Consider the following 55,975-nt stretch of genomic DNA (forward strand, 5'->3'; position numbering starts at 1 on the left):
CCGAGGATGTCGTTGAGAGCCTCGTCGCGCGCGGCGCCGGGGAACTGGCGCTCGATGACCGCGGGCGGGACCTTGCCGCGGCGGAAGCCGGGGACGTTGATCTGCTTCGCGATCTTCTGGTACGCCGCGTCGAGGCTCGGCTTGAGCTCCTCGAAGGGCACCTCGACGGTCAGCTTGGCCCGGGTCGGGCTCAAGGTCTCGACGGCGCTCTTCACAGGTGATCTCCTACTGGTTCTGAGAAATGGTCGCGGGCCCGGGGGCCCGCTGGTTCGATCGGGTGATCTGTCGGGGCGACAGGACTCGAACCTGCGGTCTCCTGCTCCCAAAGCAGGCGCGCTAGCCACTACGCTACGCCCCGTCGAGCGGTCCGCCGGCGGGCGGTGGACCGCACTTCGAGGGGATGACGGGAATCGAACCCGCGTAATCAGTTTGGAAGACTGAGGCTCTACCATTGAGCTACATCCCCGATGCTCGCGGCGCGCTCGCACGCGCCGAAAGGCACGGGCAATCGTGCCACACGGGCACTCCCCCGCCGTAACCGAGGGCGGCGCGGGCGTCCGGCTCAGGGACGCCGGTGGACCAGCAGCAGCGCGCGGTCGTCGTCCGGGGAGCCGACCGCGCCGACCAGCCGGTCGGCGAGACCGTCCCAGGAGTGCCGCAGCAGGGCCTCGGCCGCGCCCATCATCTCGTCGATGCCGAGCTCGATGTCGCGCCGCGGCTCCTCGACCATCCCGTCGGTGTAGAGCAGGAGGCTGTCGCCGGGGGCGAGCCGGCCCCGGTAGGCGTCGTAGGCGACGTCCTCGACGATGCCGAGCACGGGGCCCTCGGCGCGCAGCACCTGCCAGCGCCCCGACCCGGCGTGGCGCTGCACGGCCGGCGGGTGCCCGGCGCTGCGCAGCTCGAAGGCGCCCGAGGCGAGGTCGACCGAGACGTGCACGGCCGTCGCGAAGCCCTCCTCCCAGGCGCGCTGGAGGAGGTAGTCGTTGGCGGCCGGCAGGAAGCGGTCGGCCGGCAGCGCGCCGACCAGGCCGCCCATCGCCCCGGAGAGCTGGAGCGCGCGGGTGCCGGCGCCCTCGCCCTTGCCGGAGACGTCGACCACGACCAGCTCGATCCGGCTGCCTCGGTCGCTGCCCGTGGCGACGAAGAAGTCGCCCGCGAAGGCCGACCCGCCGGCCGAGGCGAGGGCGGACTGCACCAGCCACTGGTCCGGCAGGACCGGGATCTCGCCCTGGGCGAGGATCCGGTCGCGCAGGTCGACCAGCATCGACTCCCCCCGCATCCGGGCCACGCTGAGGCCGCGGCGCCCGCGCGCGATGACGATCACGGCGAGCGTGATCACGTACATGAGCACGACCGAGATCGCCGTACGGGCCGTCCAGGACTCCTGGAGGACCGAGGCGACGCTCAGCACGACCAGGACGTACGCCGCGAACCACGGCAGCGCGCGGCTGCTGAGCATGAGCACCGCGATCACCAGCGGCAGGAAGGCCAGCGTGATCGGCACGTCGTCGGGGCACAGCGCGATCCCGACCAGCACGCCGGCGGAGAACAGCGCGAGCAGCACGGCGATGCCGCGGTCGCTGGTGAACCAGCGGCGTGGGGCGGCGATCATCGCCCCGCCCGGCTGCGGAAGACCGGCTGGCAGCGCGCGCACCAGAACAGGTTGCGACCGCCCAGCACCTGGGTGCGCACCGGCCGGGCGCAGACGTGGCAGGGCTGTCCGGTGCGCCGGTAGACGTAGACCTCGCCGCCGTGGTCGTCCACGCGCGGGGCCCGCCCCATCGCCTCGGGCAGGTGCTCGGGCCGGACGGTGTCGATCCGTCCGCTGAGCACGCCCTCCCCCATCAGCACCACCAGATCGTCCCAGATCGCGCGCCACTGTGCGGGGCGAAGTGACCGACCGGGCCGAAGTGGATGGATCCGGTGCCGGAAGAGCACCTCGGCGCGGTAGACGTTCCCGACCCCCGCGAGCACGGACTGGTCCATCAGCAAGGTGCCGATCGGGGCGCTGCTCGCGCTGATCCGGGCCCAGGCCCGGTCCGGGTCGGCGTCCGCGCGCAGCGGGTCGGGGCCGATCCGGGCGAGGACCGCGTCCCGCTCGGCGGCGGTGACCAGCGCGCAGCGGTTGGCGCCGCGCAGGTCGGCGTACGCCCCCGGGCGGACCAGGCGCAGGCGCACCTGGCCGACCGGGGCCGGGACCTCAGCCACGTCGTCGTGCACGTCGAAGGTGCCGTAGAGCCCGAGGTGGACGTGCACGAACAGCTCGTTCTCGAAACGGACGAAGAGCTGCTTGCCCCACGCGTCGGCGTCGAGCAGCCGGGTGCCGTCGACCCGGGCCGCGCCGTCGGCGAAGCGGCCCTGCGGGCTGCCGGCCCGCACCAGGTGATCGCCGAAGACGGTGGTCAGCGCACCCGCGAGACGGTGGAGGGTGTGCCCCTCAGGCATCGCCGTGCCCGAGCTGCCCCTCTCGACGAGCAGAGGCGGGCAGGGGCGGGAGCTCGCCGGTGGTCTCGTAGGAGGACATCTGGGCGATCCGGCGCACGTGCCGCTCGTCGCCGGGGAACGACGTGGTGAGGAAGACCTCGACCAGCCGGGTCATCTCCTCCAGCGTGTGCATCCGGCCGCCGACCGCGACCACCCAGGCGTCGTTGTGCTCACGGGCCAGGCTCGCGGTCTGCTCCGACCACGCCAGCGCGGCGCGGATGCCCTCGACCTTGTTGGCCGCGATCTGCTCGCCGTTGCCCGAGCCGCCGATGACCACGCCGAGGCTGTCGAGCCCGTTGGCCCGGTCCTCCGCGACGCCCGCGGCGGCGCGGATGCAGAAGACGGGGTAGTCGTCGACCGCGTCGTAGACGAAGGGGCCGTGGTCGACCGGCTCGTAGCCGTGGTCGGTCAGCCAGCCGGTGAGGTGGGACTTGAGCTCGAGGCCGGCGTGGTCGCAGCCGAGGTGGACGCGCATGGCGCCCATCCTCTCAGGCGGGGATCCGCCGAGGGCACCTGCCTGGCTTGTAACTCGGTGTTCGGGCATCTGCCACGGAGTCGTGACCGGTCAGGAGTCCGTGGTGGATGCCCGGACACCGAGTTACAAGCGGGTCAGGCCCGGTGCAGGCGGCGGGCCGCCTCCGCGATCGAGCCGCTGATCGAGGGGTAGACGGTGAACGTCAACGCCACCTGGTCCGCGGTCAGCCGCTCGGTCACCGCGAGCGCGACCGGGTGGATCAGCTCCGAGGCCCGCGGCCCGACGACCACCCCGCCGAGCACGCTGCGCGAGCCGGGCGCCACGAAGAGCTTCACGAAGCCGTCGACGATGCCCTGCATCTTCGCGCGGGCGTTGGTGGCCAGCGGCTGCACGACCACCTCGGCCAGCACCTCGCCGGCGTCCACCTGCTGCTGGGTGACCCCGACGGTGGCGATCTCGGGCGAGGTGAAGACGTTGGAGGCGACCACGGACAGGTCGAGCGGCTGCACCGCGTCGCCGAGCACGTGGGCCATCGCGATCCGGCCCTGCATGGCGGCGACCGAGGCGAGCATGAAGACGCCGGTGCAGTCGCCGGCGGCGTACACGCCGGTGGCGGAGGTGCGCGAGACCCGGTCGACCTTCACGAACCCGCCGTCGTCGAGGGTGACGCCGGCCTCCTCCAGGCCCAGGCCGGAGGTGTTCGGCACGGAGCCGAGCGCGAGGATGCAGTGCGACCCGGTCACCTCGCGGCCGTCCTGGAGGGTCACCGTGACGGTGTCGCCGTCGCGGGTCACGGACTGCATCCGCGAGCGGGAGAGCACGGTCATCCCGCGCCGGGTGGCGACGTCCTCCAGCACCTGCGCGGCGTCCTGGTCCTCACCGGGCAGCACCCGGTCGCGCGAGGAGACGAGGGTGACCGGGATCCCGAGCACCTGGTAGGCGCTGGCGAACTCCGCCCCGGTCACGCCCGAGCCGACCACGATCACGTGCTCCGGCATCGCGTCGAGGTCGTAGACCTGCTCCCAGGTCAGGATCCGCTCCCCGTCCGGCTGGGCGCTGGGGAGCACCCTGGGCGCGGCGCCGGTGGCGACGAGCACCGCGTCGGCGTCGTACGTCGCCTCGGAGCCGTCGTCGAGCGTGGCCACCACCCGCGCCGGACCGTCCAGCCGGCCACGGCCGTGCACGACCGTCACGCCCTCGCGCGCCAGCCGGCTCTCGATGTCGGCGGACTGGGCCAGGGCGAGCGCCTTGACCCGTTGGTTGACCTTGGCGAGGTCGACCTTGGGCTCGGCGACCTCGATGCCGAGCTCACCGGCCTCACCCAGGTCGCTCATCACCTCGGCCGTCGCGATCAGGGTCTTGCTGGGCACGCAGTCGGTGAGCACCGCCGAGCCGCCCACGCCGTCGGAGTCGACGACCACGACCTCCGCGCCGAGCTGTGCGGCGACCAGCGCCGACTCGTAGCCACCGGGTCCGCCACCGAGGATCACGACACGGGTCATGCGGCTCATTCTTGCAGCCGCCGAGGGCCGCCCGGACGGGGGCGCCGGGCGTGGCTGTGGACAGCTTCCGGGCACGAGGCGCGGTCCGTGCCGGGTGGTGGGCATGACCACGAGGAGGCACGAGGTCGCGCGGCGACGAGAGCTGGACCGCCGAGCGGCCGTTCCCGGTGACGATCACGCCGCGGGACCTGCTCGACGACTGAGCCCGCGGTCAGGGCAGGTCGACCGGCTCCGAGCAGCGGGTGGTCTGGCCCTCCTGGGCCCGGCCGTGCTCGACGGTGACGATCCCGTCCTGCTCGCGGATCCCCCAGGCCGGGTCGCGCCCGGACAGGATCCCGAGGCAGAACACCACCGAGGTGGCGGGCTCGGGCAGCGCGAGGTCGTCGTAGTCCGGCGCCGGCGGGCCGTACGCCGCCAGCGGCAGGGGCACCCGGACCACCTCGCTGAGCGAGCGCCCCGGGCCGACCTCGCTCACCCCGATCGAGGGGCGGGCGTCCGCGGCGGCGTCGCCGCTCGCGGGCAGCACCCGCTTGGCGAGCTCGACCCGGCCCGGCTCACGGCCGGGCAGCACGTAGGTGCGGTCCGGGCGCTCCGAGAGCGAGCCGTCGCGGCGATCGGGGACGCGGTTGGTGACCAGCACCGGCGCCTGGGTGTGGTTGGTCACCGACCACGTGACCACCACCTCGGCGGCGACGACCTCCACCGAGGCGTCGAAGGTCAGCTGGCTGGTGTCGAGCGTCGCGGCCGGCGCCGGTACGACGGCCGGGTCGTAGCGCGGGACGGGCGCGGCCTCCTCGCCGCCGCTGCAGGCGGTGAGGAGGCCGAGCGCGAGCGTGAGGCCGGACAGCCCCGCCCTCGCCCGCACGAGTGGTCCCGGGGTGGGTGCTACAGGTTGATCATGTGGCCGGCGATCCCGTGGATCGCCTCCTTCACGGCCTCCGACAGCGTCGGGTGGGCGAACACGTTGCGGCCCACCTCGTCGGCGGTCAGGTCCCACTTCTGGGCCAGGGTGAGCGCGGGCAGCAGCTCGGTCACGTCCGGGCCGATCAGGTGCGCGCCGAGGATCTCGTTGTGCTCGGCGTCCGCGACGATCTTGACGAAGCCGACGCCCTCGCCGAGGCCCTGGGCCTTGCCGTTGGCGGAGAACGGGAACGAGGCCGTCTTGACGTCGTAGCCCTTGTCCTTGGCCTGCTGCTCGCTGTAGCCGAAGGAGCCGATCTGCGGCTGGCAGTAGGTCGCCCGCGGCACGAAGTCGTACTCGACCGGCATCGTCTCGGCACCGGCGATGGTCTCGGCGGCGACGATGCCCTGGGCCTCGGCGACGTGGGCGAGCATCAGCTTGGCGGTGACGTCGCCGATGGCGTAGACGCCCTCGACGTTGGTGCGGCAGTAGTCGTCGATCTCGATCGCGCCGCGGTCGGTGAGCTTCACGCCGGCCGCCTCGAGGCCGTAGCCCTCGGTGCGCGGGGCGAAGCCGAAGGCGGCCAGGAACTTGTCCGCCTCCAGGACCTGCTCCTCGCCACCGGCGGCGGGCGCGACGGTGACCTTGACGCCCGAGCCGGTGTCCTCGACGCCCTTGACGGCGGTCGAGGTGAGCACCTTCACGCCGAGCTTCTTGTAGTGCTTGGCGAGCTCCTTGGACACGTCGGCGTCCTCGGTCGGCACCATCCGGTCGAGGAACTCCACGATCGTGACGTCCACGCCGAAGTTCTTCAGCACGTAGGCGAACTCGACGCCGATCGCGCCGGATCCGCCGATGATGATCGAGGAGGGGACGTTCTCGTCGAGGATCTGCTCCTCGTAACTGACGATGTTCTTGCCGTTGACCTCCACGCCGGGCACGGTGCGCACGGTGGCGCCGGCGGCGATGATGAGGTCGTCGCAGGTGTACTCCGCGGTGGAGCCGTCCTCCGCCTTCACCGAGACCGTCTTCGGGCCGGTGAGCGTGCCCCAGCCGTCGACCTCGGTGATCTTGTTCTTCTTCATCAGGTAGTGGACGCCCTTGACGATGCCGGCGCTCACCTGGCGCGAGCGCTTGTGCGTCGGGCCGAAGGCCATCGTCGCGTCACCCTCGATGCCGTACTTGGCCTTCTCGTGGGTGAGCGTGTGGGCGAGCTCGGCGTTCTTCAGCAGCGCCTTGGAGGGGATGCAGCCGACGTTGAGGCACACGCCGCCCCAGTACTTCTTCTCGATGACGGCAACCGACTTGCCGAGCTGGGAGGCGCGGATCGCGGCGACGTACCCACCGGGGCCGGCACCGAGGACGAGGACATCGAAGTGGGTCACGCAGCCAGCCTAGTCCGCCGCTCCCGGCAGGGTCCGAAGGGTGCCGGGCGTCACGTTCGGCGGCCCGCCGCGTTGATCCCCCGGGTACGCCGGGGGGCGGCCCGGCAGAGGAGATGGTCGACGAATGGTGCGCATCGGCAGCGTGGTCCTCGCGAGCGTGCTCGCACTCGCGGGGCAGGCGCTGGTGGCGCCCGCCCCGGCGCCGGCGAGCCCGGTTCCGGCGAGCGCGAGCGCGGGCCTGCTCGACGTGGTGGTGACCCTGCGGCCCGGCACCGACCCGGCCGCCGCGGCGCGGTCCCTGGTGACCGCCCGGGGCGGGAAGGTCACCGCACTCTTCTCCTCCGCGCTCGACGGCTTCGCCGCGACCCTCACCGACGCCCTGCTGGCGACGCTGCGCACGGACGCGCGGGTGCGCTCGGTGGAGCCGGAGCGGACCTTCCGCGCCTCCGCGACCCAGACGCCGACGCCGAGCTGGGGCCTGGACCGGATCGACCAGCGGGCACTGTCCCTCAACAGCGCCTACGGATTCACCCGGATGGGCGCGGGGGTGGACGTCTACGTCGTCGACACCGGCATCTACACCCGGCACGCCGACTTCGCGGGCCGGGCGGTCGCCGGCTGGGACTACGTCGACCATGACAACACCCCGCAGGACTGCAACGGCCACGGCACGCACGTCGCCGGGACCGCCGGCGCGGGCCGCTACGGCGTGGCGAAGCGGGTCCGCCTGATCGCCGTACGGGTGCTCGGGTGCGACGGCGCGGGCGACACCTCCACCCTCGTCTCCGGCCTGGGCTGGGTGGTCCGGCACCACCGCGCCGGCCGGCCGGCGGTGGTCAACATGAGCCTCGGCGGGCCGCCCTCGGCGGCGCTCGACGCGGCGGTGCGCAGCGTGCTGGCCGACGGGGTCAGCGTCGTGGTCGCCGCGGGCAACGACGACGCCGACGCCTGCGGCTCCTCACCGGGCCGTGTCCCCGGGGTGCTCACCGTCGGCGCCAGCGACCGCGCGGACGCCCGGGCGGGCTTCTCCAACTACGGCAGCTGCGTCGACCTGTTCGCCCCCGGTGTCGGCATCGCCTCCACCTGGAACGACGGCCGGGCGAAGGTGCTGAGCGGCACGTCGATGGCGGCGCCGCACGTCACCGGCGCGGTCGCGCTCTACCTGCAGACCTACCCGTCGGCCACGCCGGGCGCGGTCCACCGCGCGATCGTCGGTGGCGCCACCCCGAGCCGGGTCAGCGGCACCGCTCCGCAGTGCGTGCTGTTCCTGTGCTCGGCGGGCAAGCCGGGTGGCGCCCTGCTCTACGTGCGCTGACCCGCTTCGCCCACGCACTAGCCTGACCCCCGTGACGTCGTACGCCGCCTACGGCACCAACCTCGACCCGTTCCGGATGGGCGAGCGGTGCCCCCACTCGCCCCTGCAGACGACCGGGTGGCTGAGCGGCTGGCGGCTGACCTTCGGCGGCGAGGAGCACGGCTGGGACGGCTCGCTCGCCACGATCGTGCAGGACCCCTTCGAGCAGGTCTTCGTCGCGGTCTACGACGTCAGCCCGCTCGACGAGCCGAGCCTCGACCAGTGGGAGTCGGCCGACTCGGGGCTCTACCGCCGCACGAAGGTGCGGATCTCCACGATGGCGGGCGAGGTCGTGGCGTGGACCTACGTGCTGGACGCCTACGAGGGCGGGCTGCCCTCGGCGTCGTACCTCGGGGTGATCGCGGACGCGGCGGAGGCCGCCGACGCGCCGGCCGACTACGTCGAGGCGCTGCGCCGCCGCGACTGCCGCTCCACGGGTCTGTGACGGGAGCCACGCCGGGGCCGTGACCCCGGAAAATGTGAACCGTTGTCAGGTCATGCGCACGTCCTCCCGGCTCCGCCGCGCCCTGACGACCACCGCCGCCGGCTTCGCAGTCGCCGCCCTCGCCGCCTGCGGCACGGCCGCGGTGCCCGACGAGAGCCGCACCGAGGAGGAGGGGGCCAAGGACCTGCCGATCGCGATCCGCCCGGCGGCGTCCGGGCTGCGCTCGGTGATGTGGGTCGGCAACAACTGGGAGGGCACCGCGAGCATCGTCGACGCCCACTCGCTGAAGGTGCTCAAGCGCGGCGTCAACCTGATCCCCGACAAGGCCGAGGAGACCCAGCGGATCCTCAAGAGCCCCGTCGCCACGGTGTTCTACCTCGCGATCAACGCCGGTCCCGGCCAGGGCCACGACCAGTACGTCGACGACATGTTCACCACGATGGACGGCAAGTACCTCGCCGTCTCCCGGCCGAGCTTCGCCGACGTGGTCTGGATCGACATCGCCAAGGCGACCGCCGGGCGCACCGACTCGATCGTGCGCGAGCAGCAGATGGACGGCTACCGCACCGACCACATGCAGGTCTCCAACGACGGCTCGCGGCTGCTGGTCTCCGACTCCACGGCCCGCCAGGTCATCGAGTACTCCATGGTCGACCAGACCCTGCCCGACGGCACCCGGATCAAGGTGGGCGACCGGCTGCGCACCTTCGTCTCCGGGGAGACCCCGCACGAGAGCAACTACACCGAGGACGGCAGCAAGATCCTGCACGCCTCGATCGGCCGGGTCTACACCCCGCTCGACGACCTCGACCCCGCCGACGGCAACCTGCTCGGCCTCCCGCTGGGCGGCCTCGGCGCGCTGCTCGGTCTCGACAAGCTGCTCGCCGCGCTGCCCTGGTCGGCGCTCGACGGCGCCGTCAAGGCCGACCGCTGGCTGCAGTACGTCGACGCGAAGACCTTCGAGATCCTGGACCGCTGGGACATGGGCAAGGAGCTCGCCGAGGCCGGCTACCCCGGCATGAGCAGCGCGGTGCGCCCCGTCGCGGTGCACCCGGGCGGCCGGCTGCTCTACCTGCAGGTCTCCTTCCTGCACGGCTACGTCGTCTTCGACACCGAGGCCGCCGACCTCGACGGCCGCAGCGGCTACACCCTCGGCGGGGAGTCGGAGCCGGCGAAGGGCGCGGTCGTCGACGTCGTGCAGCTGGAGAACCGGGTGCCGACGATGGCGCGCGAGGCCTACGTCAACGACTCCGCCCACCACGGGATCGCGATCAGCGCCGACGGCCGCACGCTGTGCGTCGCCGGCACGATGGACGACTACGCCGCCCTGGTGGACGCCACGACGGGCAAGGCGACCTACTTCGACGCCAGGAGCACCGGCCACGGCTACGGCAAGCCGTACTGGTCGACCGAGGGCCTCGACGAGACCTGCTGGGTCTCGCTGTCCGACGACGACGCCGTCGCGGTGCTCTCCACGCGGACCGGCAAGGAGCTGGCGTACCTGCCCGTCGGCAACCACCCGCAGCGGGTCCGGCACGGCTACGTCCCCGAGCCCGTCGTCGCTGGCTGGTGACGAGTAGTCTCGCGGCGTGACCGAGACCCCCACGCCGTACGACCTGGCCGAGCAGGCCGCCGCCCGTCTCGCCGAGCTGACCGGCGTGGAGCGCCACGACGTCGCGCTGGTGCTCGGCTCCGGCTGGCTGCCCGCGGCGGAGGCGCTCGACCCGACGGGTGAGAACACCACCGAGATCTCGGTGACCGACCTGCCCGGCTTCAACGCCTCCGCGGTCGCCGGGCACTCGGGCAAGATCCGCTCGATCCGGGTCCCGGGCGAGGACGGCGACCGCCACCTGCTGGCGTTCCTGAGCCGCACCCACTACTACGAGGGCAAGGGCGTCGCCGCCGTCGTGCACGGCGTGCGCACCGCCGCCGCGGCCGGCTGCCGGGCGATCGTGCTCACCAACGGCTGCGGGGGGCTCAAGGAGACCTGGACGCCCGGCACGCCGGTGCTGATCAGCGACCACATCAACCTCACCGGCCAGTCGCCGATCGTCGGCGCCACCTTCGTCGACCTCACCGACCTCTACTCCACGCGCCTGCGCGAGCTGTGCCGCACCATCGCCCCCGACCTCGACGAGGGCGTCTACGTGCAGTTCACCGGCCCCCACTACGAGACGCCGGCCGAGGTGCGGATGGCCGGGATCCTCGGCGGCCACCTGGTCGGGATGAGCACCACGCTGGAGGCGATCGCCGCCCGCGAGGCCGGGATGGAGATCCTCGGCATCAGCCTGGTCACCAACCTGGCCGCCGGCCTGAGCGGCGAGCCGCTCAACCACGAGGAGGTCCTCGAGGCCGGCCGCGCCGCCGCCACCCGGATGGGTGACCTGCTCGGCCGGATCGTGCCCCGCATCTGATGGAGCCCTACGACGAGGTCGAGGCGTCCTACCGACGCTTCGCCGTCGAGGCCGCCGAGTCGCCGACCTTCGCGGCCTGGGCGACCGGCGTGGCGGGCGACCCCGAGGTCCGGGCCTGGGTCGCGACCCTGCCGGAGGTCAAGCAGCAGCCGAACCTCGTCTTCGCCGCGGCCCGCCACCACGGCGTCGCCGCGCCCGGGCCGTACGCCGGGCTGCGCGAGGCGCTGCTCGCCGACGACGGCACGATCCGCGCCACCGTCCTGGAGCGCTCCACGCAGACCAACGAGGTGGGCCGGCTGGCCACCCTCGTCCCCGCCCTCGCCTCGTTCGACGGGCCGCTCGCGCTTCTGGAGGTGGGCGCCTCGGCCGGCCTGTGCCTCTACCCGGACCGGTGGGGCTACCGGTGGGCGACGGACGCCGGCGAGGTGTTCCTCGGCGACGAGCCCCGGCTGCCCTGCGCGGTCCGCGGGCCCGCTCCCCTGCCGCGCACGCTGCCCGAGGTCGCCTGGCGCGGCGGGATCGACCTCAACCCGCTCGACGTCACCGACCCCGACGCCACCGACTGGCTGGAGACCTTGGTCTGGCCGGAGCAGGACGAGCGCCGCACCCGGCTGCGGCAGGCGGTCGAGGTCGCCCGCCGCGAGCCGCCCGTCCTGGTCCGTGGCGACCTGCTCACCGCGTTGCCCGGCGTCGTCGAGGAAGCGTCGGCGCACGGCACGGTCGTGGTCCTCCACAGCGCGGTGATCGCCTACCTGCCCCCGCCCCTGCGCACCCAGTACGACGCCCTGGTCCGCGGGCTCGTCGGCGAGGGCCGCTGCCACTGGGTGAGCAACGAGGCACCTCAGGTGCTGCCGTCGGTGACGGCCACGGGACCGGCCGCGCCGAGCGACGAGCCCGGCTTCGTGCTCGGGATCGACGGCCGGATGGTGGCCCGGACGCACGGGCACGGCCGCTGGCTGGAGTGGGTCGGCTGAGGCCTGTGGATGACGGGAGCGAGCGAGCGCCCGGTCCTGCACCCTGGTCGCCATGGACCACAGGAGGCACCATGGGAGTCATGACACTCGTCCGGCCGCCGGCCCTGGAGCGCGGGGACGTGATCGTGCGCGAGGGACCGTTCACCGTCGCGGAGCGCGACGCGATCGCAGAGGACGGCTACCGGCATGAGCTGCTCGACGGGGTGCTGGTGATGTCACCCGCGCCGCGCCGACGCCACCAGTCGATCGTCCTCGCGCTCGCCATCGACCTGCGCGGTGCCGTGCCGCCCGACCTCCAGGTCATCGTCGCGCCCTTCGACCTGCGACTCGGGGAGCGCACGGCCTTCCAGCCCGACATCCTGGTCGTGCGCCGTGCCGACGTCACAGAGGAGGCACTGCGCGTCGCGCCCGTCCTCGCCGTCGAGGTGCACTCCCCCTCGACCCGGACCTTCGACCTCGGGCCGAAGAAGGAGCTGCTGGCGGCGGCCGGTTGCCCGTCGTACTGGACGATCGACCCGGCCGGGCCGGAGCTGACGGTGTGGTCGCTCGACGGTGACACCTTCACCCGCACGAGGGCCGTGGCCGCCCAGGAGACCTGGACGGCCACGGTGCCGTTCGCGGTGACGATCACCCCGCAGGACCTGCTGGACGACTAGCTGGCCCGGTTCATCCGCCGCACGCCGGCCCACAGCCCGAGCACGCCGACGACCAGCGACGCGGCGAAGCCGGAGGCCAGGGTGCCGAGGTCGTAGGAGCCCGCGAAGAGCGCGCGCTCGGTCTCGACGAGATAGCTCAGCGGGTTGAGGTCGGACAGGAAGCGCAGCCAGGCCGGGGCGCCGTCGAGCGGGAGCAGGACGCCGGCGAGCAGCAGGAGCGGGAAGATCACCGTCTGCTGGACGGTCCAGAAGATCCACGCCTGCTCCTTGGCCGCGATGGCCAGCGCCAGGCTGAGCGCGCCGAGGCCGACGCTGAACGGCACCAGGACGAGGATGCCGAGCAGCACCCCGGCGACGTGCAGGTCGAAGGCGAAGGGCGTCACGACCGCCACGATCACCAGGGTCTGCAGGACCAGCGGCACCATCTCGCGCAGCGCCTTGCCGATCATCAGCGACGAGCGCCGCACCGGGGAGACGAGCAGCCGCTCGAAGGAGCCGCTGACGATCTCCTCCGACAGGTTGGCGCCGGTGAAGGAGGCGCTCATCAGCGCGGTCATCGCGACGATGCCGGGCACGAACCACTGGAGCGCCGAGCCGTCCTCGGTCGTCGGCAGCAACGGTGCGAACAGGCCGAGGAAGACCAGCGGCTGCACCATCGCGAAGAGCACCGACGCCGGTTGGCGCAGCACCGGCTGGAGCTCGCGCAGCAGCACGTTGCCGATGTCGGCGAGCACGCCGACGGCCCGGCCCTGGACAGCGGTACGACGGACGAGGGTGGGCGTGGTGGTCACGGGGAGATCGATCTCGATGGTCATGCCGCTGCTCCTTCGGTGGGGGTGGACGGGGTCTCGCGCAGGCTGCGTCCGGTGAGGTGGAGGAAGACGTCGTCGAGGGTGGGCCCGACGACCTCGATCCGGGTGGCCGGCGTGCCGGCGGCGGCCAGGTCGGCGACCAGGCCGGGCGCGGCGTCGCGGCCGAAGGCGGCACGCAGCTCGACGTGCGTCCCGGTGAGGACGACCTGGGCACCGGCGACCCGGTCCGCCCGCTCGGCCGCGGCCCGGGCGGCGTCGGTGGAGGCGAAGTCCAGCGCGACGAGGTCGCCGAGCGCGGACTTCAGCGCGGACGCCGAGTCGTCGGCGATGACCTGGCCGTGGTCGATCACGATCACCCGGCCGGCGAGCGCGTCGGCCTCCTCCAGGTAGTGGGTGGTCAGCACGATGGTCGTACCGAGGTCGGCGTTGAGCCGTCGTACCTGGTCCTGGAGGTTGACCCGGTTCTGCGGGTCGAGCCCGGTCGAGGGCTCGTCGAGGAAGAGGATCGGCGGCTCCTGGACGAGCCCGATCGCGACGTCGAGGCGCCGGCGCTGACCTCCGGAGAGCTGGGCGACCGGACGGTCGGCGTGCTCGGTGAGGTCGAAGGCCTCCAGCAGCTCCTCGGTGCGGGCGCGCGCGTCGCGGCGGGAGAGCCCGTGCGCGCGGGCCTGGGCCATCACCTCGTCGCGGCCGCGGAACTGGTGGCCGGCGGCGTTGCCCTGGCCGACGTACCCGATCGAGCGGCGCACGGCGGCCCGCTCACGGACCACGTCGAAGCCGGCGACGGTGGCGGTGCCGGAGGTCGGCTCCAGCAAGGTGGTGAGCATCCGCAGCGTCGTGGACTTGCCGGCGCCGTTGGGGCCGAGGAAGGCGACCAGCTCGCCGGCGCCCACCTCCAGGTCGAGCCCGCGCACGGCCTCGATCGTCTGCTTGTTGCGGGTGAAGTGGCGGGTGAGCCCGGCGGTGCGGATCACCGGCCCGCTGATCTGCTTGTTGATCTCCATGACTCCCACGCTAGGAAGCCTTTAGGTCAGTTTCTGTCCTGATTCCGAACTAATCTCGGATCCATGAGCACGAGCGCCCGGATGCTGCGCCTCCTGTCCCTGCTGCAGACCCACCGGTTCTGGTCCGGCGGCGACCTGGCCGGCCGGCTGGAGGTCAGCGAGCGCACCCTGCGCCGCGACGTGGAGCGCCTGCGCGACCTGGGCTACGACGTCGACGCGGTCCGCGGCGCGGCCGGCGGCTACCAGCTGCGGGCCGGCGGGGCGATGGCACCGCTGCTGCTGGAGGAGGACGAGGCGGTCGCGGTCGCGGTCGGCCTGCGGGCGGCGGCGGGCGGCGGCGTGCCCGGCTTCGAGGACACCACGCTGCAGGCCCTCACCAAGGTCATCGCGCTGATGCCGCCGCGGCTGCGCCGCCGGATGGCCGCGCTGCAGACCCAGACCGAGGGGATGGCGTGGAGCGGCGGCCCGGTCCTCGACCCGGCCGTGCTGACGACGCTGGCCCAGGCCTGTCGCGACGACGAGATCGTCTCCTTCGCCTACACCGCCGCCGACGGCAGCGGTACGACGCGGCGGGTCGAGCCGCACCGGCTGGTCAACCTCGGCCGCCGCTGGTACCTCGCCGCCTGGGACCGCGACCGGGGCGACTGGCGCTCGTTCCGGGTCGACCGGATCGCCGAGCCGCCCGCCACGAGCGGCCAGCGGTTCCGGCCGCGCGAGATCCCGGGCGGCGACGCGGCGGCGTACGTCAGCCGGGGGCTGCGGAACCGGCCGCGGCAGCACCGGGTCGTCGTCGAGCTCGCCGTGCCGGCCGCGACCGCGGAGTCGGCGGTGGGCCGGTGGGCGGAGGTCACCGCGCTCGGCGCGGACCGGTGCCGGATGACGATGGACACCGACACCCTCGACTGGCCGGTGCTGGTGCTCGCCGGCCTGGACTGCGACTTCACCGTGGCCGAGCCGGCCGAGCTGTCGGAGCTGCTCGGCCGGCTCGGTGCCCGCTTCGTGGGGGCGAGCCGCTAGCGGCGCACCCGCACCGGGACGAGGCGGCTGGTGGCCCGCAGCGTGCTCGGCGTGGCGAGCGCGACCGCCGACCAGTAGTGCACGCCGGCCCGCAGCCGCCGCACGGTGGAGCGCGGCACGGTCAGCACCAGGGTGGCACCGCTGGCGGCCGTCACGGTGCGCACGGCCAGCACGCGACCGCCCTCGAGCACGGCGACCTGCCCGCGGAACGGGGCACCGGCACCGCCGGGCACCACGACGCGCACCTTGACCCGCGCGGGCGCGCCCTTGCGGACCTTCCGCGGCGTGACGACGGCGACGCGGGGCAGCACCCGGGTGACGGTGAGCGTCGTACGGCCGCTGCCGGCCCGCACGTGCTCGTCCCCGGCGTACGACGCGGTGACCGCGTGCCGCCCGACGGCGGGCCGCCCGGGCAGGACCACCCGGGCGGCACCACCGGTGAGCCGGGCCCGGACGACGGCGCCGTTGCCGAGGCGCACCGCCACCACACCGGTCGGGGTGGCGCCCGGGGCGCTCACCCGGACGGTCGCGACGGGCCGGGTGTTGAAGGCCAGCACGCTGTCGGCGAGGCTCACCCGCACGCTCGCGTCGACCGGCTCGGGCTCCGGCTCGGGACCGGTGACCTGCTCGGCGTCGCGGAAGTCCACGACGACGGGGGACGGCGCCTTCTTGCCGTCGGCGGCACCCCCCGAGGAGTACCAGTACGACGACAGCCCGGTCTGCAGCTGGAAGTCGACCATCTCCTGCGGCCACGCGCCCCAGCCCGCGCCGGTGCGGCTCTGCGGCGTCGCGCTCGCCGGCAGGGCCACCTCGCGGCCGGCGTACTCCGGCTGGACGACGAGGCGTCCGGCGGGGTCCACCGCGACGTCGGAGAAGGTGGCGACGGTGACGTCCTCGACCTCCTCCAGCGGGTCGCGCTGCTCGGGGTTGCCCTGGCTGGAGCCGTAGCCGTCGAGGTCGGCGACCAGCTCTGCCGTGCCGTCCGCGTCGATGCGCAGCTCGGGGTCGGCGAGCCAGAAGGGCACCAGGCCGCCGTAGAAGTTGACGCTCCACGTGCCGTACCAGCGCACCGTGCCGGAGCCGTCGGCAGCGAGCTCGGCGTCACCGCCGGAGAGCCGGACCAGCTGCTCGACACCACCGGCGACCTGCGCCGCCCGGGTGCCCCAGGTGGGTGCGCTCTCGGCGCCGCCCGCAGCCCGGTGCACGACGGTGACGTCGCCCTCGGTGACCCGGTACGTCGCCTCGTCGCCGTCGGAGACGCCCGCGGAGAGGTAGTTGGAGCCACCGAACGGCGGCGCCGACTGCACCTCGGCCGAGCCCGACCACTCCAGCACCACGCCCTCCAGCGCGAGGCCCTCGGCCGGGATGGTGACCTTCGGCTGCACGGTCAGCCGCGCGGTCCGGGTCAGGACCGTGCCCGCGTCGTTGCGCAGCCGGGCCCGGAACAGGCTGCCGGACTGGTCGGTGTTGGTGCCGCTGACCCGCAGCGAGCTGGTCCCGTCGACCGTCTCCACGACGACGTCGTCGTCGTCCGCGGCGATCGACTCCCAGAAGCCGCCGACCCGGCGCTGCCAGGTCACGGTGGCCGCCGGGTTGGCGTCGGCGGCGACCACGAAGGAGGCGTCCGCCCCCTCGGTGACGGAGGCGTCGCGCAGGTCCGCGGTGACCCGCGGCGCGAAGCGCACGGAGAGGGTCGCCTCGGCGGAGGCGACCCGGCCGGCGTCGTTCGTGACGAGCAGCCGGTAGGTCCGCCCGTCGTACGACGGCCCGGCCTGGAGCGTCAGCGTCGCGCCGTGCTCACCGGCGAGGTCGGTGAACCGGCTCTCGCCCGGGTTGCGTACCTGCCACTGCAGGTCGCCGCCCGAGGCCGCCGCGGAGAAGGTGACCTGCTCCGAGGACTCCCCCACGCCGAGCTCGACGGAGGCGTCGGCCGGCTGCTGGGTGACCTTCGGCGCGACACCCAGGAAGGCGTAGCGGCGCCAGCCGAACCTGCCGCTGGTCACGTCGGCGATCGGCACGTAGACCGCGCCGTCCTCGGCGACCCGCAGGTACTGGTTGGAGAAGTACGCCGAGGCGAAGTCCTTGACCGCGTAGCTCGCCACGACCTCGCCGTCCTCGACCAGGCCCAGCGGCTTGCCCTCGGTGTTGGCGTAGTCGTAGGCCCACTGCACGTCGTGGCCCGCGTCGTAGGCCATCGAGGAGCCGAGCACGGAGATCTCGTAGGGCGGCAGCACGTCCGTGCCGACCGCCATCGTTCCGGCCACCGCGGCGCCGTCGACCAGCCGCACCGGGACGAAGGCGTCCAGGCTCTGGTCGTCGCCGTGCAGCACGAGCGCGCCGTCCGCGCCGGGCGTCACCTCGGTGAAGCCGTAGTAGGCGCCGCCGAAGTCCTCGGCCAGCGCGCGCGGGACGGTCCCGGCGACCGGCTCGGCGACGGCCTTGCCGTCGCCGTCGAAGCGCACCCGCAGCGCGGGCCACGGCTGCGACCCGTTCGCCGTCGTGAGCCTCGTCGGGCCGGTCGCGACGAGATAGCTGCCGTCACCGAAGACCCCGATGTTCTGCCGCGGCACCACCGCGGTCGAGGACACCACCGAGGAGGTGGAGGTGATCCCGGCGTAGGCGCCGGTGCCGGGGAAGCGCAGCGGGGTCACCGCGCGGGTCCAGCCGGAGCCGTCGCGGGTGAAGCGGAAGAGGTTGTCCTGCTCCAGCACGTCCGCGACCGGGTACGGCGCCGCCTGGGTCACCAGCAGCTCCTGGGTCACCCGGTTCCACACCATCGGACCGGTGGCCAGGTCGGCGGTGCCACTGGCCGGCCGCGGGGTCAGCGTGCCGACGACGCCGGCGGTGAAGGTGCGCGACCCCGCGTCCCAGTGCACGCTGCGCACGGTGGTGTCGCGGCTCTCCGCGCCCTCGCGGAAGGTCTGGAAGAAGAGCGTGTCGGTGTCGGGGTCGAAGCCGTGGACGAGGCGGGCCCGGGCGCTCGCCGTACGGGCCCCGGGCTGGAAGGTGAACGGCTCGCCGATCGGCGCCAGGGTCACCGGGTCGTGCGCGGTCACGAAGACCGTCTTGCCGCTGGTGTGGGAGATGTTGACCGCGAAGACCACGTCGTCGCCGGTCGAGAGCTCCAGCGCCTGGCCGCCGCCGGCCGAGCTGCGCTCGGTCGTGCGCGAGAGCCACTCCGCACCGGCCTTCAGCACCGGCACACCGGGCCGGTCGAAGTGCTCGCCGAGGTCCGGCACGGCGCCCGGGCCGGTGTAGCTGAACGCCACCCGGTCCAGCGGGGTGCCCTCGGTGTAGATCGAGAAGCCGGGCCCGGCGATGGCCGGCAGGTCGCTCCACGACGCCGTGCCGCCGGTGAAGTCGGTGCTCGCCTGGCCGACGTCGAGGCGGGCGATGACGACGTCGACGTCCTCGTGCAGGTCCCCGCCCGGGTCCTCGCGCAGGTAGCCCGTGTGCGTGCCGCGGATCTCCTGCACGTCGGGGCCGATCACCAGGCGCAGGTCGGAGAACTTCGTGTCGAGCGCCCACTTGCCCGGCTCGTGGTACTCGTACCAGGACCGGAAGTGCACGTAGCCCTTCAGTGCCAGGGTGGTGGTGCCCGTCTCGGGGTCGAAGCTGCCGGACGCCACGGGGAAGGTGAAGCCGTCGGCGACGCCCTGCGTCCGCCCGGTGACGGTGGCGCCATCACCCGCCTCGGAGCCGGCGCCGATGTAGCGGCGCCAGGACTCCTTGATGCCCCAGGTGACGGCGCCGTCGGTGATGGCGACCGGGCCGGCCGCGCGCGCGGGCGCCGGCCGGGCGACGTCGAGGCCGAGGGTGAGCAGGGAGCCGAGCACGCCGAGGACGACGAGCACGGCCAGGCGGCGGACGCCGCCGAAGGTGGTGCGGTTCATGGAGCTGCCTTCGTGTGGCCCGAGAGGGATGGCCCGAGAGAGAGCGGGGTACGACGCCGCGCCGGGACCGGCGTACGGTCCCGGCGCGGCGCGCGGGTCACGCCTGGAACGTGATCGGCGTGCTGACCTCGATGGTCGTGGAGAAGCTGGAGTGCTTCGCCACGACGACCCGGCAGCCCTGGTACGACGTCTGCTCGGTCAGGCAGTTGAACGTCGACGGCTGACCGCTGAGCGGGATGCTGCCGTGGGCGTTGGGGATCGGGTGCGCCGTCAGGTGCAGGGTCGCGGCCAGGTTGCCGGAGCCGTCGACGGTGACCTCGCCCTCGGAGCCCTTCTCGAACCAGCCACAGGCGGGGATCTGGTAGAGCCCGATGTTGCGGACGGTGCACACCCCGACGTACAGCTCCTCCTCGTCGTAGGCGCCGAAGTCGGAGCCGGTGACCGCGATCGTCCCGTTGGGGACGTCGTCGGAGATGTCGATCGTGGAGTCCGACAGCGACAGGGCCGGAGCGGCGTGCGCGATGCCGCCGGTCGCCCCGACGAGCAGCAGCGCCGCCAGGCCCGCACCCACGGCGGTCGCCGGGCGCAGGCGCCGGCTGCGGAGGATCGAGTTCATGTTCTTCTCCTTCTCTAGGATCGGAACCAGCCCCGTGGCCGATTCCTGAGCACAGCCGCGCAGCGCGCGGCCCTCGAGGCCAGGGGGCAGGCCGGGGCGCTGTCCCGTCGAAAGTTCGGCGCCCCGGTCCCCCGCCACGACATCGCGTCGTACGGCCTCGCCCTCGGCTCGACCTCCGGACTGGGCCGGCGATCGAGCGAAGTAAGGTGAGCCTTACCGAAGTGTCGACCGCCGTCAAGACGACTGTTGACAATTCGTCAGCACCGACCGAGCGCAGCGCGCTCGGACATCTGCGCAGGTGAGAGGCAGATCACGCCGCCGAAATTAGGCGAACCTAAGTGCCATGTTAGGGTGCCCTTGCTCCGCCTTTCCTGACACTCTGACAGCAAAGAGCACCTCTCCGTGTCCCCTCGCACTTCTCTGCGCACCGCCCTCGCGGCCGCCCTCCTCCTGCTCGCCACCGCCTGCGGGCCCGTCCTCGACGGGGCCGGCGGGCACGGCAGCGACGGCCCGGACACCGACGTGCCGCCGATCGGCGACGTCACCCCGCTGGCGGACCCGCGCGCCTGGAAGGGCGAGGTCGACATCAACCTCCCCGAGCCCGACATCCGCCCGGTCGAGGAGGACCCGACCCCGGCGCTCCCGGCCACGGTCACCGACGTCCAGGGCACGAAGGTGACGGTCACCGACGTCGACCGGATCCTGGCGCTCGACATCTACGGCACGCTCTCGCAGACCGTCTTCGAGCTCGGCCTCGGCGACAACATCGTGGGGCGCGACGTGTCCTCGGCCTACGACGAGATCGAGGACCGCCCCCTGGTCACCCAGAACGGCCACGAGCTCAACGCCGAGGCGATCCTCGAGCTCGACCCGACCATCCTGATCACCGACACCTCGCTCGGGCCCTGGGACGTGGTGCTCCAGGTCCGCGACGCCGGGATCCCGGTCGTCGTCGTCGACAGCGAGCGCAACCTCGACAACCTGGCGCCGCTGACCCAGGAGGTCGCGAACGCGCTCGGCGTGCCGGAGCAGGGCAAGGCGCTCGGGCAGCGGATCGTGAAGGAGGCCGCCGCCGTCCGGGCCGAGATCGCGAAGGTCGCGCCCGCCGACGTCACCGGAAAGCTGCGGATGATCTTCCTCTACGTGCGCGGCCAGGCGAACGTCTACTACATGTTCGGACGCGGCTCGGGGGCCGACGCCCTCATCACCGCCGCCGGGGGCTACGACGTCAGCAGCGAGATCGGCTGGGACGGCATGAAGCCCGTCAACGACGAGGGCCTGATCAAGGCCCAGCCCGACGCCATCTTGATGATGAACAAGGGCCTGGAGTCCGTCGGCGGCATCGACGGTCTGCTCGACCAGTTCCCCGCCCTCGCGCAGACCCCGGCCGGGGAGAACAAGCGGGTCATCGCGATGGACGACGCGCAGGTGCTCAGCTACGGCCCGCGCACCGCCGACGTGCTCAACGCCCTCGCCGTCGCGCTCTACGCCCCCGACAGCCTGCCGAAGCAGGACGCGAGGTGACGGTCACCCTGCCCGCGGCCGTGGCCGCGCCGGCGGCTCCCGTGGCGGACCGGCGGCGTCGCCGTCGTACCGCGCTGCTCTACGCCGGCCTGGTGCTCGGCCTCGTCGCGACGACCCTCGTGGCCGGCGGCTCCGGCCAGCTGCAGATCCCGGTCCAGGAGATCCTCGGCTCGATCGCGCACCGCCTCGGCCTCGACGTCGGCCCGGTGCCGACGCACCCGCGCGGGGAGTACACCCTGTGGAACGTCCGGTTCTCCCGGATCGCGATGGCCGTCGTGGTCGGCGCCTCGCTCGCGGTCGCGGGCGCCGCGATGCAGGGCGTCTTCGGCAACCCGCTCGCCGAGCCCAGCGTCGTCGGTGTCTCCTCCGGCGCCGCCGTGGCCGCCGGTGCGGCCATCGTCTTCGGCCTGCGCTTCGCCGGCGACTGGTCGATCCCGGTCTGCGCCTTCGCCGGCGGCCTGGTGACCACGCTGCTGGTCTACGCGCTCTCCCGGTCCGACGGGCGCACCGAGGTGGTCACCCTGGTGCTGACCGGCATCGCCGTCAACGCCGTCGCCAGTGCCCTGCTGGCGCTGCTGATGTTCCTCGGTGACACCCAGGCCCGTGAGTCCATCGTGTTCTGGCAGCTCGGCAGCCTCAACGGCAGCCGGTGGTCGTACGTCGTGGTCGTCGCCCCGCTCGCGATCGTGGGCGTCGCGGTGGCGCTGGCCTGCGCCCGCAGCCTCGACCTGCTGGCGCTCGGCGAGCGCTCGGCGCGGCACCTCGGGGTCAACGTGGAGGCGCTGCGCATCCTGCTGATCGTCGTGGTGGCCCTGCTGACGGCCGCCGCGGTGAGCTTCTGCGGCATCGTCGCGTTCGTCGGCCTGGTCGTCCCGCACCTGGTGCGGATGGTCACCGGCCCGGCCCACCGCACCCTGCTCGTCGCCTCCGCCCTCGCCGGTGCGCTCGTGCTGATCTGCGCCGACACCGTCGCCCGCACCGCCGTCGCCTACACCGACCTGCCGCTCGGCATGCTCACCTCGCTGGTCGGCGGGCCGTTCTTCTTCTGGCTGCTGCGCCGCACCCGTCGTACGGCGGGAGGCTGGGCATGAATGCCCTGACCGCTCGCGCAGTCACGCTGTCCTACGGCCACCGCCCGGTGCTCGACGCCGTCGACCTCGACGTACGACGCCGCGAGGTGCTCGCGCTCGTCGGCCCCAACGGCGCCGGCAAGTCCACCCTGCTCTCCGTGCTCGCCGGCGACGTCGTGCCCGACGACGGCACGGTCGAGCTGGAAGGCCGCCCGCTCGCGGAGTGGAGGCTGCGCGCGATGGCGCGGGAGCGGGCGGTGCTCACCCAGGAGCACCGGATCTCGTTCCCCTTCCCGGCCGCGGACGTGGTCCGGATGGGCCGCGCGCCGTGGCGCGGACTGCCCGAGGAGGACGAGGACGACCGCGTGGTGGCCGAGGTGATGGCCACGACCGACGTCGAGCGCCTGGCCGCGCAGCCCTTCAGCCTGCTCTCCGGCGGGGAGAAGGGCCGCACCTCCTTCGCCCGCGCGCTGGCCCAGCGCACCGGCGTCCTGCTGCTCGACGAGCCCACCGCGGCCCTCGACATCGGCCACCAGGAGGCCGTCCTGGCCCGGGCCCGGGAGGAGGCGATGTCCGGCGCGGCCGTGGTCGTCGTGCTCCACGACCTGTCCCTGGCCGCCGCCTGGGCCGACCGGGTCGCGCTGCTGCACCGTGGCCGGGTCACCGCCGAGGGCACGCCGGCCGAGGTGTTCACCGCTCCCCTGCTGAGCCTCGTCTACGACCACCCGATCGACGTGCTCACCCATCCGGCGACCGGCGAGCTGCTCGTGCTCCCGGACCGTCGTACGTCCCTGTCCCGGGAGGAGACCGCATGACCCGGACCGCCCACCGCGTCCTCGCCCTGGCCCTGCTGGCCGGGTTGCTCACCACCGGTGTCGCCACCGCGCCGCCCGCCTCGGCCGCGCCGCGGATCACCGTCGTCAACGACCGCGGGTCGGCGTCCGCCGACCTGAGGTACCGCACCAGGCTCACGATCACCGGCCGCGGCTTCCAGACCGTCAAGGGCGGCTTCGGCGGGGTCTACCTGATGTTCGGCTGGGTCGACGACCCGCGTGGCGGCTCCTGGAAGCCCTCGCGCGGCGGCGTCACCGGCACCGACTACCGCTACATCCCCGACGCGGAGAACGCCGCCGCCAACCAGGGCTACCTGAAGTTCATCGCCTTCCCCGGCAGCTCGACCGCCTCCGAGGCCAATGCCGTGCTGACCGCCGCGGGCCGCTTCTCGGTCGACCTCACCGTGCCCGGGCCGACCTTCCAGAGCGTCGACCGCAACGGCAAGGTCGTCTCCGTCGACTGCCGCAAGGTCACCTGCGGCGTGATCACCATCGGCGCCCACGGGGTGAAGAACCCCGCGAACGAGTCCTTCACCCCCGTCCGCTTCACCACCGTGTACGACGCCGCGCCCGCCGGCCAGGCCGAGGACAGCGCACCCGCCGACACCCCCGCGGCCGAGTCCGCCGCCACCGGCGCCACCGGGACCACCGGGGCCACCGGGGCCACCGCCGCGACGCCGAGGAAGGCCGTCAAGGCCGGCGTCCCCACGGTGCGCACCGACCGGCTCACCGCCAAGGTCGGCAACACCCTCGCCTTCACCGCCACCGGCTTCAGCGCCGGCGAGCAGGTGATCGGCGTGCTCGACGACGGTGCCGCCGGCATCGGCCCGCTCGTCGCCGGGCCCTCCGGGGAGGTCGCCGGCATCCTGCCGCTGCCGGCGACCCTCCGGGCCGGCACCCACGAGCTGCGGCTCACCGGCGCCGCCTCCGGAGGCCAGGCCAGCGAGCGGTTCGCGGTCCGCGCGGCCGACCAGCCGGAGCCGGCTCCCGCCGCCAGCACGAGCGACGACGACTCCGGCGCCGCCCGGATCTTCCTCGTCGTCGCCGGCGCGCTCTTCGCCCTGGCCCTGCTCGGCCTCGGCACCCGGCTGCTGCTGCGCCGCCGCCGTCCGGCGGGAGCGCTCGCATGATCCGCCGCACCTCGCTGCTCGGCGCGCTCCTCGCGCTGCTGCTCGCGCCGCCCGCCGTCCCCGCCTCGGCGGAGGACACCGCCGAGCCGGGTGCCTTCACCGTCACCGACGCGGTCCTGCGCTGGGGCATCAACGACGAGAGCAACAACAACGCCTTCGCACCGGGGACCTTCAACTTCCCGGGTGCCGGCAAGGCACCCGACCCCGGCAAGGGCGGCCAGGTCATCAACGACCAGGCCCGCTGGCCCAGCACCGGCGCCGTCGCCTGGCGCGCGAGCGAGGGCAAGGTCCGGATCGAGAAGGTCACCTCCGCGGGGCCGGTCCTGGCGACCTACGCCGGCCTCAAGACCGGCCCCGACGGCCAGTCCCTCGGCGGGCCGACCGTCGAGATCTTCAGCGGTCACCAGGTCGTGATCGCCGGCGGCACCGGCGAGGTCGACCCCGCGGCCGGCACCGCCACGATCCGGTGGAAGGGCTCGTTCACCGTCTTCTACTACTCCGGGATGACCTTCTTCTCGGTCACCGACCCGGTCCTGGAGGTCACCCCCACCTCCGCCCGCATCACCGCCACCGGCTCGGGCTACGCCTCCTCCATGGAGGACATGACCAAGTGGTCGCCCGTCCCCGCCACCTCCATCACCCTCGCGCAGCTCGACGGCGTCGACACCGGCGACCTCCGCGCCGAGAAGGGCTTCACCGCCCCGACCAAGTACCTCGGCGTGAAGTACGACGCGCCCGCCACCGGCACCCCGCAGGTGCGCACCGGGGCCACCTGGGGCGCCGTCCCGGCCGGCCTGCTCGGCTTCCTGGAGAAGGTCGGCATGGCGCCCTACTGGTACTCCTCCGGCGGCAGCGGCGACCGGTTCAAGGTCACCAAGCCGGTGAGCATCAGCTGGGACGCCAAGACCGCCATCGAGCCGGAGAAGCCGCCGACCACCCCCACGACGCCGGCCCCGCAACCCACGAACCCCGCCGGCGCGGAGCCCCCGCCGGCGAGCCAGCCGACCGCGCCGCCCACCCGGGCCGCGCCGTCCCTGCCCGTCCAGCCCGCCGGACCGGCTCTGCCGGCCCAGCCGGCGGACGCGGCCGCGCCCGTCGCGGCCGGCCCTCCGGCGTCGTACCAGCCGCCGGTGGCGTACGCCCTCGCCTCCTCCTCCACCGCACCAGCCCGGCCCGACCGGGGCGCGCCGTGGTGGGAGTGGGCGCTCGGATTCCTCCTGCTGCTCGGGGCGGTCGGAATCACCTTGTTCCACCCCGTGATGAACCGCCTGAAAGGAACCCGATGACCACCGCACGTCGTAGCGTCGCCGGCCTCGCCGCCGCCGCGCTCACCACCGCAGGGCTCAGCGTCCTGGGCGTGGCCTCCGCGCCGCACGCCTCCGCTGACCCCGCCGCCACCCCCGTGTCCGCGGCGACGCTGACCTGGGGCCTCAACGGCTACGCCCAGAAGGGCATCTTCGGCCCCTGGACCTACAAGGACCTGAGCGGCAACGTCACCCAGCTGACCGGCTCGGTGTCCGGCGGTTCGCAGACCGAGTACGTCGTGGACCCGGTCCCGGCAACCTCGATGCCCGCCTCCAACCCGCAGAAGAGCGCCAACGCGGTGAAGTTCACCAGCGGCACCGGCACCAAGGACGCCACCGGCGCGGTCGACGTGAGCTGGGACGGGTCGTACACCGTCAACGCCTACCCGGCGAGCTTCAACGCCCCGAACGAGATCTACTCCGACCCCGAGCTCACCCTCGACGCCGACGGCAACGGCGAGCTGACGATGAACTTCGCGCTCGGCGCCGGTGTCGACATGTCCGGCAACCCGACGGAGGCCCAGGACTTCGGCCGCCTGCCGCTGCTGGAGTTCAGCGAGGGCTCGGTCACGCCGAAGAGCCTCGGCGCCTTCCGCGCGAAGCCGGACTACCAGGGCGTCACGGTGACCGTCCCCGAGGGCGGCACCCAGACGACCACCTGCACGACCGACGGCGGCGCCACCGGCTGGTGGGGCTCGTGGCCGCAGGAGTTCATCGACGCGATCCCGGGCAGCGTCCGGCCGCACTTCTACTCCACCGGCTGCGGCGGCATGCAGGACAACAAGCCCGCGCTGCCGATCGACGTCGACCTCGCCATCGCGCCGAAGGTGACCGTCTCCGACACCGAGCTGCTGCCCAGCGGCGCCCAGCAGGTGACCGTCACCGGCTCCGGCTTCGACCCGGCACTCGCGGTCGGCACCCGGCAGCCGATCAGCGGGCGGCCCGCCGGTGCCTACGTCGTGGTGGGCAAGTTCGCCGACACCTGGCGGCCCTCGCAGGGTGCCGCGAGCAGCGCCCGCAAGGTCGTCACCCAGAAGTGGGCCGTGCCCGCCGCCGAGCTCAGCCAACCGGCGATCGCCAACGGGGGCGGCTTCGAGCTGAAGCCCGACGGCACCTTCACCACCACCTTCACCGTCGACAAGGCCGCCATCGACGCGGCCGTCGCCACCGTCGCCGACCCGTCGGCGCTGACCACCTACGGCGTCTTCACCTACCCCGGCTCGGGCGCCACCGAGGCCTCGTTCGAGACCGCCACCCCGCTGACCTTCGCCGCCGCCCCCGGTACGGCGAGCGCCACCGTCGACACCGCCCCGACCCAGGTCGCGGACGGCGCGGCGACGGTCACCGTCGCGGACGCGGGCGGCGCCGACGCCACCGGCTCGGTCGCGTGGAGCGTCACCGACGCCGGTGACACCGAGGTCGCCTCCGGCACCTCCCCGCTCACCGAGGGCGCCGCCGCGATCACCCTGCCCAAGAAGGGCGCGGGCAGCTACACCCTCACCGCGACCTACGACGGCGCGGAGAACGGCAACGCCAACATCACCACCGCCAGCGCCACCGCGGGCTTCACCGTGGGCGCCACCACCTCCACCACCACGGTGCAGGTGCTGCGCACCCCCACGCCGCTCGCCGCGGGCAGCGCGCGGGTCACCGTCGCGCCGACCGTCTCGGGCGTGGTGCCGAGCGGTGACGTGCAGGTGCAGCTCAAGGCCTCGACCGGCGCGGTGTTCACCACCTCCGCCGCGCTCGTGAACGGCGTCGCCACGGTGACCCTGCCCAAGCGGGCGCCGGGCAGCTACGCGCTGACCGCGCGCTTCGCCGGCGACGGCAACGTGGGCGCCTCGGTCCGCACCATCGCGGTCAGGGTCGCCAAGGTCGCCGCGACCGTGCGCGGTGCCTGGACCCGCAAGCCGACCGGTGCGCGGGCCGGCGGCATCCGGTTCACCGTGTCCGCCCCGGGCGTGAAGCCCGCCGGCGTCGTCACGGTGCAGGTGAAGAACGCCAAGGGCCGCACCGTGAAGTCGGTGCGGGTGCGGCTCACCGCGGCCGGGACCGCCGTGGTGGCCCTGCCGAGGCTGGCGAAGGGGCGCTACACCCTCACCGCGTCGTACGCCGGCAGCACGCAGGTCAACGCCGCGCGGTACACCCTGAAGTTCGCGACCGCCCGCCGCTGACACCCTGGTGCGGCGTGCGCGGCCGGTGGTCCTCCCGGACCCGGTCGCGCGCGCCGCGCCCCCCGTCCACCCGTCCCCCGCGCCTAGAATCGACATCGTGCCGAAGATCGCCGCCGAGACCCTCCCCGCCCACCGCGACCTGGTGCGGCGCCGGATCTTCGACGCCTTCGCGCAGCTGATGGACGAGCGCAGCTTCGACGCGATCACGATGGCCCAGATCGCCGCCCGGGCCGAGATCGGCCGGACCGCGATCTACCACCACTTCAAGGACAAGGAAGCGGTCGTCGTCGCGTTCGCGACCGAGGAGACCCAGCACTACCTGGCCGACCTGCGCCGGGACCTCGACCTGGTCCCGGACCCGGTCGCGAAGATCCGGGTCTACCTGCGTCACCAGCTCCGCGCCGGCCAGCAGTTCCACACCGGCATGGGCGGGATCCTCTACCACCTCCTCTCCGAGGAGGCGATGGAGAAGATCCACGACCACGTCGCGGCGGTGGAGGAGGTGCTGGAGCACATCCTCGACGAGGGCATCGACTCCGGCGCCTTCCGGGTCAGCGACCGCAAGGCCGCGATGTCCCTGCTGCACGCGGCCCTCGCGACCCGCCAGCTGCCCGTGCCGGCCGTCGAGGAGTTCGTCCTCCGCGGCCTCGGCCACATGTCCTGATCGCCTGGCTTAGGTCACCCTAAGAAATTCTCGCGCGCGGTCTTGACACCGCCCGTCCCGTTTACTGACACTTAGTCAGCAAACCCCGTTCTCCGAGGAGTCCCCATGTCCGTGGGCACCACCCACGCCGCCCCCACGCTGTCCGCCGCGATGCGCGAGGGCTCCCGTGCCGAGCACGAGGCCGCCGAGGGCTCGAGCTTCATGGCCGAGCTGCTCGACGGCCGCCTCAACGCCACCGCGTACGCCGACCTCCTGCTCCGCCTGCGCCGCGTCTACGCCGCGCTCGAGGCGACCCTCGCCGACCGCTCCGCCGACCCGATCGTCGCCGCCGTCCACGACACCGCGCTCGACCGGCTCGCCGCCATCGACGCCGACCTCGCCCACTGGGCCCCCGGCGTCGACCCCGAGACCATCGAGTCGGCCGCCGCCTCGGCGTACGTCGACCGGATCCGCGCGGGCGCCGACTGGGGCGGCCTGCTGCTGGCCCACCACTACACGCGCTACCTCGGCGACCTGTCCGGCGGCCAGGTGATCGGCCGGGTGCTGACGCGCACCTTCGACCTGCCCGAGGGCACCGGCGTCGCCTTCTACGACTTCCCGCTGATCCCGAAGCCGAAGCCCTACAAGGACGCCTACCGCGCCCGCCTCGACGGGCTCGGCCTCTCCCCCGCGGACGTGGACCGCGTGGTCGAGGAGGTCAAGGTCGTCTTCGGGCTCAACCAGGCGCTCTTCGACGAGCTCGGCGGCCAGCTGGACCGCTACCGCGCGGCCTGAGCACCCCCGCACGGTCCTCCGCCGTTGGTGCCGGTCGATAGCCTCTTGCACCATGGTGGACTTCGGCGGCACCGGAGCCATGCTGCTCGTGATCGGCGTCGCCGGCCTGGTCTGCGCGGCCCTCGCGCTGCTGCTGGCCCGCCCGCTCGGCTGGATCTCCGCGCTCGCGATCGCCGGCTTCGTGTGGTCGCTCGCGGTCATCGGCGCGGTCACCCTGGTGCCGACCTCGGCGCACACCGGCATCGTCGCCGCGGAGGGCCGGATGACGACCTGCTCGTGGGACATCGGCGGTCCCGCGCCCGACGGCTTCTGGATCTTCGAGTCCGGCCAGCGCACCCTCAACACCGTGCTCTTCGTGCCCGCGGGCGCGCTGCTGGTGCTCGCGGTCGCCCGCTGGCGGGCCGGCTGGATCCTCGCCCCGCTCGGCATCCTGGCCCTTGGCGGCTACTCCGCGCTGATCGAGAAGACCCAGCTGGAGCTGGCCCGGATCGACCGCGCGTGCGACGTCACCGACGTCGTCGACAACCTCACCGGCGCGGTCCTCGGCGCGGCCGTCGGGCTCGGGCTGGTCATCGTGCTGCGGCCGTGGCGGCACCGAGCCCGGCACGACAGCCGGCCATCATCCGGGCGTGGTTCCAGGTGAGCACCCGCCGGCCGGCGTACGACGCCACGGCGAGCCAGCCGCGCACGCTCACCCGTTGCGCGAAGTCCAGCCGGGTCCCGCCCGCCACCTCGGTGAGGGTGAACCGGGCGTAGCCGTCGAGGTCGCCGCTGATCGCGACCTCGACCACCGGCGGGGTCCGGGAGACCGCGTCGAGCACCAGGTCGAGGGTGTAGGGCAGCGCCGAGCGGCAGCACACCCAGGCGGTGTCCGGCCCGAGCCGGGCGACGGCACGCACCTGCGGCCACCACCGCGGGTAGTGCTCCAGGTCCACCAGGACGGCGGCGACCTCCGCGGGCGGGGCGGCGACCTCCCAGCGGTCGGCGAACTCGAAGGCACGGGGCACCCCTCCATCCTGCCCGCCGACTTGACCTGGAGCGCACTCCAAGGGGGAAGATCGCGAGATGACCGGAGTGACGATCGCCGAGGCGTCCGACGAGCTCGGGCTCAGCGCCGACACGCTGCGCTACTACGAGAAGGACGGGCTGCTGCTGCGGCCGGTCCCGCGCACGACCGGCGGCCACCGCCAGTACGACGAGCGCGACCTCACCTGGATCCGGCTGGTCACCCGCCTGCGGGCGACCGGGATGCCGATCCGCGACGTCCGCCGCTACGCCGCGCTGGTGCGCGCCGGCCACGGCAACGAGGAGGAGCGGCTCGCCCTGCTGCAGGCACACCGCGAGCAGGTGCTGCGCGAGCTCGCCGAGGTCACCGGTCACCTCGCGGCCATCGACCACAAGATCGCGCTCTACACCGATTGTGTGCTGGAGCGCACCACCGCTTGACCTGGAGCGCGCTCCAAGGAGTTGGCTGGGGACATGACGATCCCCACCCGCACCCTCGGTGCTACCTCGCCCCTCACCGTCTCCGCCCTCGGCCTCGGCTGCATGGGCATGTCGGAGTTCTACGGCAGCCCGGACGAGGCGAGCGGCATCGCGACCATCCACCGCGCCCTGGACCTGGGCGTCACCTTCCTCGACACCGCCGACATGTACGGCCCGTTCACCAACGAGCGTCTCGTCGGCAAGGCCCTGGCCGGGCGCCGCGACGGCGTCCAGCTGGCCACCAAGTTCGGCAACGAGCGGCTGCCCGACGGCACCCGGGTCGGTGTCAACGGCCGGCCCGACTACGTCCACAAGGCGGCCGACGACTCGCTGCAGCGCCTCGGCGTCGACCACATCGACCTCTACTACCAGCACCGCGTCGACAAGGACGTCCCGATCGAGGAGACGGTCGGCGCGATGAAGGAGCTCGTCGAGGCCGGCAAGGTGCGTCACCTCGGACTGTCCGAGGCGTCCGCGGACACCATCCGCCGCGCCCACGCGGTGCACCCGATCACCGCGCTGCAGACGGAGTACTCCCTGTTCACCCGCGACCTCGAGGACGAGATCCTGCCGGTCCTGCGCGAGCTCGGCATCGGCCTGGTGCCCTACTCCCCGCTCGGCCGCGGCCTGCTCACCGGCGGCATCACCGCGACCCCGGACGAGGGCGACAGCCGCGCCACGGCGTACTTCCCGCGCTTCCAGGGCGACAACCTCGCCACCAACCTGGCGCTGGTCGAGAAGCTCAAGGAGCTCGCCGCCGCCAAGGGCTGCACACCCGGCCAGCTCGCGCTCGCCTGGGTGCTGGCGCAGGGTGACGACGTGGCGCCGATCCCCGGGACCAAGCGGGTGAAGTACCTCGAGGAGAACGTCGCCGCCGCCGGCGTCGCCCTCGACGCCGACGACCTGGCCGCGCTCGAGACGGCGGTGCCGAAGGGCGCCGTCGCCGGGGAGCGGTACGGCGACATGAGCACCATCGACGCCTGAGCCGGGGTACTACGGTGGTCCGGTGACCACCCCCGACATCGACGTGCTCATCTCCCGCGCCCGGGCCTGGCTCAAGGAGGACCCCGACGAGCGGACCCGGGAGGAGCTCTCCGGGATCATTGCCGCTGTCGAGGACGGGCTCGACGAGGAGGCCGCGGCAGACCTCGCCGACCGGTTCCGGGGCACCCTGGAGTTCGGTACGGCGGGGCTGCGCGGCGCCCTCGGCGCGGGCCCGAACCGGATGAACCGGGTCGTCGTGATCCGCGCGGCGGCCGGCCTGGCGGCGTACCTCCTCGCGGAGGGCACCGAGCCCGGCACCCCCGTCGTCATCGGGTACGACGCGCGGCACAACTCCGACGTCTTCGCCCGCGACACCGCGGAGGTGATGGCCGGCGCCGGCCTCAAGCCGCTGCTGCTCCCCCGCCCGCTGCCCACGCCGCTGCTGGCGTTCGCGATCCGTGAGCTGGGCTGCGCGGCCGGGGTGATGGTCACCGCGAGCCACAACCCGCCCCAGGACAACGGCTACAAGGTCTACCTCGGCGACGGCAGCCAGATCGTGCCGCCCGCCGACAGCGGCATCGCGGCGCGGATCGACGCCGTCGGCGCGCTCGCCTCGGTGCCGCGGGTGCCGCTGGGGACGACCGGCGGCCGGGTGCTCGACGAGGGGATCGTGGACGCCTACCTCGACACCGTCGCCGGGATCGCCGGTGACGGCCCGCGTGACCTCGCGATCGTCTACACGCCGCTGCACGGCGTGGGCGCCAGCGCGCTGCCCTCGGTGCTGGAGACCGCCGGGTTCGACGCGCCGGCGATCGTCACCGAGCAGGAGCAGCCCGACCCCGAGTTCCCGACGGTCGCCTTCCCCAACCCCGAGGAGCCGGGCGCGATCGACCGCGCGATCGCCCTCGCCGAGGCGACGGACGCCGACCTGGTCGTGGCCAACGACCCGGACGCCGACCGGTGCGCGCTCGCCGTACCGGGTCCGGACGGGTGGGCCATGCTGCGCGGCGACGAGGTGGGCGCGCTGCTCGCCGACCACCTGCTGCGCGCCGGCCGCGCGGGCGTCTACGCGACCTCGATCGTGTCCTCCTCGCTGCTGGGCACGATGGCCAGGGCCGCCGGCCAGCCGTACGCCGAGACACTGACCGGCTTCAAGTGGATCGGCCGGCTGCCGGACCTGGTGTTCGGCTACGAGGAGGCGCTCGGCTACTGCGTGGACCCGGTCCACGTCGCCGACAAGGACGGCGTCTCCGCGGCCCTGGTGCTGTGCGAGATCGCCGCCGAGGCCAAGGCCGCCGGCCGCTCGCTGCGCGACCTGCTCGACGACATCGCGCTCGCCCACGGCCTGCACGCCACCGACCAGCTCTCGGTGCGGGTCACCGACCTCTCGGTGATCGCGGACGCGATGGAGCGCCTGCGCACCGCTCCCCCGGCCACCCTCGGCGGCTCGGCGGTCACCGCGGCGGACGACCTGAGCCAGGGCACGCCGGACCTCCCGCCCACCGACGGGCTGCGCTACCGCACGGCCGACGGCAGCCGGGTGATCGTGCGGCCGAGCGGCACCGAGCCGAAGCTCAAGTGCTACCTGGAGGCCGTCGTACCGGTCGGCGACGGGGACCTCGCCGCAGCCCGGGCCACGGCCGCCGAGCGGCTCGCCGGCCTGCGCGCGGACATCGCCGCGGCGGCGGGGATCAGCTGACGTTCACCGCGTCGATGACGAAGACCAGGGTCTCGTTCGGCGCGATGCCCTGGCCGCCCTGGCCGTAGCCCAGGTCGGGCGGGACGACGAGCAGGCGCCGGGTGCCCTTCTGCATCCCGACCAGGCCCTGGTTCCAGCCGGCGATGACCTGGGCCTGGCCCAGCGGCTCGACGGTGAAGGTCTGGCCGCGGTCGAAGGAGCTGTCCAGGACCTGCTTGTCCGACCAGGTGACGAGGTGGTAGTTCGACTCCACCGAGCCGCCCTCGGCGGCCTTCGGGCCGCTGCCGGTGACCAGGTCCTTGGTGAGCAGGGTGGTCGGCGGCGAGCAGTCGTCGGGGATCGTGATCGTCGGCTTGTCGCCGAAGCCGCCCTCGACCTCGATGTCGTCGGCCGTGCACGCGGCGCCGGTCGCCTCGGTCGTGCCCGCCTCCGACGGGGACGTCGAGGGCGAGGTGGACGACGAGCTGTCGGAGGCCTTGTCGTCGCCGGAGTCGCTGCACGCGCTGGTGGCGAGCACGGCCAGGGACAGGACGGAGGCGGCGAGGAGCCGGGCCGGGGTCTGCATGGCGTGCAGCCTACGAGCGCACGGCAAGGCTCAGGACAGGAGTGCCGTCACCAAGGTGACGACCACCAGCACGGCGATCGCGGCGACCTCCGGCCACGCCCAGGTACGACGTACCGGGCCCGCCTCGGCCGCGGCGTGCTTCGCACCGTTCATCCGGCGCACCAGCTTGGCCTCGACGAGGTGGCCGAGCGAGGCCTTCTCCTCCACGTCCCTGGGCTGCTCCCCCGGGGCCGCGCCGATGGCGCCGTCGCGGCGGATGGTCGCCCGCGAGCGGCCGAAGCCGGCGCCGACGTACTTCTCCCCGGAGACGTGGAGCTTGGTCATCTGCTTGACCTCGACACCGGTGAGGCGGCCGTAGGGGACCCACCACGACGACAGCAGGTTTCGCAGCTCGACCTCACCGGCGTGCAGGACGACGGCCGGGCGCAGCAGCACGACGTGGACGAGCACGGCCACCAGGAGCAGCAGCGCCCAGAACCACGGCGCGTAGCCCGCATCGGGCTGCACCACTCCGTAGAGGGCCACGGCGAGGACGCCGGCCAGTCCGAGCGCACCGCTGATCTGGCCGCCGGAGCTGTAGCGCTCGGGCTTGTCGACACCTTCGCTCTGCACGGTCACCAACCCTATGCTGAGTCAATGCCGACCACCGCCCCCACCGATCCCGTGCCGGGACTCGCGGCGTACGCCGAGGTGACCGCCAGCGACGCCGCGCTCCGGCGTTTCCTGCACGGCCTGCCCGGCGTCGACCAGGTCGGCGCGGAGGCCCGCGCCGCCGGGCTCGGGACCCGCTCGATCAAGACCACCGCCAAGGCCTGGGCGCTCGACCTGGCCATCCGGATGGTCGACCTGACCACGCTGGAGGGCCAGGACACCCCCGGCAAGGTGCGGGCGCTCGCCGCCAAGGCGCTGCGCCCCGACCCGGCCGACCCGTCGGTCCCCTCGGTCGCCGCCGTGTGCGTCTACGGCGACCTGGTCGGCGAGGTGAAGGCGATCGTCGGCGACGAGGTCAACGTCGCCGCCGTCGCCACCGCCTTCCCCAGCGGCCGCGCCTCGATGGAGGTCAAGCTGGCCGACACCCGCGACGCGGTGGCCAACGGCGCCGACGAGATCGACATGGTCATCGACCGCGGCGCCTTCCTGGCCGGTCGCTACCTGCAGGTCTTCGAGGAGATCGTCGCCACCCGTGAGGCGTGCGTGCGGCCCGACGGCTCGCACGCCCACCTCAAGGTGATCTTCGAGACCGGCGAGCTGCAGACCTACGACAACGTCCGCCGCGCCTCGTGGCTGGCGATGCTCGCGGGCACCGACTTCATCAAGACCTCCACCGGCAAGGTGCAGCCGGCGGCGACCCTGCCGGTCACCCTGGTGATGCTGGAGGCGGTGCGCGACTTCCGCGAGGCCACCGGCGTGCAGATCGGCGTGAAGCCGGCCGGCGGCATCCGCACCGCCAAGGACGCGATCAAGTACCTCGTCATGGTCAACGAGGTCGCCGGCGACGACTGGCTCGACCCGGACTGGTTCCGGTTCGGCGCCTCCACGCTGCTCAACGACCTGCTCATGCAGCGCACGAAGATGACCACCGGCCGCTACAGCGGTCCCGACTACTTCACCTTGGACTGATGATGGTTTCGACAGGCTCTACCGACAAGTTCGAGTACGCACCGGCTCCGGAGTCGCGGAGCATCGTCGACATCAAGCCGTCCTACGGCCTGTTCGTCGACGGCGAGTTCGTCGACGGCCGCGGGTCGTCGTTCAAGACGATCAACCCGGCCACCGAGGAGACCCTCGCCGAGGTCGCCGAGGCGTCCGAGGCCGACGTCGACCTGGCCGTGAAGGCCGCCCGTCGCGCCTTCCGCGGCTGGTCGCGGACGTCGGGCAAGGAGCGGGCGAAGTACCTGTTCCGGATCGCCCGGATCATCCAGGAGCGCGGCCGCGAGCTGGCCGTGCTGGAGTCGATCGACAACGGCAAGCCGATCAAGGAGAGCCGCGACGTCGACGTGCCGGTCGTGGCGGCGCACTTCTTCTACTACGCCGGCTGGGCCGACAAGCTCGACTACGCCGGGCTCGGCCCGAACCCGCAGCCGCTGGGCGTCGCCGGCCAGGTCATCCCGTGGAACTTCCCGCTGCTCATGCTGGCGTGGAAGGTGGCCCCGGCACTGGCGTGCGGCAACACGGTCGTGCTCAAGCCGGCCGAGACCACTCCCCTCACGGCGCTGCTCTTCGCGGAGATCTGCCAGCAGGCCGACCTGCCGCCGGGCGTCGTCAACATCGTCACCGGCGCCGGCGCCACCGGCCAGGCCGTGGTGTCCCACCCGGACGTCGACAAGGTCGCCTTCACCGGCTCCACCGCCGTCGGCAAGGCCATCGCCCGCGCGATCGCCGGCACCGAGAAGAAGGCCACCCTGGAGCTCGGCGGCAAGGCCGCCAACATCGTCTTCGACGACGCTCCCATCGACCAGGCGGTCGAGGGCATCGTCAGCGGCATCTTCTTCAACCAGGGCCACGTGTGCTGCGCGGGCTCGCGCCTGCTGGTGCAGGAGTCGGTGGCCGAGGAGGTGCTGGCCAGGCTCAAGCGCCGGATGGGCACGCTGCGCGTCGGCGACCCGCTCGACAAGAACACCGACATCGGCGCGATCAACTCCCGCGAGCAGCTCGACCGCATCCGCGAGCTCTCCGCCGTCGGCGAGGCCGAGGGGGCCGAGCGCTGGGCCCCGGCCTGCGACCTGCCGTCGTCGGGCTTCTGGTTCCCGCCCACGATCTTCACCGGCGTCACCCAGGCGCACCGGATCGCGCGCGAGGAGGTGTTCGGCCCGGTGCTGTCGGTGCTGACCTTCCGCACGCCCGGTGAGGCCATCGAGAAGGCCAACAACACGCCGTACGGGCTCTCGGCGGGGGTGTGGACCGAGAAGGGCTCCCGCATCCTGCACATGGCCTCCGCGCTGCGCGCCGGCGTGGTGTGGGCCAACACGTTCAACAAGTTCGACCCGGCCAGCCCGTTCGGCGGCTACAAGGAGTCGGGCTACGGCCGTGAGGGCGGGCGCCAGGGCCTCGCCGCGTACCTGAAGGGTGACATCTGATGGCCGCGCGCATCGACGTCCGCAAGACCTACAAGCTCTACATCGGCGGCGCCTTCCCGCGCTCGGAGTCGGGCTACTCCTACGAGGTCACCGACAGCAAGGGGAAGTTCGTGGCCAACGCCGCCCTCGCCTCGCGCAAGGACGTCCGCGACGCGGTCGTCGCGGCCCGCAAGGCCTTCGGCTCGTGGTCGGGACGCACCGCCTACAACCGCGGCCAGGTCCTCTACCGGATCGCCGAGGTGATGGAGGACCGCCGCCCGCAGTTCGAGGAGGCCGTGCGCCAGTCCGAGGGCGCCTCGGCCGCCGCGGCCCGCGCCCAGGTGGACGCCGCCGTCGACCGCCTGGTCTGGTACGCCGGCTGGGCCGACAAGCTCGCCCAGGTGATCGGCAACGCCAACCCGGTCTCCGGCCCGTTCTTCAACCACTCCGCGCCCGAGCCGACCGGCGTGGTCGGTGTGCTCGCGCCGCAGACGTCGTCGCTGCTGGGACTGGTCTCCGTGATCGCCCCCGCGATCGTCACCGGCAACGTCGTGGTGGTCGTGTCGTCGTACGCCCGGCCGCTGCCGGCGGTGACCTTCTCCGAGGTGCTCGCCACCTCCGACGTGCCGGGCGGGGTGGTCAACATCCTCACCGGTGACGCCGCCACGCTGGGGCCCTGGCTGGCCGCGCACATGGACGTCAACGCCATCGACCTCGCCGGTGTCGCCGGCTCCCCCGAGCTCGCGACCGAGCTGGAGGTGGCCGCGGCCGACAACCTCAAGCGGGTGCGACGCGCGCCCGTCGCCGAGCCGGACTGGGCCGCCGAGCCCGGCCTCTCGCCGATGACCGCGTTCGTGGAGACGAAGACGGTGTGGCACCCGACCGGGATCTGAGCCGCCGCCGGCGCACCTACGTCTGGATGATGGGGACCTGCCTGGTCCTCATCGTGCTGGCGTGGAACGTGGTCCGGCTGTTCTCGGTCCCGCTCGCCGTGGGGATGAGCGCGGTCGCCGCGGTGATCCCGCCGGTGGCGGTGGTCCTCGCCAACCGCGGGTCGCGCGGCGGCGACGGCTGAGGCTCAGTCCGGCAGCACCGCGCGCAGCACCCGGATCGTGTTCTCCCCCATGATCAGCCCGATCTCGCGCGCGTCGTACCCCCGGTCGACGAGCTCCTGGGTGATCGCCGCGAGCTGGGTGGTGTCCCAGCCGGTGGTGGTCGCGCCGTCGAAGTCGCTGCCGAGCGCGGCGGTCTCGATGCCGCCGACCTCGACGACGTGGTCGATCGCGTCCACGACGGCCTTCGTGGTCAGGTCGCAGACGGCGGCGTCCCAGTAGCCGACGCCGACCACGCCACCGGTGGCTGCCACGCCACGGATCTCGGCGTCGGTGAGGTTGCGGTTGACGTCGCAGGTGGCCTGGACGCCGCCGTGGGAGAGCACCAGCGGCTTGGTCGCCAGGGCGAGCATGTCGGCGACCGCGTCGTGGCTGGCGTGGGCGATGTCGACGACGATGCCGCGCCGCTCCATCTCGGCGAAGACGCGGCGGCCGAGGTCGGTCAGCCCGCCCTTGTCCTCGCCGTGCATGGAGCCGGCGACCTCGTTGTCGAAGAAGTGGGTGAAGCCGGCCATCCGCATGCCGGCGTCGTAGAGCCGGTCGAGGTTGTCGAATTCGCCCTCCAGGTTGTGCAGGCCCTCGACGGAGAAGAGCGCGCCGGTGACCCGCAGGCCGGCCTTGCGGTCGGTGAGCAGGCCGTCGAGGTCGGCGACGGAGCGGACCAGCCGCAGCCTGCCCTCGGACTCCTCGGCCGCGTCGGCGAGCTTCTCGGCGTGGTAGAGCGAGCGCTCCAGCAGCGACCCCCAGGTGCGCGGGGGCTGGAGCTGGGCGATGCTGAGCAGGGTGATGTTGTCGCCGGCGTCGGTCGGGTTGCTCTCGTAGTTCTGCCCCTTGGGCGACTTCGACACCGAGGAGAACACCTGCAGCGCGACGTTGCCGTCCTCCAGACGTGGCAGGTCGAGGTGGCCGCGGCCGGAGCGGTCGAGGAGGTCGCGGTCCCACATCAGCGTGTCGGCGTGCATGTCGACGATCTCGAGCGCGTCGTGCAGGCGCCGGGTGTCCGCAGTGACCGACGGCAGGTCGGCCGGCTCGACGCGGTTGCGCATCGACTCGATCTTGGCCGGGGCGAAGGAGAAGAAGCCGACCGCGAGCACCAGCACGAGACCCACGGCGGACAGCAGGGCGATCCGCACCCGGCGGCGATTGATCCAGCTCACCCGCGGACCGTACCGCGCACGTCAGCCGCCGCGGCGCACCGTGCCGAGGACGGTGCGGCACAGGTCGGTCAGCTCGTCGACCAGGGCACCGGGCGTGTCCGCGGCCGTGGCCAGCGCCCGGTTGCCGCCGCAGACCAGCGCCTGGTCGCGGGTGGTCGCGACCATCACCACGCGGATCGATCCGGGGTCGGCGGCACGCCTCGGGAGCGGCATGACCGGCTCGGCGCAGGAGAACGCGGCGTCGTACCCGGAGGCGGGGAGCGCCTCGCACCGGGTCCCGTACGACGGCTGCCACCGCCCCTTCGCAGCTGCCAGCACCTTCTGGTTGGCCCCGTCGAGCAGGGCCCGGGTCCGTTCCGCGGAGCCGGCGCCCGCCTGCTCGACGTCGCTCCGGGCGCCGACGGTCACGCTGACGACGACCCCGGAGGCTCCTCCTCCCCAGAAGCAGGACGCGGTCGCGCGGTCGCCGGCGGCGGCCTCGGCGCCCTGAGCACCGGAGGAGTCGGCACGGCTGCGGGCGTCGGTGCCGGTGACGGCGGTCGCGGCGGCGTCGAGCTCGCCGCAGAACAGGTCGGTGCGGAAGGTGGCGGGTGCCGGCGCCGGGTCGTCGTCGAGCAGCAGCACGGCGGCGGTGACCGCACCGGCGACCACGACGAGGGCGGAGAGCGCGACGGCGAGGCGTCGTACCCGCCGGCGTCCGCGGCGCGGCTCGGCCGGCCGCTCGGCGGGCGGCGGGGCGAGCGGCACCAGCCGGGGCAGCGCGGGACCGACGAGGGCGGCGAGCCCGGCCTCGGTCCACCAGGTGGCGCCGTAGGCCCGGCGGGCAGCCTTGCCGAGGCCGGCGAGCAACGCCCGCGCGTCGGCCGGGCGGCCAGCCGGGTCGAGGGACAGGGCGCGGAGCAGGACCGGTCGCAGGGCGGCGTCCACCCGGCGCAGGCGGCGCTTGTCGACGGCCGTGCCGGGGGCGACCGGCTGACCGGTGAGCAGGAGGACCAGCAGCGCGGCGGCGTCCCGCACGTCGTCGGTGGCGCTCGCGTCGTCGGCGACCCCGACGTCCATCAGCCGGGGCACGCCGTCGCTGTCGAGCAGCACCCGTGGGGCCTGGACCCGGCCGTGCGCGAGCCCGCGCTCGTGCAGGTGCGCCAGCCCGAGCAGCACGCCGCGGACGATGCCGAGCATCTGCCCGACGACCATCCGCTCACCCGAGCCCATCACCTCGGCCAGCGTCGCGGCCTCCACCCAGTCGGTGACGAGGTACGCCGCGGACGGCTCCCGCACCAGCCCCCGCACCGGTACGACGTGCGCCTCGTCGAGCCGCGTCAGCTCCGCCAACCGGCTCGCCACCGAGGCACCCTCGGCACGGCTCAGCCGGCGCAGCGCGACCACCCGGCCACTGGCGACCTCCCGGGCGCGCAGCACCGGACCGGCGGGGTCCTCGCCGACCCGGGCGAGCACCTCGTACCCGGTGACCCGGGGCGACACGTCGTCGGTCGGTGCGTCCACGTCCCGAGAATCCCGCAGCCGGCGCCGGCGCGGGCCACATTGCCGCAAATCGTCGCCCCTGCGGCAGACTGGACCCCCATGACCGCCCGTGTGATCGTCCTCGCCGGCCCCTCGGGCTCGGGCAAGTCGAGGCTCGCGGAGCGGCTGCACAGGGCGCACGGATGGCCCACGCTGCGCCTCGACGACTTCTACCGCGACGGCGACGAGCCCGGCTTGCCGACGATCGCCGAGGGCGCCAACGCCGGCCTCGTCGACTGGGACCACCCGGGCACCTGGCACCACGAGGACGCCCTCACCGCGCTCCGCTCGCTGTGCCGCACCGGCTCCGCCGACATCCCGGTCTACTCCATCTCCGAGAGCCGCCGCACCGGCTCCCAGCACCTCGACCTCGGCGGCGCGCGGCGGTTCTGCGCGGAGGGGATCTTCGCGGCCGAGATCGTCGAGGAGTGCCGGGCGCAGGGGCTGCTCGCGGCGGCGTACTGCATCACCCAGCACCCCGTCGTCACCTTCTGGCGCCGGCTCACCCGCGACCTGCGCGAGCACCGCAAGCCCCCCGTCGTCCTGGTACGTCGCGGGCTGGCCCTCGCCCGCGCCCAGCGCCAGGTGGTGCGGCGTGCCGTCGCCGTCGGCTGCCGGGTCGCGACCGGCGACCGGGCGTTCCGCGAGCTCGCGACGGAGGACGACCATGCGGTGGCCCGCTGACCTGGCTCCCGGCGAGCTGCGCCAGCCCGACCGGGTGAGCTGCGGGGCGGCGTCGGTGCTCGCCGCCCGGGCGCTGCTGACCCCGTGGCGTCCCGCCTCCCCCGCGGAGGACATCCACGAGGAGCACCGCCTCCTGACGTCGAGCCGGAGCCCGCGCGACCGCTTCCAGGTGCCGTGGCCGCGCCGCCTCGGCACCCCGCCGTGGGCGGTCGCCAACGCGCTGCGGGTGCTGACCGGCGAGCGGATCGCGACCGTGCACGTCCGCCCGCGCCCGGTGATCGGCTACGAGGTGCTGCGCGAGAGCCTCGCCACCCGCCCGGTCGCGGTCTACGTCGGCAGCCGCTGGCTGCCCCGCCACGTCGTCCTCGCCACCGGCACCGCCGGCGAGGACGCGGTCGAGGTCTTCGATCCCGCCGCCGGCGCGGTGCTCACGATCGGCCGGGCGCGGTGGACCGAGCACCGGCTCGGCATCGCCGGCTGGGACTTCGCCTGGTTCGTGGTCTGAGCGCTCAGGCCTGCCGCTCGGCGTACCAGGGCTTGATGGTCTCGGTGATCAGCCGGTAGCGCTCGTCGTAGGGCAGGAAGGCGGACTTCATCGCGTTGACGGTCAGCCACTCCATCTCCGCCCAGCCGTAGCCGACGTGCTCGTGCAGCAGGGAGAACTCCTTGCTCAGCGAGGTGCCGCTCATCAGCCGGTTGTCGGTGTTGACGGTCACCCGGAAGCGCAGCGACGCGAGCAGCTTGATCGGGTGCTCCTCGATGGAGTCGGCGGCGCCGGTCTGGACGTTGGAGGAGGGGCACATCTCCAGCGGGATCCGCTTGTCCCGGACGTACGACGCGAGCCGGCCCAGGTGCGCCGTACCGCTCTCGTCGACCTCGATGTCGTCCACGATCCGCACGCCGTGGCCGAGCCGGTCCGCACCGCAGAACTGCACGGCCTCCCAGATCGACGGCAGCCCGAAGCCCTCGCCGGCGTGGATGGTGAAGTGCGAGTTCTCGCGCTGGAGGTACTCGAAGGCGTCGAGGAAGCGGGTGGGCGGGAAGCCCGCCTCCGGGCCGGCGATGTCGAAGCCGACCACCCCGCGGTCACGCCACTCCATGGCCAGCTCGGCGATCTCCATCGCCCGCGCGGCCTGCCGCATCGCCGTCAGCAGGTGGCGTACGACGATCCGGCCGCCGGATGCCGCCATGCCCTCCTCGAAGCCCTGCTGGACGGCCGCGACGACGTCGGCCAGGTCCAGCCCCCGCTCGACGTGCAGCTCGGGCGCGTAGCGGATCTCGGCGTAGACCACGCCGTCGGCGGCGAGGTCCTCCGCGCACTCCCGGGCGACCCGGGTCAGCGCGGAGGGCGTCTGCATGACCCCGACGGTGTGCGCGAAGGTCTCCAGGTAGCGCTCCAGGGAGCCCGAGTCGGCGGCCTCCGTGAACCAGGTGCCGAGCGCGTCGGCGTCCGTCGTGGGCAGCTCGTGGTCCACCTCGGCCGCCAGCTCCACGATCGTCGCCGGGCGCAGCCCGCCGTCGAGGTGGTCGTGCAGCAGGACCTTGGGGGCGGCCTTGATGTCGGCGGGGGTGAGCTCCATGCAGCAATCTTGCCGCAGGGAGGCCAGCGGGCTCAGCCGACCCGGTCGAGCACCAGCGGGCGGGGCTCGAACGCGGTGCCGGCCGGCTCCACGTCGTAGCCACCCTCGAGGGAGGCCAGCGCCCGGTCGAAGCGCTCCGGGGTGTCGGTGAGCAGGGTGAACAATGGCTCACCGGCACGCACCACGTCGCCCGGCCGGGCGTGCCACACGACGCCGGCCCCGGCCTGCACCGGGTCCTCCTTGCGCTCGCGGCCCGCGCCCAGTCGCCAGGCGGCGATGCCGACCGAGAGCGCGTCGAGGCGGGTGAGCACGCCGTCGCTCGGCGCGGCCACCACGTGGCTCTCCTTCGCGACCGGCAGGTCCGCGTCGGGGTCGCCGCCCTGGGCCCGGATCATCGCCTTCCACACGTCCATCGCGGAGCCGTCGGCGAGCTTGTCCGCCGGGTCGACGTCGTCGTGACCGGCCGCGGCGAGCATCTCGCGGGCCAGCGCCACGGTCAGCTCGACCACGTCCGCCGGGCCGCCGCCGGCGAGCACGTCGACGGACTCCTGGACCTCGATGGCGTTGCCCGCCGTACGGCCCAGCGGGGTGGCCATGTCAGTGAGCAGCGCGACCGTGCGCACCCCCGCGTCGGTGCCGAGCGCCACCATCACCTCGGCCAGCTCGCGGGCCTTGTCGAGGTCCTTCATGAAGGCGCCGCTGCCGACCTTGACGTCCAGCACCAGGGCACCGGTGCCCTCGGCGATCTTCTTGCTCATGATCGAGGAGGCGATCAGCGGGATCGCCTCGACCGTGCCGGTGACGTCACGCAGGGCGTAGAGCTTCTTGTCCGCCGGCGCCAGGCCGTCGCCCGCCGCGCAGATCACCGCGCCGACGCTCTCCAGCTGGGCCAGCATCTCCTCGTTCGACAGCAGCGCCCGCCAGCCGGGGATCGACTCGAGCTTGTCGAGCGTGCCACCGGTGTGGCCCAGCCCGCGCCCGGACAGCTGCGGCACCGCCACCCCGCAGGCGGCGACCAGCGGCGCCAGCGGCAGGGTGATCTTGTCGCCCACGCCGCCCGTGGAGTGCTTGTCGCTGGTCACCCGCGAGAGCCCGGAGAAGTCCATCCGCTCCCCCGACGCGATCATCGCGGCGGTCCAGTCGGCGATCTCGCGCCGGTCCATGCCGTTGAGCAGGATCGCCATCGCGAGGGAGGACATCTGCTCGTCCGCCACCACCCCGCGGGTGTAGGCGTCGACCACCCAGTCGATCTGGCTCGTGGACAGGGTGCCGCGGTCGCGCTTGGCGAGGATGACCTCGACGGCGTCGTGGAGTTCAGCCATGCACGCACCCTAGGGCGTCGGGTCAACGCTCCCCCAGCCCGCCCTTGTAACTACGTGTCCATGCCTCTACCAGGGTGGTAGACCACCCTGGTAGATGCCACAACACCCGGGTAGAGGTCTGAACACGTAGTTACATGTTCGCCCGGTATGGCCACACCCGAGGAGCGGTACGACGCCCGCAAGCCCGCGAGCGCAGGCGCCCTCAGGCGCGGTCGAGGTCCGCCGGGCCGAACGCCTGCGGCAGCACCTCGTCCATCGAGCGCACGCCGAGCGGGGTGAGCACCTGGAGCGTCGGGCCGCCGTTCTCCCACAGCAGCTGGCGGCAGCGCCCGCACGGCATGATCACCCCGCCGGAGCCGTTGACGCACACGAAGTGGGTCAGCCGGCCGCCGCCGGTGGCGTGCAGCTGCGAGACGAGCCCGCACTCGGCGCAGAGCGTGACGCCGTACGCCGCGTTCTCGACGTTGCACCCGACCACCAGGCGGCCGTCGTCGGCGAAGGCGGCGGCGCCGACCCGGTAGCTGGAGTAGGGCGCGTAGGCCCGCTCCGCGATCTCGATCGCCGCACGCTGCAGGGACTCCCAGTCGGCCACCCGGCCAACCTAGGGCATCGCGGCAAGTCTCCGCGAGGCGCGAGGATCGTCGGCGAACCGGGCTCGCGGGAAGAAATGTCCCAAGTTGGTAACCGTTTCTTCGAAGGTGCTTCCCGTTGCGCGGGCCGTAGGTGAGGATGCACCGGAGCACCACCGCACATCCCCCTGCCCTGCTCGACGCGGGGCGCTGACCTGGAGGACATTTGTGAAGACCTGGAAGAGGACGTCCGCGGCGATCGCCGTTGCCCTGACGGCGAGCGCGAGCCTGGCGGCTTGCGGCGACGCCCCCGACGAGAAGGCCGACAAGAAGAGCGACTTCCTGCCCTGCATCGTCTCCGACGCCGGCGGGTTCGACGACAAGTCGTTCAACCAGCTCAGCTACGAGGGCGTCAAGGAGGCGGCCAAGGAGCTCAACGCGGACTTCAAGTCGGTCCAGTCCAAGACCGACCAGGACTACGCGCCCAACCTCGAGGGTCTCGTCAGCGCCGGTTGCGACCTCATCGTGACCGTCGGCTTCGCGCTGTCGGCCGCCACGGTCGAGTCGGCCAAGGCCAACAAGGACATCGAGTACGTCCTCATCGACGACGCCGCCGACAACGACTTCGACGGCAAGAAGGACGCCGAGAACATCAAGCCGATCCTCTACGACACCGCCCAGGCCGCGTTCCTGGCCGGCTACGCCGCAGCGGACTACACCAAGACCAACGTCGTCGGCACCTACGGCGGCCAGCCCTTCCCGACCGTGACGATCTTCATGGACGGCTTCAAGCAGGGCGTGGACTACTACGCCAAGGAGAAGGGCAAGAAGGTCAAGCTCGTCGGCTGGGAGGGCAACGACAAGGGCGTCTTCACCGGTGGCTTCGACGCCAACGAGAAGGCGACCAACACCGCCAAGCAGATCCTCGACCAGAACGCCGACGTGATCCTGCCGGTCGGCGGCCCGATCTACCAGGGCGCGCTGACCGCGATCGCCGACTCCGGCAAGGACGTCGCGATGGTCGGTGTGGACGCCGACTTCTTCGAGACCGACCCGAAGACCAAGGACCTGATCTTCACCTCGATCCTGAAGAACATGAAGACCTCCACCATCGAGGCCGTCAAGGCCGCCGGTGAGGACAAGTTCGACCCCGAGGCCTACGTCGGCACGCTCGAGAACGACGGTGTCGGCCTGGCGCCGTTCCACAACTTCGAGAGCAAGATCTCCCCGTCGCTCCAGGGTGAGCTCGACAAGGTGAAGGCCGGCATCATCGACGGCTCGATCCCGGTGAAGTCCTACCTCAACAAGTAGCACCCGGCACACGCATCCGGGGGAGGTCGGTCTCGCGCCGACCTCCCCCGGACTGTGTTTCCCGGACCCGTACGCCGCCGGTGGCGTCGCCGTGCCCACGGCCCCCCATTGGCATCCGTCCACCCGCTCGGAGAGGATCGCCTGCATGACGCTCGAACTCAGGGGCATCACCAAGCGCTTCGGCACCCTGGTCGCCAACGACCGCATCTCGCTCACGGTCAACGAGGGCGAGATCCACGCGCTCCTCGGTGAGAACGGCGCCGGCAAGTCCACGCTCATGAACGTGCTCTACGGCCTCTACCAGGCGGACGAGGGCGAGATCCTGCTCGACGGCGCGGAGCTGAAGATGTCCGGGCCGGGCGACGCGATGGCCGCCGGCATCGGCATGGTGCACCAGCACTTCATGCTCATCCCGGTCTTCACCGTCGCCGAGAACGTCATGCTCGGCAACGAGGCCACCGGGTTCGCCGGCACGCTCGACATCGACGCGGCCCGCGAGCGGGTCCGCGAGATCTCCGCACGGTTCGGCTTCGACGTCGACCCGGACGCGGTCGTGGAGACCCTCCCGGTGGGCGTGCAGCAGCGGGTCGAGATCATCAAGGCGCTCTCCCGGGACGCCCGCGTCCTGGTCTTCGACGAGCCCACCGCGGTGCTGACGCCGCAGGAGACCGACGAGCTGATGGAGATCATGCGCCAGCTCCGCGCGTCGGGCACCGCCATCGTCTTCATCAGCCACAAGCTGCGCGAGGTCCGCGCGATCGCCGACCGGATCACCGTCATCCGCCGCGGCGCGGTCGTCGGCGAGGCCAGCCCCACCGCCACCAACGCCGAGCTCGCCGCCCTCATGGTCGGCCGGCCCGTCGAGCTCACGGTGCACAAGGACCCCGCCAAGCCGGGTGCCGACGCGCTCGTCGTACGGGACCTGCGGGTGCTGGACGACACCGGGCACGTCCACCTCGACGGCATCAGCTTCAGCATCGCCGCGGGCGAGGTGCTCGGCGTCGCGGGCGTGCAGGGCAACGGCCAGACCGAGCTCACCGAGGCCGTGCTCGGCCTGCAGTCGCACGTCAAGGGCACGATCGAGCTCGACGGCGAGGAGCTGGTCGGCCGGTCGGTGCGCAAGGTGCTCGACGCGGGCGTCGGCTTCATCCCCGAGGACCGCCAGGTCGACGGCCTCGTCAGCAACTTCACCATCGCCGAGAACCTCATGCTCAACCGCAGCCACGGCGCGCCCTTCGTGGGCCTCGGGACCGTGCGCAAGCGGGCGCTGGAGCAGTTCGCCGAGGAGAAGCTCGTCGAGTACGACGTGCGCGCCTCCGGCATCCAGGCCACCGCCGGCCAGCTCTCCGGCGGCAACCAGCAGAAGGTCGTCGTCGCCCGCGAGCTCTCCCGCGAGCTGCGCCTGCTCGTCGCGGCCCAGCCGACCCGCGGCGTCGACGTCGGCTCCATCGAGTTCATCCACAAGCAGGTCGTCGCGACCCGCGACCGGGGCGTCCCGGTCCTGCTGGTCTCGACCGAGCTGGACGAGATCGTCGCCCTGTCCGACCGGATCATGGTGCTCTACCGAGGAGAGGTGGTCGGCATCGTGCCCGCGGACACGCCCCGGGAGACCCTGGGACTGATGATGGCCGGCGAGCGGCCGGAAGGAGTCGTCGCGTGAGCGAGGAGACGCCCACCGTGCCGGAGAGCCCGCAGACGCCCGAGGAGCCGGAGACCGCCGAGGACCGGCGCCGCGACCCCGCTGCCTGGCGCGGCGTGATGCGCGAGATCGCCGCGGGCAACGCGATGGTCTCGCTGCTCTCGGTGCTGCTGGCCTTCCTGGTCGGCTCGATCATGATCCTGGCGACCGACGAGACCGTCCGCTCGGCCGCGGGCTACATCGGTGCCCGCCCCAGCGACTTCTTCAGCGCGGTCCAGGAGTCGATCAGCGGCGCCTACTCGGCGCTGTTCCGCGGCGCGATCTACAACAGCCAGGTCGACGCCTTCGAGACCCGGATCCGGCCGCTGACCGAGACCCTGAAGTTCTCCGGCCCGCTGATCCTGGCCGGCCTCGGCGTCGGGCTGGCCTTCCGTGCCGGGCTGTTCAACATCGGTGGCCGCGGCCAGATGCTGCTCGCCGGTGCCGCCGCGGGCTGGGTCGCCGTCTCGGTCGACCTGCCCACCGTGCTGCACCTGCCGCTGGCGATCCTCGCCGGCGCGGTCGCCGGCGCCCTGTGGGCCGGGCTGGCGGGCCTGCTCAAGGCCCGCACCGGCGCGCACGAGGTGATCGTCACGATCATGCTCAACTACGTCGGCTACTACTTCGTCTTCTACGCCCTGTCCCGGCAGGGCTGGCTGCAGGCACCCGGCTCGGCGAACCCGAAGTCGGAGGCGATGCCGGAGTCGGCCGTGCTGCCCAAGCTGCTCGGCGACAAGTTCAACCTGCACTTCGGCTTCGTGCTGGCGCTGGTCGCCGTCGCCTTCACCTGGTGGCTGCTCAACAAGTCCGCGATGGGCTTCCGCTTCCGCGCCGTCGGGGAGAACCCGGACGCCGCCCAGGCCTCCGGCATCGACGTGGGCCGCACCTACACCCTGGTCATGGTCATCGCCGGTGCCCTCGTCGGCCTCGCCGGCGTCAACCAGGTGCTCGGCACCGTCACCAGCGGCGTCACCGTCGACCTCGACGCCGGCATCGGCTTCGACGCGATCACCGTCGCCCTGCTCGGCCGCTCCCGGCCGCTCGGCATCCTCGCCGCCGGCCTGCTCTTCGGCGCGCTCAAGGCCGGTGGCTTCGCGATGGCCGCCTCCGAGGGCATCCCGGTCGAGATCGTGCTCGTCGTGCAGTCCCTCATCGTCCTCTTCATCGCCGCGCCACCGCTGGTGCGAGCGCTCTTCCACCTGCCCAAGAAGGAGGTGGCGGCGTGACCACCATGACCGAGAAGACCCCGATGGTGCCGGCGCCGGACGCCCCGACGGCCACCAACCGCGGTGCCCTCAAGGCGCCGATCGTGCTCGGTGTCGTCACCGTGCTGATCGCGCTGCTGGCCGGCTTCAAGGGCCGCTCGGGCGACACCACCTTCCGGCTCGCGACCGACTCCGACTTCTTCGAGCTCCCCGAGGTCACCGTGCCCTCGACCGCGGGCATCGCGACGATGGTCGTGCTGCTGGCGATCTGCACCGCGGCGGCGGCGTTCTGGGTGAGCCGCGGCCGTCGTACGCCGGTCTGGCTGGTGGGCCTGTTCGCGGTGCTCGCGATGATCGGCTTCCTGTGCTGGGCCGCGGCCGGCGAGAGCGTGCCGGTCATCGGCCTGCTCGGCGGCTCGATCGCGCTCGCCGTGCCGCTCGTCTTCGGGGCGCTCGGCGGCGTCCTCGGCGAGCGCGCCGGTGTCGTCAACATCGCCATCGACGGCCAGCTGCTCTTCGGCGCCTTCGCCGCGGCGATGTTCGGCACCATCATCGGCTCCCCGTGGGGCGGCCTGGTCGCGGCCATGTGCGCCGGTGCCCTGGTCGCGCTGGTGCTCGGCTTCTTCGCGATCACCTACTTCGTCGACCAGGTCATCGTCGGCGTCGTCCTCAACGTGCTGGTGATCGGGCTGACCAGCTTCCTCTTCGGCCAGGTGCTGACCGAGAACCCCGAGGGCCTCAACTCCCCGCCGCACTTCGAGCGGATCCCGATCCCGGTGCTGGGCGACATCCCCGTCGTGGGGCCGGTGCTCTTCCGCCAGACGATCCTCGTCTACATCATGTACGCCGCCGTCGCACTGGTCGCCTGGGCGCTCTACCGCACCAAGTGGGGGCTGCGCGTGCGCGCCGTCGGCGAGCACCCCAAGGCCGCCGACACGGTGGGCATCAAGGTCAACCGCACCCGCTACACGACGCTGCTCATCGCCGGCCTCATCGCGGGCGCGGGCGGCGCGACGTACACCCTGGTGTCGGTGCCGCAGTTCGGCGAGGAGATGACCGACGGCGCGGGCTACATCGCGCTGGCGGCGGTCATCTTCGGCCGCTGGGACCCGGTCCGCGCGACCCTGGCCGCCCTGCTCTTCGGCTTCGCGACGAACCTGTCCGGCGTGCTGTCGGTGCTCGGCTCGCCCGTGCCCAGCCAGTTCATGCTGATGCTGCCGTACGTCGTCACGATCATCGCCGTCGCCGGCCTGGTCGGTGCCTCGCGGGCCCCCGCGGCCGACGGGGTGCCGTACAAGAAGGGCTGACCCGAGGGCTCCCGCTCACCGTCGTAGCGACGCAGGTCAGCCCGCCGCGATCGCCGTCACCGCGACGCCGGCGAGCATCTTCGCGCCGAACCCGATCGCGAGCTCGTCGACCTCGAAGTCACCCTGGTGCAGGTCGTAGCGCGGGCCGCCCGGCGTGCGCGTGCCGAGCCGGAACATCGAGCCGGGGACGGGCCCGAGGTACCAGCCGAAGTCCTCGCCGCCCAGGCTCTGCTCCACCTCGGTGCGGTGGTGCGGGCCGAGCACGTGGTCGGCGGTGGCGGCGACCATCGCGGTGCACCGGGCGTCGTTGACGACCGGCGGGACGCCTTGCAGGTAGTCGACCGTCGCCGTCACGCCGTAGGGGCGCACGATGTCGAGCACGGCCTCCCGCACGACCGGCTCGCAGGCCGCCCAGGCGCCGGCCTCCAGGATCCGCACCGTGCCGCTGGCCACGCCCCGGTCGGGGATCACGTTGGCGGCCGACCCGGCCTGGAGCATCCCCCAGACCACGCTCACCCCGGCGCGCGGGTCCATCCGGCGGCTCAGCACCGCGGGCAGTTCGCTGGTGATCTTGGCGAGCGCGAAGGTCAGGTCGCCGGTCAGGTGGGGACGCGAGGTGTGCCCCCCGTTCCCCTCCAGCCGTACGTCGATCCGGTCGGCCGCGCTGGTGATCGGCCCGGTGCGCAGGCCCACCGCGCCCACGTCGACCGAGGGGTCGCAGTGCAGCGCGAAGATCCGGTCCACGCCCTCCAGCGCGCCGTGGCTGATCAGGTGCTGGGCGCCGCCCGGCATGACCTCCTCGGCCGGCTGGAACAGCAGCCGCACCCGCCCGCGGAGCAGGCCCTGCCGGTGCAGGTCGTCGAGCGCGAGCGCGGCGCCGACCAGCGCGGAGACGTGCACGTCGTGGCCGCAGGAGTGCGCGACCCCGTCGTTCTGGCTGCGCCACGGGTCGGTGGTCAGGTCCTGCACCGGGAGCGCGTCGAGGTCGGCGCGCAGCGCGATCCGCGGCCCGGTCTCGCCGAGGTCGGCGACCAGGCCGCTGCGCGGCGTGCGGGTGAGCCGCCAGCCGGTCCCGTCGAGGCGCTCGACGACCCGTTCGATGGTGCCCTGCTCGTGCCAGGACAGCTCCGGGTGCTGGTGGAGCGTGCGACGGAGGCCGACCAGCTCGTCGTCGTACTTGTCGACGACGGAGGCGACGATCGCCAGCAGGTCGGGAGTGTCGGTCACGACTCCCAACCTACTCGCCGTCGTGGGCCGCGAGGACCCGGTCCGCGGCTAGGGACCCTGGCTAGGTTGGCGTGGTGACCGAGAACGCACCCGCCCTGGTCGAGGAGCTCGACCGCCGCAAGGCCGCCATGGCCGCCGCCCCGGGCGACGCGGACGTGGAGCGGGCGTTCTGGCAGGCCGCGGCGCAGCTGGGCTTCTGGTACGTCGTCAACCGTGGCACGCCCGAGGCGCCGCGGCCCAGCGGCTTCGCCGCGCCCGGGATCGGCAACCTGCTCGGTGTCTACAGCACGCCGGAGCGGGCCGGGGCGGTGGCGGGGCCGGGCAGCACCTTCCTCGGCGTGCCGATGCCCGAGGCACTGCGCTGGCTGGCGTCCTTCGGTGAGCACGACGTGACCGGCGTGGTGATGGACCACCCGGGGCCGTGGCTCGCGCTGGGCACGCTGGGCTACCTCGAGCGGTGGGTGCCGGCCGCCCGCACCGAGGTCCAGGTCGCCACCGACGCCTACGTCGCCGCGCAGGACGACCCGTCGTACGCCGAGGTGGTGCGCCGGATCGCCGGCGGCGAGCTGTTCGTCGTGCTCGACCCGGACGGTGACGGCAGCACGCCCACCAGCATCGTCAACCACCGCGACGAGCGGCTGCTGCTGGCGTTCACCGACGCCGCCCGCCTCACCGCCTTCTACGACGGCAAGGCCGTCACCGCGCAGCAGCGGGCCGGTGCCGACCTGCTCCGGCTCGTCGGCCAGCAGTTCGACGTGCTGATCCTGGACCCGCAGCACCCCGCGTCCTTCGCCGCGACACCGGACAGCATCCGCACCGCGCTCGGCTGAGCGCCAGGACGCTCAGGAGTCGTAGGCCGCGAGGATCCGGTCGGCCGCGAGCGGTGCGGTCAGCTCACCGTCGAGCACGGCGGCGCGGACCTCGTCCTGCACCGACCGCACGCCGGGGTGGTGGCGAAGCCGCTCGGCGAGCTCGTCGCGCACCAGGGCCCAGGTGAAGTCCAGCTGCTGCTCGGCCCGCTTGCGCGCCAGCCCGGCCTCGCCGAGGTGCTCGCGGTGGGCGATCACCTGGTCCCACACGTCGTCGACGCGGGTGCCGGTGAGCCCGGAGCAGGTGACGACCGGGGTGGCCCACTCGGCGTGCCCGCGGACCAGGCGCAGCGCGCCGGCGAGCTCGCGGGCGGCGCCACGCGCCTCCTGCTCACGGTCGCCGTCGGCCTTGTTGACCGCGATCACGTCGGCGAGCTCGAGGATGCCCTTCTTGATGCCCTGGAGCTGGTCGCCGGTGCGGGCCAGGGTGAGGAAGAGGAAGGTGTCGACCATGCCGGCGACGGTCACCTCGGACTGGCCGACGCCGACGGTCTCGACCAGCACTACGTCGTACCCGGCGGCCTCGAGGACGTTCATCGCCTGGGTGGTCGCGCGGGCCACTCCCCCGAGCGTGCCGGCCGAGGGCGAGGGCCGGATGAAGGCGTTCGGGTCGGCGGAGAGCTGGGCCATCCGGGTCTTGTCGCCGAGCACCGAGCCACCGGTGCGCACCGACGACGGGTCGACGGCGAGCACGCCCACCTTGTGCCCGGCGCTCGTCAGCCGGCTGCCGAGGGCCTCGATGAAGGTGGACTTCCCGACGCCCGGCACCCCGGAGATCCCGACCCGTACGGCGGTCGGGCCGTCGTCGCCCGCGAGCTCGGTGAGCAGCTCACGGGCCGCCGCGCGGTGCCGCGGCGCCGTCGACTCCACGAGGGTGATGGCGCGCGCCATCTGCGCACGCCTCCCCTCGCGGATCCCGTCGAGCAGTCCCGCGACGTCCATCAGTGGTCGAGGTCGGCGCGCAGCTTGGCGAGGAGGTCGAGCGCCGACTCGGCGATGACCGTGCCCGGCAGGAAGACGGACGCGGCGCCCATCTCCTTCAGGGTCGGCACGTCGTCGGGCGGGATCACGCCTCCGATGACGACCATGATGTCGTCACGTCCCTGCTCGGCCAGCGCGTTCTTCAGCGCCGGGAGCAGGGCGAGGTGACCGGCGGCCAGCGAGCTGACACCGACGATGTGCACGTCGGCGTCGATCGCCTGCTGCGCGACCTCCTCGGGGGTGGAGAACAGCGGGCCCACGTCGACGTCGAAGCCCATGTCGGCGAAGGCCGAGACGACGACCTTCTGGCCGCGGTCGTGGCCGTCCTGGCCCATCTTGGCGACCAGGATGCGGGGGCGGCGGCCCTCGGCCTCGGCGAACTCGTCGGTGGCCTGGCGCACCTGTCCGAGCAGGGTGTCGCCCGCCTCGTTGGCCTCGTCGCGGTACACCCCGCTGATCGTACGGATCACCGCCTGGTGGCGGCCGTAGACCTTCTCCAGCGCGTCGGAGATCTCCCCGACGGTGGCCTTGGAGCGGGCGGCGGCGACGGCCAGGTCGAGCAGGTTGCCCTCACCGGAGTCGGCGCTGCGGGTGAGCGCGTGCAGCGCCGCCTCCACGTCGCCGGCGTCGCGCTCGGCGCGCAGCCGCTCCAGCTTGGCGACCTGCTGGCGGTAGACGTCGTCGTTGTCGACCTTGAGCACGTCCAGCTTGTCCTCGACGGCCAGCCGGTAGGTGTTGACGCCGATGACCTTCTGCGCGCCGGAGTCGATCCGCGCCTGCGTGCGGGCGGCGGCCTCCTCGATGCGCATCTTCGGGATGCCCTGCTCGATCGCGGCGGCCATGCCGCCGGCGGCCTCGGCCTCCTCGATGTGCGCCCAGGCGCGCTCCGCGAGGTCGTGGGTGAGCTTCTCGACGTAGTAGGAGCCGGCCCACGGGTCGATGGAGTACGTCGTGCCGCTCTCCTGCTGGAGCAGGAGCTGGGTGTTGCGCGCGATCCGGGCGGAGAAGTCGGTCGGCAGCGCGATCGCCTCGTCGAGGGCGTTGGTGTGCAGCGACTGGGTGTGCCCCTGGGTCGCGGCCATCGCCTCGATCGCCGTGCGCCCGACGTTGTTGAAGACGTCCTGCGCGGTCAGCGACCATCCGGAGGTCTGCGAGTGCGTGCGCAGGGAGAGCGACTTCGGGTTCTGCGGGTCGAACTGGCGGACCAGGCGCGACCACAGCGCGCGGGCCGCGCGCATCTTCGCGACCTCCATGTAGAAGTTCATCCCGATCGCCCAGAAGAACGACAGCCGCGGCGCGAACTGGTCGATGGTCAGGCCCGACTCGAGCCCGGCGCGGATGTACTCGACGCCGTCGGCCAGCGTGTAGGCGAGCTCCAGGTCGGCGGTCGCCCCGGCCTCCTGCATGTGGTAGCCGGAGATCGAGATCGAGTTGAAGCGCGGCATCCGCTGGCTGGTGAAGGCGAAGATGTCGGAGATGATCCGCATCGACGGCGCCGGCGGGTAGATGTAGGTGTTGCGGACCATGAACTCCTTGAGGATGTCGTTCTGGATGGTCCCCGAGAGCTGCTCCGGCTTCACCCCCTGCTCCTCGGCCGCGGCGATGTAGAGCGCGAGGACGGGCAGCACGGCGCCGTTCATCGTCATCGACACCGACATCTGGTCCAGCGGGATGCCGTCGAAGAGGGTCCGGGTGTCGTAGATCGAGTCGATCGCCACGCCGGCCATGCCGACGTCGCCGCGCACCCGCGGGTGGTCGGAGTCGTAGCCGCGGTGGGTCGCCAGGTCGAAGGCGACCGAGAGGCCCTTCTGGCCGGCCGCGAGGTTGCGGCGGTAGAAGGCGTTCGACTCCTCGGCGGTGGAGAAGCCGGCGTACTGCCGGATGGTCCACGGCTGGGTGGTGTACATCGTCGGGTAGGGCCCGCGCAGGAACGGGCTCAGGCCCGGGTAGCCGTCGAGCGCGTCCAGGCCCTCGAGGTCCTCGGGGCCGTACGACGCCTTGATGTCGATGCCCTCGGGGCTCTTCCACGGCTCGGCCTCCGCGGGTGCGGCGGCCGGCGCCGGCGCGGAGCCGGCGAGCGGGAGACCCGCGAAGCTGTCGGGGATCGTCATGCCAGAGCCTCCCGGGTCCGGTTGAGGAAGGACAGGGCGTCCACGCCCACCGCGGCGCTGTCGTCGGCGTGGTCGGTGGCCTTGCCGGCCACGATCACGTGCGTGGCACCCGCCTCGCGGAGCGCGGCCGCGGCGTCCGCGCCCCAC

The 55,975-nt window shown here is 73.0% G+C and carries 53 protein-coding genes and 2 tRNA genes (2 of these 55 only partly in view); 30 read left to right on the forward strand and 25 right to left on the reverse strand.

Features of this window, described 5'->3' with window-relative positions:
• The 9 genes from tig to lpdA all read right to left on the reverse strand — a co-directional run.
• Positions 1-215, reverse strand: partial view of a trigger factor gene (tig, locus tag MRBLML1_RS16730; RefSeq protein ID WP_364517973.1) — the start only. 1,168 nt of this gene lie to the left of the window's left edge; the window shows 215 of its 1,383 coding nt (coding positions 1-215); its start codon is at positions 213-215; the stop codon falls past the left edge of the window.
• A 70-nt stretch (positions 216-285) separates the two neighbouring features.
• Positions 286-358: transfer RNA gene (locus tag MRBLML1_RS16735), tRNA-Pro, on the reverse strand.
• 37 nt (positions 359-395) lie between these two features.
• Positions 396-466, reverse strand: a tRNA-Gly gene (locus MRBLML1_RS16740).
• Positions 467-562: 96 nt separating this feature from the next.
• A complete protein-coding gene (locus tag MRBLML1_RS16745; RefSeq protein ID WP_364517975.1) occupies positions 563-1,654 on the reverse strand; it encodes a PP2C family protein-serine/threonine phosphatase in 1,092 nt (363 codons plus the stop codon).
• Positions 1,609-2,445 (reverse strand): Fpg/Nei family DNA glycosylase, encoded by an 837-nt coding sequence (locus tag MRBLML1_RS16750; RefSeq protein ID WP_364517977.1) that lies wholly within the window; start codon positions 2,443-2,445, stop codon positions 1,609-1,611. Before MRBLML1_RS16750 ends, MRBLML1_RS16745 begins: the two co-directional genes overlap by 46 nt.
• Complete coding sequence (locus tag MRBLML1_RS16755) at positions 2,438-2,959, reverse strand: ribose-5-phosphate isomerase (RefSeq protein WP_364517979.1); 522 nt, start codon at positions 2,957-2,959, stop codon at positions 2,438-2,440. Before MRBLML1_RS16755 ends, MRBLML1_RS16750 begins: the two co-directional genes overlap by 8 nt.
• A 134-nt stretch (positions 2,960-3,093) precedes the next feature.
• On the reverse strand, positions 3,094-4,461 hold the full coding sequence (locus tag MRBLML1_RS16760; RefSeq protein WP_364517981.1) for an NAD(P)H-quinone dehydrogenase: 1,368 nt from the start codon (positions 4,459-4,461) through the stop codon (positions 3,094-3,096).
• Between the two features lie 211 nt (positions 4,462-4,672).
• Positions 4,673-5,326 carry a hypothetical protein gene (locus MRBLML1_RS16765; protein ID WP_364517983.1) on the reverse strand — a complete coding sequence of 218 codons (654 nt, stop codon included), beginning with the start codon at positions 5,324-5,326 and terminating at the stop codon, positions 4,673-4,675.
• A 20-nt stretch (positions 5,327-5,346) separates the two neighbouring features.
• On the reverse strand, positions 5,347-6,747 hold the full coding sequence (lpdA, locus tag MRBLML1_RS16770) for a dihydrolipoyl dehydrogenase (protein WP_364517985.1): 1,401 nt from the start codon (positions 6,745-6,747) through the stop codon (positions 5,347-5,349).
• A 124-nt stretch (positions 6,748-6,871) separates the two neighbouring features.
• Between lpdA and MRBLML1_RS16775 the strand changes: the two genes are divergently transcribed.
• The 6 genes from MRBLML1_RS16775 (at position 6,872) to MRBLML1_RS16800 (ending at position 12,590) form a co-directional block, all read left to right on the forward strand.
• Entirely contained in the window at positions 6,872-8,062 is a 1,191-nt protein-coding gene (locus MRBLML1_RS16775; protein ID WP_364517987.1) for a S8 family peptidase, read from the forward strand.
• A 31-nt stretch (positions 8,063-8,093) separates the two neighbouring features.
• Entirely contained in the window at positions 8,094-8,546 is a 453-nt protein-coding gene (locus tag MRBLML1_RS16780) for a gamma-glutamylcyclotransferase family protein (RefSeq protein ID WP_364517989.1), read from the forward strand.
• Positions 8,547-8,598: 52 nt separating this feature from the next.
• A complete protein-coding gene (locus MRBLML1_RS16785; RefSeq protein WP_364517991.1) occupies positions 8,599-10,119 on the forward strand; it encodes a serine/threonine protein kinase in 1,521 nt (506 codons plus the stop codon).
• 16 nt (positions 10,120-10,135) lie between these two features.
• Entirely contained in the window at positions 10,136-10,960 is an 825-nt protein-coding gene (locus tag MRBLML1_RS16790; protein ID WP_364517993.1) for a purine-nucleoside phosphorylase, read from the forward strand.
• Complete coding sequence (locus MRBLML1_RS16795; RefSeq protein ID WP_364517995.1) at positions 10,960-11,934, forward strand: DUF2332 domain-containing protein; 975 nt, start codon at positions 10,960-10,962, stop codon at positions 11,932-11,934. Before MRBLML1_RS16790 ends, MRBLML1_RS16795 begins: the two co-directional genes overlap by 1 nt.
• 80 nt (positions 11,935-12,014) lie before the next feature.
• Positions 12,015-12,590 (forward strand): Uma2 family endonuclease, encoded by a 576-nt coding sequence (locus MRBLML1_RS16800; protein ID WP_364517997.1) that lies wholly within the window; start codon positions 12,015-12,017, stop codon positions 12,588-12,590.
• Here the strand turns inward: MRBLML1_RS16800 and MRBLML1_RS16805 are convergent.
• Entirely contained in the window at positions 12,587-13,405 is an 819-nt protein-coding gene (locus tag MRBLML1_RS16805) for an ABC transporter permease (RefSeq protein ID WP_364517999.1), read from the reverse strand. The genes MRBLML1_RS16800 and MRBLML1_RS16805 overlap by 4 nt on opposite strands.
• Positions 13,402-14,406: an ATP-binding cassette domain-containing protein gene (locus MRBLML1_RS16810; protein ID WP_364518001.1), complete on the reverse strand. Its 1,005-nt coding sequence runs from the start codon at positions 14,404-14,406 to the stop codon at positions 13,402-13,404. Before MRBLML1_RS16810 ends, MRBLML1_RS16805 begins: the two co-directional genes overlap by 4 nt.
• Before the next feature lie 63 nt (positions 14,407-14,469).
• Here MRBLML1_RS16810 and MRBLML1_RS16815 point away from each other — a divergent pair, with 63 nt between their 5' ends.
• A complete protein-coding gene (locus MRBLML1_RS16815) occupies positions 14,470-15,423 on the forward strand; it encodes a helix-turn-helix transcriptional regulator (RefSeq protein ID WP_364518003.1) in 954 nt (317 codons plus the stop codon).
• Here MRBLML1_RS16815 and MRBLML1_RS16820 read toward each other — a convergent pair.
• Both MRBLML1_RS16820 and MRBLML1_RS16825 read right to left on the reverse strand, forming a co-directional pair.
• Positions 15,420-19,316 carry an HtaA domain-containing protein gene (locus MRBLML1_RS16820; protein ID WP_364518005.1) on the reverse strand — a complete coding sequence of 1,299 codons (3,897 nt, stop codon included), beginning with the start codon at positions 19,314-19,316 and terminating at the stop codon, positions 15,420-15,422. The two genes, MRBLML1_RS16815 and MRBLML1_RS16820, sit on opposite strands and share 4 nt — an antisense overlap.
• 97 nt (positions 19,317-19,413) lie before the next feature.
• Positions 19,414-19,932 (reverse strand): hypothetical protein, encoded by a 519-nt coding sequence (locus MRBLML1_RS16825; protein WP_364518007.1) that lies wholly within the window; start codon positions 19,930-19,932, stop codon positions 19,414-19,416.
• A gap of 402 nt (positions 19,933-20,334) precedes the next feature.
• Here MRBLML1_RS16825 and MRBLML1_RS16830 point away from each other — a divergent pair, with 402 nt between their 5' ends.
• From MRBLML1_RS16830 to MRBLML1_RS16870, 9 genes are all read left to right on the forward strand, one after another.
• Positions 20,335-21,456, forward strand: a complete 1,122-nt coding sequence (locus MRBLML1_RS16830) for a heme/hemin ABC transporter substrate-binding protein (protein WP_364518009.1) — start codon at positions 20,335-20,337, stop codon at positions 21,454-21,456.
• Positions 21,453-22,547: a FecCD family ABC transporter permease gene (locus tag MRBLML1_RS16835; protein ID WP_364518011.1), complete on the forward strand. Its 1,095-nt coding sequence runs from the start codon at positions 21,453-21,455 to the stop codon at positions 22,545-22,547. Before MRBLML1_RS16830 ends, MRBLML1_RS16835 begins: the two co-directional genes overlap by 4 nt.
• On the forward strand, positions 22,544-23,341 hold the full coding sequence (locus MRBLML1_RS16840; RefSeq protein ID WP_364518013.1) for a heme ABC transporter ATP-binding protein: 798 nt from the start codon (positions 22,544-22,546) through the stop codon (positions 23,339-23,341). Before MRBLML1_RS16835 ends, MRBLML1_RS16840 begins: the two co-directional genes overlap by 4 nt.
• Positions 23,338-24,489, forward strand: a complete 1,152-nt coding sequence (locus tag MRBLML1_RS16845; protein WP_364518015.1) for a hypothetical protein — start codon at positions 23,338-23,340, stop codon at positions 24,487-24,489. The genes MRBLML1_RS16840 and MRBLML1_RS16845 overlap by 4 nt, the downstream gene beginning before the upstream one ends.
• On the forward strand, positions 24,486-25,775 hold the full coding sequence (locus tag MRBLML1_RS16850; RefSeq protein ID WP_364518017.1) for a hypothetical protein: 1,290 nt from the start codon (positions 24,486-24,488) through the stop codon (positions 25,773-25,775). Before MRBLML1_RS16845 ends, MRBLML1_RS16850 begins: the two co-directional genes overlap by 4 nt.
• Positions 25,772-27,967 (forward strand): Ig-like domain repeat protein, encoded by a 2,196-nt coding sequence (locus MRBLML1_RS16855; protein WP_364518019.1) that lies wholly within the window; start codon positions 25,772-25,774, stop codon positions 27,965-27,967. Before MRBLML1_RS16850 ends, MRBLML1_RS16855 begins: the two co-directional genes overlap by 4 nt.
• Before the next feature lie 97 nt (positions 27,968-28,064).
• Positions 28,065-28,631: a TetR/AcrR family transcriptional regulator gene (locus MRBLML1_RS16860; RefSeq protein ID WP_364518021.1), complete on the forward strand. Its 567-nt coding sequence runs from the start codon at positions 28,065-28,067 to the stop codon at positions 28,629-28,631.
• 105 nt (positions 28,632-28,736) lie between these two features.
• Entirely contained in the window at positions 28,737-29,405 is a 669-nt protein-coding gene (locus MRBLML1_RS16865; protein ID WP_364518023.1) for a heme oxygenase (biliverdin-producing), read from the forward strand.
• Between the two features lie 52 nt (positions 29,406-29,457).
• On the forward strand, positions 29,458-30,048 hold the full coding sequence (locus MRBLML1_RS16870) for a VanZ family protein (protein WP_364518025.1): 591 nt from the start codon (positions 29,458-29,460) through the stop codon (positions 30,046-30,048).
• Here MRBLML1_RS16870 and MRBLML1_RS16875 read toward each other — a convergent pair.
• Positions 29,975-30,412, reverse strand: coding sequence for an SRPBCC family protein (locus MRBLML1_RS16875; RefSeq protein ID WP_364518027.1), 438 nt, complete (start codon positions 30,410-30,412; stop codon positions 29,975-29,977). The two genes, MRBLML1_RS16870 and MRBLML1_RS16875, sit on opposite strands and share 74 nt — an antisense overlap.
• Positions 30,413-30,470: 58 nt before the next feature.
• On the opposite strand from MRBLML1_RS16875, the gene MRBLML1_RS16880 reads away from it, so the two are divergent.
• The 3 genes from MRBLML1_RS16880 to MRBLML1_RS16890 are packed head-to-tail and all read left to right on the forward strand — an operon-like array spanning position 30,471 to position 33,573.
• Positions 30,471-30,851 (forward strand): MerR family transcriptional regulator, encoded by a 381-nt coding sequence (locus MRBLML1_RS16880; RefSeq protein ID WP_364518029.1) that lies wholly within the window; start codon positions 30,471-30,473, stop codon positions 30,849-30,851.
• Positions 30,852-30,884: 33 nt separating this feature from the next.
• The gene (locus tag MRBLML1_RS16885; RefSeq protein ID WP_364518031.1) at positions 30,885-31,874 is read left to right on the forward strand and encodes an aldo/keto reductase; all 990 of its coding nucleotides are present in this window, start codon (positions 30,885-30,887) and stop codon (positions 31,872-31,874) included.
• Between the two features lie 22 nt (positions 31,875-31,896).
• Positions 31,897-33,573: a phospho-sugar mutase gene (locus MRBLML1_RS16890; protein ID WP_364518033.1), complete on the forward strand. Its 1,677-nt coding sequence runs from the start codon at positions 31,897-31,899 to the stop codon at positions 33,571-33,573.
• Here MRBLML1_RS16890 and MRBLML1_RS16895 read toward each other — a convergent pair.
• Together MRBLML1_RS16895 and MRBLML1_RS16900 are read right to left on the reverse strand one after the other, a co-directional pair.
• Positions 33,566-34,138 (reverse strand): FKBP-type peptidyl-prolyl cis-trans isomerase, encoded by a 573-nt coding sequence (locus tag MRBLML1_RS16895; protein WP_364518035.1) that lies wholly within the window; start codon positions 34,136-34,138, stop codon positions 33,566-33,568. The two genes, MRBLML1_RS16890 and MRBLML1_RS16895, sit on opposite strands and share 8 nt — an antisense overlap.
• A 30-nt stretch (positions 34,139-34,168) precedes the next feature.
• A complete protein-coding gene (locus tag MRBLML1_RS16900; protein ID WP_364518037.1) occupies positions 34,169-34,756 on the reverse strand; it encodes a hypothetical protein in 588 nt (195 codons plus the stop codon).
• Positions 34,757-34,774: 18 nt separating this feature from the next.
• Here MRBLML1_RS16900 and deoC point away from each other — a divergent pair, with 18 nt between their 5' ends.
• The 4 genes from deoC to MRBLML1_RS16920 are packed head-to-tail and all read left to right on the forward strand — an operon-like array spanning position 34,775 to position 38,269.
• The gene (gene deoC, locus MRBLML1_RS16905; RefSeq protein ID WP_364518039.1) at positions 34,775-35,758 is read left to right on the forward strand and encodes a deoxyribose-phosphate aldolase; all 984 of its coding nucleotides are present in this window, start codon (positions 34,775-34,777) and stop codon (positions 35,756-35,758) included.
• Entirely contained in the window at positions 35,758-37,215 is a 1,458-nt protein-coding gene (locus tag MRBLML1_RS16910; RefSeq protein ID WP_364518041.1) for an aldehyde dehydrogenase family protein, read from the forward strand. Before deoC ends, MRBLML1_RS16910 begins: the two co-directional genes overlap by 1 nt.
• Positions 37,215-38,087: an aldehyde dehydrogenase family protein gene (locus MRBLML1_RS16915; protein ID WP_364518043.1), complete on the forward strand. Its 873-nt coding sequence runs from the start codon at positions 37,215-37,217 to the stop codon at positions 38,085-38,087. Before MRBLML1_RS16910 ends, MRBLML1_RS16915 begins: the two co-directional genes overlap by 1 nt.
• Entirely contained in the window at positions 38,066-38,269 is a 204-nt protein-coding gene (locus MRBLML1_RS16920; RefSeq protein ID WP_364518045.1) for a DUF3099 domain-containing protein, read from the forward strand. Before MRBLML1_RS16915 ends, MRBLML1_RS16920 begins: the two co-directional genes overlap by 22 nt.
• A 3-nt stretch (positions 38,270-38,272) precedes the next feature.
• On the opposite strand, the gene MRBLML1_RS16925 is transcribed toward MRBLML1_RS16920, so the two are convergent.
• Together MRBLML1_RS16925 and MRBLML1_RS16930 are read right to left on the reverse strand one after the other, a co-directional pair.
• The gene (locus MRBLML1_RS16925) at positions 38,273-39,463 is read right to left on the reverse strand and encodes a dipeptidase (protein ID WP_364518047.1); all 1,191 of its coding nucleotides are present in this window, start codon (positions 39,461-39,463) and stop codon (positions 38,273-38,275) included.
• A gap of 21 nt (positions 39,464-39,484) precedes the next feature.
• A complete protein-coding gene (locus tag MRBLML1_RS16930; protein ID WP_364518049.1) occupies positions 39,485-40,966 on the reverse strand; it encodes a protein kinase domain-containing protein in 1,482 nt (493 codons plus the stop codon).
• Between the two features lie 78 nt (positions 40,967-41,044).
• On the opposite strand from MRBLML1_RS16930, the gene MRBLML1_RS16935 reads away from it, so the two are divergent.
• Both MRBLML1_RS16935 and MRBLML1_RS16940 read left to right on the forward strand, forming a co-directional pair.
• Positions 41,045-41,668, forward strand: coding sequence for an AAA family ATPase (locus tag MRBLML1_RS16935; protein WP_364518051.1), 624 nt, complete (start codon positions 41,045-41,047; stop codon positions 41,666-41,668).
• Positions 41,652-42,173, forward strand: a complete 522-nt coding sequence (locus MRBLML1_RS16940) for a hypothetical protein (protein ID WP_364518053.1) — start codon at positions 41,652-41,654, stop codon at positions 42,171-42,173. Before MRBLML1_RS16935 ends, MRBLML1_RS16940 begins: the two co-directional genes overlap by 17 nt.
• 4 nt (positions 42,174-42,177) lie before the next feature.
• Here the strand turns inward: MRBLML1_RS16940 and MRBLML1_RS16945 are convergent, their stop codons facing one another.
• From MRBLML1_RS16945 to MRBLML1_RS16955, 3 genes are all read right to left on the reverse strand, one after another.
• On the reverse strand, positions 42,178-43,248 hold the full coding sequence (locus tag MRBLML1_RS16945; protein WP_364518055.1) for an adenosine deaminase: 1,071 nt from the start codon (positions 43,246-43,248) through the stop codon (positions 42,178-42,180).
• A gap of 32 nt (positions 43,249-43,280) precedes the next feature.
• Positions 43,281-44,570: a thymidine phosphorylase gene (locus MRBLML1_RS16950; protein WP_364518057.1), complete on the reverse strand. Its 1,290-nt coding sequence runs from the start codon at positions 44,568-44,570 to the stop codon at positions 43,281-43,283.
• 202 nt (positions 44,571-44,772) lie between these two features.
• A complete protein-coding gene (locus MRBLML1_RS16955; protein WP_364518059.1) occupies positions 44,773-45,162 on the reverse strand; it encodes a cytidine deaminase in 390 nt (129 codons plus the stop codon).
• A 205-nt stretch (positions 45,163-45,367) separates the two neighbouring features.
• On the opposite strand from MRBLML1_RS16955, the gene MRBLML1_RS16960 reads away from it, so the two are divergent.
• The 4 genes from MRBLML1_RS16960 to MRBLML1_RS16975 all read left to right on the forward strand — a co-directional run bounded on the left by MRBLML1_RS16960 (position 45,368) and on the right by MRBLML1_RS16975 (position 50,640).
• The gene (locus MRBLML1_RS16960) at positions 45,368-46,450 is read left to right on the forward strand and encodes a BMP family lipoprotein (RefSeq protein ID WP_364518061.1); all 1,083 of its coding nucleotides are present in this window, start codon (positions 45,368-45,370) and stop codon (positions 46,448-46,450) included.
• A 145-nt stretch (positions 46,451-46,595) separates the two neighbouring features.
• Positions 46,596-48,110, forward strand: coding sequence for an ABC transporter ATP-binding protein (locus tag MRBLML1_RS16965; protein WP_364518063.1), 1,515 nt, complete (start codon positions 46,596-46,598; stop codon positions 48,108-48,110).
• Positions 48,107-49,354, forward strand: a complete 1,248-nt coding sequence (locus tag MRBLML1_RS16970) for an ABC transporter permease (protein WP_364518065.1) — start codon at positions 48,107-48,109, stop codon at positions 49,352-49,354. The genes MRBLML1_RS16965 and MRBLML1_RS16970 overlap by 4 nt, the downstream gene beginning before the upstream one ends.
• A gap of 5 nt (positions 49,355-49,359) precedes the next feature.
• Positions 49,360-50,640, forward strand: a complete 1,281-nt coding sequence (locus MRBLML1_RS16975) for an ABC transporter permease (protein ID WP_364518190.1) — start codon at positions 49,360-49,362, stop codon at positions 50,638-50,640.
• Between the two features lie 36 nt (positions 50,641-50,676).
• On the opposite strand, the gene MRBLML1_RS16980 is transcribed toward MRBLML1_RS16975, so the two are convergent.
• Entirely contained in the window at positions 50,677-51,867 is a 1,191-nt protein-coding gene (locus MRBLML1_RS16980) for an amidohydrolase (RefSeq protein WP_364518067.1), read from the reverse strand.
• A 74-nt stretch (positions 51,868-51,941) separates the two neighbouring features.
• Between MRBLML1_RS16980 and MRBLML1_RS16985 the strand changes: the two genes are divergently transcribed.
• Positions 51,942-52,697, forward strand: coding sequence for an SseB family protein (locus MRBLML1_RS16985; protein WP_364518069.1), 756 nt, complete (start codon positions 51,942-51,944; stop codon positions 52,695-52,697).
• A 12-nt stretch (positions 52,698-52,709) separates the two neighbouring features.
• On the opposite strand, the gene meaB is transcribed toward MRBLML1_RS16985, so the two are convergent.
• The 3 genes in view from meaB to MRBLML1_RS17000 are tightly spaced (each overlapping or abutting the next) and all read right to left on the reverse strand, a layout consistent with a single transcriptional unit that may run on beyond the window.
• Entirely contained in the window at positions 52,710-53,678 is a 969-nt protein-coding gene (gene meaB, locus MRBLML1_RS16990; protein ID WP_364518071.1) for a methylmalonyl Co-A mutase-associated GTPase MeaB, read from the reverse strand.
• A complete protein-coding gene (scpA, locus tag MRBLML1_RS16995) occupies positions 53,678-55,828 on the reverse strand; it encodes a methylmalonyl-CoA mutase (RefSeq protein WP_364518073.1) in 2,151 nt (716 codons plus the stop codon). The genes meaB and scpA overlap by 1 nt, the downstream gene beginning before the upstream one ends.
• On the reverse strand, positions 55,825-55,975 hold the final stretch of the coding sequence (locus tag MRBLML1_RS17000; protein ID WP_364518075.1) for a methylmalonyl-CoA mutase family protein. Its footprint extends 1,610 nt past the window's final position; the window shows 151 of its 1,761 coding nt (coding positions 1,611-1,761); its start codon lies beyond the right edge, outside the window; it ends in the stop codon at positions 55,825-55,827. The genes scpA and MRBLML1_RS17000 overlap by 4 nt, the downstream gene beginning before the upstream one ends.

Source organism: Nocardioides sp. LML1-1-1.1, assembly GCF_040676175.1.
GTDB lineage: Bacteria > Actinomycetota > Actinomycetes > Propionibacteriales > Nocardioidaceae > Nocardioides.

What these genes read in the sequence shown, in the direction of transcription:
- MRBLML1_RS16880 (WP_364518029.1), top strand. Translation starts at nt 30,471, where the DNA reads ATGACCGGAGTGACGATCGCCGAGGCGTCCGACGAGCTCGGGCTCAGC.
- MRBLML1_RS16975 (WP_364518190.1), top strand. Translation starts at nt 49,360, where the DNA reads ATGACCGAGAAGACCCCGATGGTGCCGGCGCCGGACGCCCCGACGGCC.
- MRBLML1_RS16805 (WP_364517999.1), bottom strand. Translation starts at nt 13,405, where the DNA reads ATGACCATCGAGATCGATCTCCCCGTGACCACCACGCCCACCCTCGTC.
- MRBLML1_RS16845 (WP_364518015.1), top strand. Translation starts at nt 23,338, where the DNA reads ATGACCCGGACCGCCCACCGCGTCCTCGCCCTGGCCCTGCTGGCCGGG.
- MRBLML1_RS16945 (WP_364518055.1), bottom strand. Translation starts at nt 43,248, where the DNA reads ATGGAGCTCACCCCCGCCGACATCAAGGCCGCCCCCAAGGTCCTGCTG.
- MRBLML1_RS16870 (WP_364518025.1), top strand. Translation starts at nt 29,458, where the DNA reads ATGGTGGACTTCGGCGGCACCGGAGCCATGCTGCTCGTGATCGGCGTC.
- MRBLML1_RS16800 (WP_364517997.1), top strand. Translation starts at nt 12,015, where the DNA reads ATGACACTCGTCCGGCCGCCGGCCCTGGAGCGCGGGGACGTGATCGTG.
- MRBLML1_RS16795 (WP_364517995.1), top strand. Translation starts at nt 10,960, where the DNA reads ATGGAGCCCTACGACGAGGTCGAGGCGTCCTACCGACGCTTCGCCGTC.
- MRBLML1_RS16915 (WP_364518043.1), top strand. Translation starts at nt 37,215, where the DNA reads ATGGCCGCGCGCATCGACGTCCGCAAGACCTACAAGCTCTACATCGGC.
- MRBLML1_RS16755 (WP_364517979.1), bottom strand. Translation starts at nt 2,959, where the DNA reads ATGCGCGTCCACCTCGGCTGCGACCACGCCGGCCTCGAGCTCAAGTCC.
- MRBLML1_RS16865 (WP_364518023.1), top strand. Translation starts at nt 28,737, where the DNA reads ATGTCCGTGGGCACCACCCACGCCGCCCCCACGCTGTCCGCCGCGATG.
- scpA (WP_364518073.1), bottom strand. Translation starts at nt 55,828, where the DNA reads ATGACGATCCCCGACAGCTTCGCGGGTCTCCCGCTCGCCGGCTCCGCG.
- MRBLML1_RS16840 (WP_364518013.1), top strand. Translation starts at nt 22,544, where the DNA reads ATGAATGCCCTGACCGCTCGCGCAGTCACGCTGTCCTACGGCCACCGC.
- MRBLML1_RS16910 (WP_364518041.1), top strand. Translation starts at nt 35,758, where the DNA reads ATGATGGTTTCGACAGGCTCTACCGACAAGTTCGAGTACGCACCGGCT.
- MRBLML1_RS16885 (WP_364518031.1), top strand. Translation starts at nt 30,885, where the DNA reads ATGACGATCCCCACCCGCACCCTCGGTGCTACCTCGCCCCTCACCGTC.
- MRBLML1_RS16760 (WP_364517981.1), bottom strand. Translation starts at nt 4,461, where the DNA reads ATGACCCGTGTCGTGATCCTCGGTGGCGGACCCGGTGGCTACGAGTCG.
- MRBLML1_RS16935 (WP_364518051.1), top strand. Translation starts at nt 41,045, where the DNA reads ATGACCGCCCGTGTGATCGTCCTCGCCGGCCCCTCGGGCTCGGGCAAG.
- MRBLML1_RS16895 (WP_364518035.1), bottom strand. Translation starts at nt 34,138, where the DNA reads ATGCAGACCCCGGCCCGGCTCCTCGCCGCCTCCGTCCTGTCCCTGGCC.
- meaB (WP_364518071.1), bottom strand. Translation starts at nt 53,678, where the DNA reads ATGGACGTCGCGGGACTGCTCGACGGGATCCGCGAGGGGAGGCGTGCG.
- MRBLML1_RS16950 (WP_364518057.1), bottom strand. Translation starts at nt 44,570, where the DNA reads ATGGCTGAACTCCACGACGCCGTCGAGGTCATCCTCGCCAAGCGCGAC.
- MRBLML1_RS16825 (WP_364518007.1), bottom strand. Translation starts at nt 19,932, where the DNA reads ATGAACTCGATCCTCCGCAGCCGGCGCCTGCGCCCGGCGACCGCCGTG.
- MRBLML1_RS16815 (WP_364518003.1), top strand. Translation starts at nt 14,470, where the DNA reads ATGAGCACGAGCGCCCGGATGCTGCGCCTCCTGTCCCTGCTGCAGACC.
- MRBLML1_RS16810 (WP_364518001.1), bottom strand. Translation starts at nt 14,406, where the DNA reads ATGGAGATCAACAAGCAGATCAGCGGGCCGGTGATCCGCACCGCCGGG.
- MRBLML1_RS16750 (WP_364517977.1), bottom strand. Translation starts at nt 2,445, where the DNA reads ATGCCTGAGGGGCACACCCTCCACCGTCTCGCGGGTGCGCTGACCACC.
- MRBLML1_RS16965 (WP_364518063.1), top strand. Translation starts at nt 46,596, where the DNA reads ATGACGCTCGAACTCAGGGGCATCACCAAGCGCTTCGGCACCCTGGTC.
- MRBLML1_RS16775 (WP_364517987.1), top strand. Translation starts at nt 6,872, where the DNA reads ATGGTGCGCATCGGCAGCGTGGTCCTCGCGAGCGTGCTCGCACTCGCG.
- MRBLML1_RS16855 (WP_364518019.1), top strand. Translation starts at nt 25,772, where the DNA reads ATGACCACCGCACGTCGTAGCGTCGCCGGCCTCGCCGCCGCCGCGCTC.
- MRBLML1_RS16820 (WP_364518005.1), bottom strand. Translation starts at nt 19,316, where the DNA reads ATGAACCGCACCACCTTCGGCGGCGTCCGCCGCCTGGCCGTGCTCGTC.
- deoC (WP_364518039.1), top strand. Translation starts at nt 34,775, where the DNA reads ATGCCGACCACCGCCCCCACCGATCCCGTGCCGGGACTCGCGGCGTAC.
- MRBLML1_RS16850 (WP_364518017.1), top strand. Translation starts at nt 24,486, where the DNA reads ATGATCCGCCGCACCTCGCTGCTCGGCGCGCTCCTCGCGCTGCTGCTC.
- MRBLML1_RS16940 (WP_364518053.1), top strand. Translation starts at nt 41,652, where the DNA reads ATGCGGTGGCCCGCTGACCTGGCTCCCGGCGAGCTGCGCCAGCCCGAC.
- MRBLML1_RS16785 (WP_364517991.1), top strand. Translation starts at nt 8,599, where the DNA reads ATGCGCACGTCCTCCCGGCTCCGCCGCGCCCTGACGACCACCGCCGCC.